Here is a 54,747-nt window from a genome sequence, read left to right as displayed (position 1 = left end):
GCACGGCCACGGGCCGCAGTTCGGCCCAGGCGCGGGCGGCGTCGTCGCCGTGCGGGCCGCCGGTGCCGTACTGCACGACCGTGTAGTCCAGGCCGCCGAGCGCGACCTGGAGGTCGGTGAGGAACCGGCTGTAGAGCGGGCCGACGGGGAAGGTCGGCGCGGGGATCAGGACCATACGGCTGTGCCCGGCGCGCAAGGAGCGGGCGGCCGCGTGCGGCACGTACCCGAGTTCCTTCGCGGCCTGGTGGACCCGGCGGCGGGTGGGCTCGCTGATCCGTACGGCGCTGGTGTTGTTGAGGACGTAGGAGACGGTCGCGCGCGAGACGCCGGCCAGGCGGGCCACATCGGCGCTCGTGGGCACGGAGCGCATCGGTGCGGGGGACGGGGGCGCGGGCGTTTTCGGTATCTGCACCATGACGTACGGCATCTTGGCAGAAGCCTCAATGCGCGCTTCCGGCGGGGGAGTTGTGACGAAGCCGTGAGCGTTCACGGAGGGCGGCGGGCGCCTCCAGGGGGTCCTAGGGGGCGGATTCCGCGCCCGTCAGCCGGTCGACCAGGTCGGTCCACGCCTCCTCGAGGCGGGCCAGGGGTATCCCGCACTGTTTCGTCAGATGGTGGATCAGGGCCGGGTCGAGCTGGCCCATCAGCGTGTGGGAGAGGAGTTCGCAGTCCGCTTCGGGGACCGCCTGCCGCAGGAGCATGGCCACGTGGTGGCGCAGCACCCGGCGGGCCGGGACGACGAAGCGGCGGTTCGCGCCCGGCTCGGCCGCCAGCTGCAGCTCCAGTTCGTCGACCGACCGGCGCAGCATCGCGCGGCCGAACGCCCGCAGCCGCTCCACGGGCGGCGCGCCGGGTCCGAGCGGCGGCGGGCCGCTGAGGAAGGCGGCCTGGAACTTCTTCTCGGAGTGGTCGAGCAGCGCCGTCAGCAGCCCGGTGCGGTCCCCGAACCGGCGGAAGACCGTGCCCTTGCCGACGCAGGCCGCCGCGGCCACCGCCTCCATCGTGACGGCGTCGGCGCCGCGCTCCGCCACCAGCCGCCCGGCGGCCTCCAGCAGCCGGGCCCGGTTGCGCGCGGCGTCGGCCCGCAGGCACGGCTCGTCGGCCTCCGGGGCGTCCTCGAGCTGGAGCAGCTCGGGAAGGGCGACGGGCTCCTGGGGCGTCGGGAAGGGGGGCGGGGCGGTGGACATGAAGCCAGCGTAAAGCATCGGGAACAAAACTGGACCGCGGTCCGGTTAGGATGCTAGAACATTAAACGGACCCCGGTCCGGATCGTAACGGCTGTGTTTCGCAGCAGTCTTTCTCTACGTAGGAGTCAGCATGTCTGTTCGCATCCTCGCGCTCGTCGGCAGCCTTCGCGCCGGGTCGCACAACCGCCAGCTCGCCGAGGCGGCCGTCAAGCTCGCCCCTGAGGGTGCCGAGGTGGACCTGTTCGAGGGCCTCGCCGAGATCCCCTTCTACAACGAGGACATCGACGTCGAGGGCACCGTTCCGGCCGCCGCCGTGAAGCTGCGCGAGGCCGCCGAGGCGGCCGACGGCCTGATCCTGTTCACGCCCGAGTACAACGGCACGATCCCGGCCGTCCTGAAGAACGCCATCGACTGGCTGTCCCGCCCGTACGGCGCCGGTGCCCTCAACGGCCTGCCCGTCGCCGTGGTCGGCACCGCCTTCGGCCAGTTCGGCGGTGTCTGGGCGCACGACGAGACCCGCAAGTCCGTGGGTATCGCCGGCGCCAAGGTGCTGGAGGACGTCAAGGTGTCCATCCCCGGCTCGCTGACCCGCTTCGCCGAGACCCACCCGGCCGACGACGCCGAGGTCGCCGCGCAGCTGACCGAGGTCATCACCCGTCTGCACGGCCAGGCCACGGAGCCGGCCGCCGCCTGACGCTCACGCCACCCGTGCCGGAAAGGGGCCGCAGCCGTTACGGGCCGCGGCCCCTCCGGTGTGTTCCCGACGATGTCAGACCGCGCGGGGCAGCTGCTCGGCCCGGTGGATCGGGGTCCCCGAGCCGGTGAGCGGCAGGCCCGTCCCGCCGCGCCGTGCCGCGACGATCTCCGCCGCGATGGACACGGCGGTCTCCTCGGGCGTACGAGCGCCCAGGTCCAGTCCGATCGGCGACCGCAGCCGGGCCAGCTCGCGCTCGCCGACGCCCGCTTCCCGCAGGCGCCGGTTGCGGTCCTGGTGGGTGCGGCGGGAGCCCATGGCACCGACGTAGGCGACCGGCAGCCGCAGGGCCTCCGTCAGCAGGGGCACGTCGAACTTCGCGTCATGGGTGAGCACGCACAGCACCGTGCGCCCGTCGGTCTCCGTCGACCGCAGATAGCGGTGCGGCCAGTCCACGACGATCTCGTCGGCGTCGGGGAAGCGGGCCCGGGTGGCGAAGACCGGGCGGGCGTCGCACACGGTGACGTGATGGCCGAGGAGCTTGCCCGCCCGTACCAGGGCCGCCGCGAAGTCGATCGCGCCGAAGACGATCATGCGGGGCGGCGGCACGGCCGACTCCACGAGCAGGGTGAGACCGCCCGGGCAGTGCGAGCCGTCCTCGGAGAGCTCGACCGTGCCCGTGCGGCCGGCGTCCAGCAGGGCACTGGCCTGGCCGGTCACCGTGCGGTCCAGGTCGGGGGTGCCGCCGAGACCGCCTTCGTGCGAACCGTCGGGGTGTACGAGCACCGCCCGGCCGAGGAGGCCTGCGGGCCCCCGGGCCACCCGGGCGAGAGCCACCGGCTCGCCACGGGCGGCGGCCGACAGCGCGGCCGTCTGGGGTGCTGCCTTGGCGGCGTCGTACGGGGTGATCATGACGTCGATGGTTCCGCCGCAGGTCAGACCGACGGCGAAGGCGTCCTCGTCGCTGTAGCCGAACCGCTCGACGAGCGTCTCGCCCTCCTGGAGAGCCTGGACACAGAGGTCGTACACCGCTCCCTCCACACAGCCCCCGGAGACCGATCCGATGACCGTGCCGTCGGAGCGGACGGCCATGGCGGCGCCGGGAGGGCGCGGGGCGCTGCCGCCGACGGCGACGACCGTGGCGACGGCGAACTCCCGGCCCTCCTCGATCCACTCGTGCAGCTGCCCGGCCAGGTCAAGCATCGCCGCCCGCCAGCAGGACACGGTCGGGCCGGATCGGCAGGTTCCGGTGGCGTACACCGGTCGCGTGCCACACCGCGTTGGCGACCGCCGCCGCGGCACCCACGATGCCGATCTCGCCGATGCCCTTGATGCCGACGGGGTCGTCCGGGTCGGGGTCGTCGACCCAGTCGGCCTCGATGTGGGGCACGTCGGCGTGCGCTGCGACGTGATAGCCCGCGAGGTCGGCGCCGTAGAGGCCGCCGCCGGCCCGGTCCCGTACGGCCTCCTCGTGCAGGGCCATGGAGATGCCCCAGGTCATGCCGCCGACGAACTGGTTGCGGGCGGTGAGCGGGTTGACGATCCGGCCGACCGCGAAGATGCCCAGCATGCGCCGGACGCGGACCTCGCCGGTGGCCGGATCGACGGCGACCTCGGCGAACTGCGCCCCGAAGGAGTGCCGCTCCTTCTGGGCGAGGGCGCCGATGGCCTCGGTCGTGTCGGACCGTACGGTGACGCCCTCCGGCGGGATGTCGGCGCCCGGTGCGAGACTCCGGCGCAGTTCGTCGGCGGCGGCCGTGACGGCCCAGGCCCAGGAGCGGGTGCCCATCGAACCGCCGGCGATCATCGCCGGGCCGAAGTCGCTGTTCCCGATGCGTACCCGGACGCGGTCCGTCGCCACGTCCAGGGCATCGGCGGCGACCAGCGTGAGCGCGGTCCTGGCGCCGGTGCCGATGTCGGCGGCGTTGACCCGCACCGTGAAGGTGCCGTCCGCCTCCGCGGTGACGGCCGCCGTGGAGGGCATGGCTCCGGCGGGGAAGGAGGCGGCGGCGGTGCCCGTGCCGAGCAGCCAGCGGCCGTCGCGGCGCACTCCCGGCCGGGGGTCCCGGTCCGCCCAGCCGAACCGGCGGGCGCCCTCCCGGAAGCAGGCGATCAGGTTGCGGCTGCCGAACGGCAGCCCGGACACCGGGCCCACCTCGGGCTCGTTGCGTACGCGCAGCTCGATCGGGTCGAGGCCGCACCGCTCGGCGAGTTCGTCGAGCGCCGACTCCAGCGCGAACGAGCCCGGTGCCTCACCCGGGGCGCGCATCCACGTGGGGGTCGGTACGTCGAGCCGCACAATCCGGCTGGCCGTGTGGTGGGCGTCGGCGGCGTACATCGACCGGCCCGCCGCGGCGCTCGGCTCGACGAACTCGTGCACGGCCGACGTGAGGTTCAGGGACCGGTGCTCCAGCGCGCGCAGCCGCCCGTCCGCGTCCGCGCCGAGCCTGACCCGCTGGGCCGTGGGGCTGCGGTACCCGGCGAGCGAGAACATCTGCCGGCGGGTCATGACGACCCGGACCGGGCGCTGCAGAACGGTCGCGGCCATCACCGCGCCCACCTGGTGCGCACGCACACCCTTGCTGCCGAAGCCGCCGCCGACATGCTCGGACCGCACCCGTACGGAGGCCGGGTCGAGGGAGAACAGGCCGGCGAGCTCGCCGGCGACCCAGGTGGTGCCCTGGTTGGAGTCGACGACCTCGAGCCGGCCGCCCTCCCACAGCGCCGTCGCCGCATGCGGCTCCATCGGGTTGTGGTGTTCCTCCGGAGTGGTGTACTCCGCGTCCAGCACGACGGCGGACGCCGCGAGCTCGGCGTCCAGGTCGCCCTTCTCGACGACGCCCGGCAGATGGCCGTCGAGCGCGTACGCCTCGCTCTCCCGCTCTGCGGAGAACGCGACGTCGTGCGGCTCCTGGTCGTAGTCGACCTGGAGGGACTCGGCGGCCTCCCGGGCCTGCTCGGACGTCTCGGCGACGACCAGCGCCACCGGCCAGCCCCGGTGGGCCACCCGGTCGTGCTGGAACAGGGCGATGCTCGGGTCCGGGGACATGCCCATCAGCCCGACGTAGTCGGTGTCGACGCGCGGGGCGTTCTCGTGGTGGAGCACGGCGAGGACCCCGGGCATCCCGAGCACGGCCTCGGTGTCCATGGCGCGGATGCGGCCGCGGGCGACGGTGGACAGCACCAGCCAGCCGTGGGCGAGATCGGCGAACGGGATCTCACCGGCGTAGCGGGCGGCGCCGGTGACCTTGTCGCGGCCTTCCACGCGGGTGTGCGAGGAGCCGACGGAGCCCCTGGTGGCGGTGGTCATCGGGTGGCCTCCTCGGCGAGTTCGCTCAGCACGGCCACGACGAGGTTGCGCATCAGGGTCACCTTGTATCCGTTGTGGGGCAGGGGCCTGGCGGCGGACAGTTCGAGCTCCGCCGCGGCCGCGAAGGTCTCGGCGTCGGCGGGTGCGCCGAGCAGGACGCCCTCGGCCGCGCGGGCCCGCCAGGGCCGGGAGGCGACGGCCCCGAAGGCCAGGCGCACGTCGTGCACGACGCCGTCCCGGACGTCGAGCGCGGCGGCGATCGAGCCGATGGCGAAGGCGTACGAGGCGCGCTCGCGGACCTTGCGGTATCGGGAGCGGGCCGCGACCGGGGCGGGCGGCAGGGTGACGCCGGTGATCAGCGCGCCCGGCGGCAACGCGGTCTCCAGATGCGGGGTCTCCCCCACCGGCAGGTAGAAGTCGGCGAGCGGCAGCTCCCCCGGCCCGTCCGCCGTCTCGTACCACACGGTCGCGTCGAAGGCGGCCAGGGCCACGCCCATGTCGGAGGGGTGGGTGGCCACACAGTGGTCGGAGGCGCCGAGGACGGCGTGGTTGTGGTGCTCGCCCTCGATCGCGGGGCAGCCGCTGCCCGGGCTGCGCTTGTTGCAGGGGGCGGTGACGTCGGCGAAGTAGCCGCAGCGGGTGCGCTGGAGCAGATTGCCGCCGACGGTGGCCATGTTGCGCAGCTGCCCGGAGGCCCCGGCCAGTACGGCCTGGGCCAACGCCGGGTAGCGGCGCCGGACTTCGGGGTGCGCCGCGAGGTCGCTGTTGGTGACGGTCGCCCCGATGCGCAGCCCGCCGTCCTCGGTGGGCTCGATGCGGTTCAGGGGCAGTTCGCGTACGTCGACGAGGAGGGCGGGCCGCTCGACGCCGGTCTTCATCAGGTCGACCAGGTTGGTGCCGCCGCCCAGGAAGCGGGCCTCCCGGTCGCCGTCGAGCAGCGCCACGGCGCCGGAGACGTCGTAGGCCCGCTGGTAGCCGAACTCCCTCATGCCGCCGCCCCCTTGGACTCCGCGGCGCGGGCCACGGCCTGGACGATCGAGACGTAGGCGCCGCAGCGGCAGAGGTTGCCGCTCATGCGCTCCCGTATCTCCTCCGGTGTCAGGGGCGGTGGTCCCGCCTCGGGCCGTACGTCGTCGGTGGCCGCGCTCGGCCAGCCGGCCGCGTGCTCCTCGATCACCGCGATGGCCGAACAGATCTGTCCCGGCGTGCAGTAGCCGCACTGGTAGCCGTCCAGTTCGAGGAACGCCTGCTGCACGGGGTGCAGTCGGTCGCCCTCGGCCACGCCTTCGATGGTGGTGATCTCGCGCCCTTCGGCCGCCACGGCCAGTTGCAGACAGGCGACGCTCCGGCGGCCGTCGACCAGGACGGTGCACGCGCCGCACTGGCCCTGATCACAGCCTTTCTTGGTGCCGGTCATGTCGAGTCGTTCGCGCAGGGCGTCGAGCAGCGTGGTGCGGTGGTCGACGGTCAGCGTGTACTTCTCGCCGTTGACGGACAGGGTGAGGTCGCTGGACGTCGATGGGGGCATGGAAGCCTTCTCTCTCATGTCGCGAGGCCAGGAGGCGGGGTGCTGCGGGTGGCCGTGCCGGTTCGTGACGAGGCAGGATGCGGGGCGGGGCGGCCGGGGCGCGGTCGTCGCGGGCTGTCCGCGCGGACGGCACACCGATACGATGGAGCAAGCGGACAGGTGTCCGTTACCCGGAAACGTAACGGACAATTGTCCGCTTAACAAGGGCCGGGTTTCGGCCAAAGGATCGTGAGGAGGGCGCGTGCGGCAGAAGAAGGACGCTCCGCTGCGCTCGGACGCGCAGCGCAATCGCGAGCGCATCCTGGAAGTGGCGCTGGTCGAACTGACGCGTTCGGCGGACGCGCCGCTGAGCTCGATCGCCAAGAAGGCGTGCGTCGGGCAGGGGACCTTCTACCGCCACTTCCCCAGTCGTGAGGCACTCGTCCTGGAGATCTACCGCCACGAGATGCAGCAGGTCGCCGACTCCGCGGAGGTGCTGCTCGAGAGCCGGGAGCCCGACCGGGCGCTGCGCGAGTGGATGGACCGGCTCGCGCGGTTCGCCATGGCCAAGGCGGGCTTGGCCGACGCCATCCGCCAGGCCACGAGCGCACCGGGGAAGCCCGCGAAGCCGGGACACACCCCGGTGACGGAAGCGGCCGAACTGCTGCTGCGCGCCGCCGAGCAGGCCGGCACCATCCGCCCGGGGATCACCGCGGACGATCTCTTCCTCACGATCGGCGGCCTCTGGACGATCGACCCCCACACCGACTGGCAACCGCGCGCCACCCGACTGCTGGACTTCGTCATGGACGCGCTGCGGGTGGGGGCGCCCGGGCGGTGAGGGGCGCGCCCTCGGGGCGAGCCCGGTACCTGCGGTCAGGCGACCGCCGTAGGGGCCAGTTCGCGCAGTTCCTGGAGGGCCGCAGTGACCGCCGGACGGGCGTGGCCGCCGCCGCGGGTGCAGGTCAGGAGCTTGCGGTGGGGGTTTCCCGTGCAGCGGACCCGGGTGATCGGGAGGTGCGGGGTCAGATGGGCCAGGCGCGGGACGAGGGCGACGCCGAGCCGGTGGGCGACGAGGTGGGCGGCGACGTTCCAGTCCAGGGCGTGGTGGACGACGTCGGGGGTGAATCCCGCCGCGCCGCAGGCTGACAGGACGTGCGGGCGGCAGGGGCTCTCCTCCACCGGCGCGATCCATGCCTCACGTGCCGCCTCGGCGAGGTCGACCCGGGCCCGCCCGGCGAGCCGGTGCCCTTCGGGGACGACCAGGTCGAACGGGTCGTCCAGCAGCGGCCGCTGGTCGAACCGTGTGTCGCTCAGCGGCGGGTTGAGCGGGGTGGCCTCGACGATCGCCAGGTCGGTCTCCCCCTCGAAGAGCAGGTCGAAGCTCTCCGGGACACCCACCTCGGCGATCCGTACGGACAGCCGGGGGTACCGCTCGCCCAGCCGGGCCGCCATCGGGGCCAGCAGCACCGAGATGGCCACCGGGAAACCGGTCACGCGCAGCACCCCGGAGGGCGCTCCGTGATCGGCCCGTAGATCGAGTTCGGCCAGGTCCCAGCGGGCCTGGATGGCGTCGGCGTGCGCCAGCAGGCTCTCGGCGGCCGGGGTGAGACGCACCCCGCGCCCCTGGGGCTCCAGCAGATCGACGTCCAGGTCGCGGGCGAGCTGCCGGATCTGCTGGGAGGCGGCGGACGGAGTGAAGTGCAGGGCCCGGGCGGCGGCGGTGACCGTGCCGTAGTGGGAGACGGCCCTGAGGACGTGCAGCCTGCGCAGGTCAATCATGCAGTCCACGCTTCACAATGGCGTGCAGAAAGTCAACCTGGACGTGAAAGGAGATCTCGACGCACCCTGGCTGTGTCGCGACGGTCAACCAGCCACGAGGTACGAGGAGTCAGTCATGACCAGCACCAACGCCACGGCCTGCCCGCACTGCGGCTGGCCGGACGGGGGCGAGCCGTTCCGGGTGCTGTCGCGGCACACCACCGCGACGGGCCGCACGGAGTGGACGCGCTGCGGGTGCGGCTCACTGCAGGTCCGGGTCGTCGACGGCTGCGGGACGCGCGTCGTCTCCCGCAGCGGGCCGGCCTCCGGCTCCGCTCCGGCGCGCTCGGGCAGCGCGAGCCGCTGAGCGCTCAGGCCCCGCCGTGCCGCGTCAGCCGCTCCCCCAGCGGGCTGCGCCGGTAGAGCACCCGGCGGCCGTCGCGGGCCCGGGTGACCAGGCCCGTCGCGTGCAGGACACGCAGATGCTGGGACACGGCGCTCGAGGTCACTCCCAGGCGCCGGGCCAGCTCCACCGTCGGGAGCGGCTCGACCAGCAGCCGCAGCAGCGTGGTCCGGGGCGCACCGAGCAGGGCTGTGAGGGCCTGGGCGTCCGGCTCGGGTTCCGGCTCCCACAGGGTCGCGGCGCCCCGGCTCGGGTAGGCGAGCATCGGCGGTTCCGCTGCGCTGACCGGGGGCGCCGGCTGATGCGCGAACAGGGAGGGGACCAGGCGCAGGCCGCGTCCCGAGCCGTCCACGTGGTGGCGTCCGCGCATCCGGTCGACGCGCAGGACACCGTCGTCCCAGCTCAGGTTGCGGTGCAGATCGGCGAAGAGCAGCCGGGCGCCGCCGGTGGCCAGCTGCCGTGCGCGGTGGGTGATGTCGGCCTCCAGGACGAGCCGCATCCGGGGCCAGGACGGCAGCAGCGCCGACTCCCAGTAGCGGCGCAGTAGGGCGCACAGCTCCTCCAGCAGCTCCGCGACCGGCGCGTCACCGGGCGCGGTGACCGCCCGCAGCACGTCCGGCAGGGGCCGGGGCGCATGGGCGGCGAGCAGGTCGCGGCGTACGGTCTCCGGTGGTGTGGCGCGTACGACGGTGAGCTGCTCGTCGAGGGTGGGCGCGAAGGACGTCGGCCTCGGGGTCAGGAAGTCGGGCAGGGCCAGGGTGTCCCCCACCAGGGCGGTCAGCAGCCGGGCGTCGGCCGGGTCGAGCCCCTGGAGCACGGAAGCGCGCCACCGCACGTGCAGCGGGTAGAGGGCGGGGGCCCGCAGGGCACGCAGGCTGCCCATCACCTCGCGCAGGGGCGAGATCGCGAAGCGGGTGTCGGCGAGGTCCTCGACGTCGAGCCGGAAGCTGATCATTAAGGCCCCCGCTGAATCCTTTGGCAACCACCCTGCCGTGGCGTGGACTTCGGCCCATGACGGATCACGACCACCGGCAGCGTACAGCGCACCAGGGCGCGAGCCCCCGGCTGATCCTGGTGCTGGCCCTGGTCTGCGGCGCGGCCGTGGGCAATGTGTACTTCCCGCAGGCCGTCAGCCCGCTGGTGGCGTCCGGCCTGCACGTCCCGCCCGACGCGGCGGCCGCCGTCGTGACCGCGACCCAGTTCGGCTACGCGGCCGGGATCTGGCTGCTCGTCCCGCTCGGCGACCGCCTCCCGCACCGCCCGCTGCTGGTCACGCTCCTCACGGTCACCGGGCTGGGGCTGCTCGCCGCGAGCGCCGCGCCGGGGCTGGTGCCGCTGGTGGGGGCCAGTGCCCTGGTGGGTGTGACGACGGTGGTGGCGCCGCTCGCCGGGCCGCTCGCCGCCCAGCTCGTGCCGAAGGAGCGGCTCGGTGTCACCGGCGGCACACTGCTGAGCGGTTCCCTCGCGGGCATGCTGCTGTCACGCGCGGTCGGCGGTGCCCTCGGCGACTGGCTGGGCTGGCGGGCGCCGTACGTCCTGGCCGCCGTGCTCTCCCTGTCGGTGGCCGCCCTGTCGGCCCGCCTCCTGCCGCGGACGGTCCCGCCGTCCGCCCAGCGCTACCCGGCGCTCCTGGCCGAGCCGCTCCGTCTGCTGCGTACGGAACCCGGGCTGCGCCGCTCCTGCCTCTACCAGGCCCTGGTGTTCGCCGGCTTCTCCGCCGTGTGGACGGGGGTGGCCCCGCTGCTCACGGGTCCGGTGTACGGCAGGGGCGCGGGGGCCGTGGGACTGCTCGCCCTGGTCAACGCGGTGACCATGGTGTGCACGCCGGTCGCGGGCCGCCAGGTCGACCGGCACGGACCGGACGCGGTCAACGGGGTGTGCTTCCTGCTGGTGGGGGTCTCGGCCGCGGTGCTGGCACTGGGCGGTCTCGGCGGGGCGGTGGGGGCGACGACCCTGGTCGTCGGCACACTGCTGCTCGACGTCGGCATGCAGTCCGGGATGGTGGCCAACCAGGTGCGGATCCAGACGCTGCGGGCCGAGGTGCGCAGCCGGCTCACCACCGCCTACATGACCTGCGCGTATCTTGGTGGCGCCGTCGGCTCGTGGCTGGGCATGCGTGCGTACGGCCGCCTCGGGTGGCCGGGGGTGTGCGTGCTGGTCGCCGCGCTCACCGCGGTCGGTCTCACCCGTCACCTGCGTGCCACCGGACGCCGGAGCGCCACCCGCCGTACGGCGGGCAGGTTCCGCCGCTCGGCGGCGCCCGCGACCGGGCGGCGAGGCCGACCATGGCAGCCCGAGCCGCCGTGACCTCGCGTGAGGAGACGCCATGACGCATGTTCCGCCGCCGTTCGACCCGGAACTCGCCGGAGCCCTGGAGCTGATCAAGGACATGATCAGCCCGGGTCTCACGCTGGACCAGATCCCCGAGGTGCGCCAGGGCCCGGGCATAGAGCTGCTGGCCGAGCTGGACCTGACGATGGGCGGGACGTTCGAGGTCGAGGACCGGCAGGTGCCCGGTCCGCAGGGCGAGCCCGACATCTCCCTGCTGATCTGCCGGCCGGCCGCTCCGGCGACCGCCGGGGCCCGGCCCGTCATCTACCACGTGCACGGCGGCGGCATGGTCATCGGGAACAACCGGGTCGGGGTCGACGTCCCGCTGGCGTGGGCGCAGGCGCTGGACGCGGTCGTGGTGTCCGTGGAGTACCGGCTGGCGCCGGAGCATCCGCATCCCGCGCCGGTCGAGGACGTGTACGCCGGGCTGCTGTGGACGGCCGACCACGCCGCCGAACTCGGCGCCGACCCGGAGCGGATCGTCATCGCGGGCGCGAGCGCGGGCGGCGGGCTGTGCGCGGCGCTGGCCCTGCTCACCCGGGACCGCAAGGGGCCGCAGCCCATCGGGCAGGTCCTGATGTGCCCGATGCTCGACGACCGCAACGACACGCCCTCGACGTACCAGATGGCGGGCCTCGGGGTGTGGGACCGCACCGCCAACGAGACCGGGTGGACCGCGCTGCTCGGTTCTCGGCGGGGCGGGCCCGACGTGCCGGCGTACGCGGCGCCGGCCCGTGCGGAGGATCTGACCGGGTTGCCCCCGGCCTTCCTCGACGTCGGCTCGGCGGAGACCTTCCGCGACGAGGTCGTCGCCTACGCCTCCCGCATCTGGCAGGCCGGTGGCGTGGCCGAGCTGCACGTATGGCCGGGCGGCTTCCACGGCTTCGACGGTTTCGCACCCCAGGCGGCGCTGTCCCAGTCGGCCAGGGCGGCGCATGTGAACTGGCTGCGGAGGCTTCTCAACGGGTGACGGCAGGGCTGCTCGCCCGGACGGGCAGCCGCATGGCGCACCATAGGCTTATGAAAGAGCTGGCCGGACGCCTGACCGCGCTCGACCCGGATGCCGGTGCGGCGGTCCGGGTCATCGCCTACTTCGACCGCCTGGCCGAGTCCAGGGCCGGTGTCGAGGCACTCGTCCGCGGCGCCGCCGTACTCTCCGGCTGCCCGGCCCGGCTGGTGGACCCCGAGCGCCGCGTCCACGTCCGCGTCCAGCCCGACGGCACACGCCAGGACACCGACACCCCACCGAACCCCGCCTGGCCCTCCGCCCGACTGACCCCGAACGGACCGGCGATCCTGTGGCTGGAACGGGGCGGGGCGGAGGGGGACGGGCCCGGCGAGGGCATCGGGGAGAAGGCCGCGGCGGCCGGCGCAGAGCGCCCCGAGGCGACGCCCAGGCGCGTCGTCGCGGAGCAGGTCGGGGCAGTACCCGGTGTGATCGTCGCAGAAGCCGCCGGAGTGACCCCCGGCAAGGGCGACGCGCAACAGGCCGAGGCCGAACCCGGCGTGGTCCTCGCCGGACACGCCGGGGCGACACCCACCCAGGTCGTCGCCGGACACACCCGGTCCCGGCCCGGCACGGTAGGCGCGGAGCAGGCCGGGACCACTCCCGGCGTGGCCGACGCAGAACTCGAAGGGAAGACACCCGCCCAGGTCGTCGCCGGACAGGCCCGGTCCCGGCCCGGCACGGTAGGCGCGGAGCAAGCCGGGACCACTCCCGGCGTGGCCCACATAGAGCTCGTCGGGGCGACACCCGGTCAGGGCGTCGCCGGACACACCCAGCCCCAACCCAACACGGTCGACGCAGAGCAAGCCAGGACCACTCCCGGCATGGCCGACGCAGAACACGTCGGCAAGACACCCACCCAGGTCCTCGCCGGACACACCCAGCCCCAAACCGGCACGGTCGACGCCGAGCAAGCCGGGACCACTCCCGGCATGGCCGACGCAGAGCTCGTCGGGGCGGCACCCGGTCAGGGCTTCGTCGAGCGCGCCGGAGCCCCACGCGGCCCGGTCGTCGTGGATGCCGCCGTGCCCGTGACCAGTGTCGTCGACGCGGTAATACTCGAGCGCGCCTCCGTGGCCCTGCGGCTCGTGCTCGACCGTACTCGGGGGCGGGCTCCGGCCGACGACCCGGCGTTGGTCGAGACCCTCCTCGATGCCACGGCCCCGGAGCAGGCGCGCCTGTACAGCGCCCGGCGGCTCGGCCTCGACCCCGCGGCGCCGGCACGGGTTCTCGCCCCGTTGAACGGCCGGCCCCGGGTCGTACCCGCCGGGGCGGAGAGCGCGGGCGTCGCGGAGTCCCGCCCGGCTCCCCCGGGCGTCCGCCTCGGGGTCGGGCCCGCCGTGCCCGTGCTCGAACTGCCCCGGTCATGGGCGGCGGCCCGTACCGCCCTGCGGTTCACCGCCGAGGGCACCCCGCAGGACCCCGGACCGCGGGTCGTGCACGCCGATGAGCTGGGCGGGATCGCCCTGCTCGCGGACCTCGTCGTACCGGGCGCCGAGCCGCCGCCCGACGTCCGGGCCCTGGAGGCGGCCGCGGCGACCACGCCCTGGTTGCCGGCGACCCTGCACGCGGTCGCGTCCACGGCGAGCCTGCGGGCGGCCGCCGCCGGGATCAACGTCCACCACTCCACGCTCCAGGACCGGCTGACACACGCGGAGCACCTGCTCGGCTGGCCGCTGCGCACCCCGCAGGGCCGCCTCCGGCTCCAACTGGCCCTGGCCATGCGCCACCTGGCCCGCCCATAGCCGACCACCCACGCGGGTCCCACCCCGTTGTGATACGCCCCGTCGTGATCCAGATCGCGCCCATGGCCCGTGCCACGGCCCGCCGCCCGGGAGAGACTGTCCGGGCGCCGTCCGTACGAGGTTCAGGAGCATGAGGCATGAGCGTGCAGCGCTATCCCCTGTCCGGGGTCACGGTGGTCAGTGTGGAGCAGGCCGTGGCCGCGCCCTACGCCACCCGGCAGCTCGCCGACCTCGGCGCCCGTGTGATCAAGGTGGAGCGACCGGGCGGCGGTGACTTCGCCCGCCGTTACGACACGACCGTGCACGGCCACTCCAGCTATTTCGTGTGGCTCAACCGGTCCAAGGAGTCCCTCACCCTGGACCTCAAGGACCCACGCGGCCGGGAGATCCTGCACGACCTCCTCGACGGCGCCGATGTGTTCGTGCAGAACCTCGCCCCGGGCGCCGCCGCCCGGCTCGGCCTGGACGCGGCCACCGTCACGGGCCACCGCCCCGGCCTCATCCCCTGCACGATCTCCGGCTACGGCACGACCGGCCCCTGGGCCGACCGCAAGGCCTACGACCTGCTCGTGCAGTGCCAGACCGGGCTGGTGTCCCTGACGGGAACCCCTGAGGGGACCGCCAGGACCGGGATCTCCGTGGCCGACATCGCCGCCGGCATGTACGCCTACAGCGGCGTCCTCACCGCCCTGTACACCCGCGCCACCACCGGCGAGGCCCACCCGGTGGAGGTCTCCCTGTTCGAGGCGCTCGCGGAGTGGATGGGCCAGCCCGCCTACTACACCCGGCACGGCGGCACCCAGCCCCCGCGTCTGGGCACGCGACACGCCACCATCGCGCCGTACGGGACGTACCCGGCCGCCGACGGCAAGGAGGTGCTGTTCTCCATCCAGAACGAGCGGGAATGGACGGCCCTGTGCGGGGAGTTCCTCGGCCGGCCCGAGCTGGTCGACGATCCGCGCTTCGCCACCGCCTCCGACCGCGTCGCCCACCGCGAGGAACTCGACGCCGTCGTCGCCGGCCGCTTCGCCCGCTCCGGCTCCGACGAGATCCTCAAGGACCTGGAGCGCATCGGCATCGCCTGCGCCGGGGTCAACGACGTCGCCGCGTTCCTGGACCACCCGGTGCTGGCCGGCCGCCGCCGCTGGACCGAGGTCGCGGTGCCGGGCGCCACCGTCGAGGCCCTGCTCCCGCCGGCCGACCTCACGGGCCTGCCCGCGCGCATGGACCCCGTACCGGCGGCCGGCGAGCACACCGAGGCGATCCTCACCGAGCTGGGCCGCACCGGCGAGGAGGTGGCGGCACTGCGCGCGGACGGCGTCGTCTGACGGCAAGCCCCACGGAAGGCGGCCTACTGGGACCCGCCGACCGGCCGCCCCGCCTCCTCCGCCCGCTCCGCCTCCTGCTTCTTCGACGCCCGCAGGCTGGTGATCGTCGTGACGGTCAGGACCAGCACGATGAAGCCAAGCGAGAAGGGGATGCTGATCTCGGGCACATGGACGCCCGACTCGTGCAGCGCGTGCAGCACCAGCTTCACGCCGATGAAGCCGAGGATGATCGACAGGCCGTACGAGAGGTGCACCAGCTTCTTCAGCAGGCCGCCGATGAGGAAGTACAGCTGGCGCAGGCCCATCAGGGCGAAGGCGTTCGCGGTGAACACGATGTACGGGTCCTGGGTGAGACCGTAGATCGCGGGGATGGAGTCGAGGGCGAACAGCACGTCGGTGGAGCCGATCGCGAGCATCACGACCAGCATCGGGGTCATGATCCGCTTGCCGTTCTCGGTGATGAACAGCTTCGTGCCGTGGTAGCGGTCGGCCACCCCGAAGCGCTGCTCCGCCATCTTCAGCAGCTTGTTCTCCTGGTACTCCTCCTCGTGCTGGTCCTTGCGCGCGTCCTGGACCAGCTTCCAGGCGGTCCAGATCAGGAAGGCGCCGAAGATGTAGAACACCCACGAGAAGGCGGAGATGATCGCCGCGCCTGCCGCGATGAAGACGGCCCGCAGCACCAGGGCCATCAGCACACCCACCATCAGCACCCGCTGCTGGTACTGCGAGGGCACCGCGAACTTCCCCATGATCAGGACGAACACGAAGAGGTTGTCCACGCTGAGCGACTTCTCGGTGATGTACCCGGCGAAGAACTCACCGGTGGGCCCGCTCCCACCGAAGTACCAGAGCCCCAGCCCGAACAGCACGGCGAGGAAGATCCACACCACCGTCCACGTCCCGGCTTCCTTGATCGACACATCGTGGGGCTTACGACCGACGAAGAAGTCGACGGCGACGAGCACGCACAGGGCTGCCACAGTCAGCAGCCATACGGAGAGCGAGACGTTCACTGTTGCTCCTGATACAGGTGTGGGGTTGGGACATCGTTGTCCGTTGTGGCTGATTTCCGCCACACCCGTCAGGTGAACATTGAGTCAAAGCTGCACGTGGAGCGCCTCCAGGACGTCCTGGTCCGTCAGCTGGTCGAAGTTCTCGTACCAGAGGCCCACGGCCATGAACGCGGCCGGCCGGTGCAGGCAGATCACCTCGTCGGCCTCGGCGCGCATCAGCTCGGCCGCCTCCGGCGAGCACACCGGAGCGGCCAGCACCACCCGTGCGGGCTCCTGACGGCGTACGGAACGCAGCGCGGCGCGGGCCGTGGAACCGGTCGCCAGGCCGTCGTCGACGACGATCACCGTCCGTCCGCGCAGGTCGGGAGCGGGGCGGCCCTGCCGGTACAGCCGCTCGCGGCGGCGCAGTTCCTGGCGCTCCCGCTCGATGACGGGCGCGAGGGCCGCCTCGCGCAGGCCCAGGTGGCGCAGGGCGTCCTCGTCGAGGAGCGGCACCTCGTCCCCGGCCATCGCGCCGACGCCGAACTCCTCCTGGTGGGGCGCCCCGATCTTCCGTACGACGAGTACGTCGAGCGGGGCGTCCAGTGCCGCCGCGACCTCGCTCGCCACGGCGACCCCGCCGCGGGGCAGGGCGAGGACGAGCGGACGGGGCAGGGCCCCCTCGTGCTGCCGGGCGCGCAGCTTCTCGGCCAGTTCCCGGCCTGCCTGCCGGCGATCGCGGAACCGCATGAAAGTCACCTCTGCTTCCCGCACGGAGAGGGGCCCTCGGCCGGCCCGGCCTCCGCGTACCCCCTGCCCGGTGGACAACGCACCGGCGCCGGGTCCGGCCGGTGTCAGCCCGCCGTGGTGGTCAGTTGCTCGTCGCACCACTGCCGGGCCGCCTCGGTGACGCGGTCCAGCGTGCCCGGCTCCTCGAACAGATGGGTGGCGCCGGGCACCACGTGGAGGGTGTGCGGGGACTGCAGCCGCCGGGCCGCTTCCTCATTGAGCCGCAGCACGTGCTGGTCCCGGCCGCCCACGATGAGCAGCACCGGGGCCCGGACGGCGTCCAGCGCGTCGCCGGCCAGGTCGGGCCTGCCGCCGCGCGAGACGACCGCCGTCACCCGGCCGGGCCGTTCGGCGGCGGCGACCAGGGCGGCGCCCGCGCCGGTGCTGGCGCCGAACAGGACGACGGGCAGGCCCTGGGTGCCGTACCACTGCTCCAGCCAGTCGATGGCGCCGACCAGCCGGCGCCCCAGCAGGGGGATGTCGAAACGGAGTTCGGCGGTGCGCAGGTCCTGCCGTTCCTCCTCCTCGGTGAGCAGGTCGATCAGCAGGGTGCCGAGTCCGGCGGTGCGCAGCCCGGCGGCGACCTCGCGGTTGCGGGGGCTGTGCCGGGAACTGCCGCTGCCGTGCGCGAACAGCACGACCGCGCGGGCGTCCGGCGGCAGGTTCAGATCACCGGTGAGCGCGGCGCCGCCGGCCGGCACGGTGACCGTCTGGGTGATCATCGGAGGTCTCCTCTCCCCCGGTTCCCTGGTGGTCCTGCCGTCCGCCTACCCACCCCGCGGCAGGCGTCCCGCCTACGGCATGGCGCGATCTGTGGGATGCGTGTCGTTGACGCCATGACCCGGGCGGACGGAGCCTGGGAGCGTGACTCCACGAGTGACTCCACGCCGTATCGTCTTCGTCGTCTTCGACGGCTTCCAGCCGCTCGATCTCACCGGCCCGCACGAGGTGTTCCACAGCGCGGGCGAGTACACCTGCGAGATCGTGGCGTCCCGGCCGGGGCCGGTCAGTTCGGTCAGCGGCCTGCTCGTACACGCCGCGCACGGTGTGGCGGACCTCGACCCGGCCGCGACGGACACCCTGGTGGTGGTCGGCGGCCCGGGGGTCGACCGGGCCCGGGAGGACGCGGCGCTGGTCTCCTGGATCGCCGCCGCCGCGGCCGGTGCCCGGCGCGTCGCCTCGGTGTGCAGCGGGGTGTTCCTGCTGGCGGCCGCCGGGCTGCTGGACGGGCGGCGGGTCACTACGCACTGGGCCCGGGAGGAGCAGCTGGCCCGGGAGCATCCCGAGGCGCGTGTGGACTGCGACCCGATCTACGTCCGGGACGGGCGGGTGTGGACCTCGGCCGGGGTGACCTCCGGCATGGATCTGGCGCTCGCCCTGGTGGAGGACGATCTGGGCCGGGACGTCGCGCACGCGGTGGCCCGCCGGCTGGTGCTGTTCCTGCGCCGCCCGGGCGGCCAGTCGCAGTTCAGCATGGCGCTCTGGTCGCGGCAGCCGGCGACGGACCCGGTGCGGGCCGCCGTCGGCGCGATCCACGCCGATCCGGGCGCCCGGCACGACATCGCCGCAATCGCCGCGCACGCCGGGCTGAGCCCGCGTCACCTCCAGCGCCGCTTCACCTCCGAGCTGGGCGTACCGCCCGCCACGTATGTCGAGCGGGTGCGCGTCGAGGCCGCCCAGCGCGCGCTCACCGAGGGCGACGAGCCGGTCGAGGCGATCGCCCGCCGCTGCGGCTTCGCCACGGCGGAGACCCTGCGCCGCACGTTCCACCGCCGGCTCGGCGTCGCGCCGTCGGACTACCGCGCCCGGTTCCGCTCCACCACGGGCCCCGTCGGCGCCCACCACGTCCCAGAGGAAGGGGAAACCGTATGACGACTTACGGACTGCTGGTCTTCGAGGAAGCCGAGGAACTCGACTTCGTGGGGCCCTGGGAGGTCTTCAACGTCTCCGCCCGACTGCGCGAGGGCGCCGACACGGCCGTGCTGCTCGCTGAGCATCCCGGCCCGGTGCGCTGCAACAAGGGCCTGCGCGTGCTGCCCGACCACAGCCTGGACGATCATCCGCCCCTGGACGTGCTGCACGTACCGGGCGGGCGGGGCGCGCGTGAGAGCCAGCTGCACAATCCGGTGGTCATCGACTGGATCGGGAGGACCGCGGAGCGGGCCGCCTGGGTGCACGGCGTGTGCACCGGCACCTTCCTGCTGCATGAGGCGGGTCCCGCCCGCGGACGCCGGGTGGCCACCCACTGGAGCCAGGAGGACACCCTCGAGGCGCGGGGCGAGGTGACGGTCGTCCGGGACGTCCGCTATGTCGTGGACGGCAATCTGGTCACCAGCCAGGGCGTCTCGGCCGGCATCGACAGCGCGCTGTGGCTCGTGGGCCGGCTGCACGGCCGTGACCACGCGCGGGCCGTGCGCCGCTACATCCAGTACGACCCGGCTCCGCCGTACCTCGCGGACGAGCCCCTCTGAGTGATGTGGCGGCCCGTGCTGCATGGGTGGGCCGGTGTCGGGCAAGCGATGTTCATGGGCGGTGACACGGGCGACGGCGGGCAGGTACGGCAGCCGGGCGAGTGCGGGCACCGGGCGGTGCCGCATCCGGGTGACATCCGGATCGAGGCGTGGGCGGCATGCCGGGAGCACTGTCTGGCGGAGGCCGTCCTGGCGATGGTGGAGTGCTTCGCGAACGTCTCCGGGGTGCGGCCCACGGCCGTGGACCGGGTGCGGCTGTTCGAGGCCAGCGACGATGATCTGCTGGCCACGCTGCTGGACGAAATCATCTTCCGGCTGGAGGAGTACGGCCAGGTGCCCGTGGACGTGGAAGCCGACGAGGCCGACGGCGGCCTGGACGTGCGGCTGGCGGTCACCGGGCTCGCGGACGTGGAGATCACCGGGTCGGTCCCGACGGCGGTGGCGTGGGAGGAGCTGCGGATCGGGCCGGATCCGTACGGGTGGTCGTGTGCGGTGAGGGTCGACGCCTGAGAGGCCCAGGAGGCCTGATCGGCCTGAGGGGTCTGAGCGGTCGTCCTACCGTGGAGGTGTGGGCGGCGGCGTCGTGACGCTGTTCCTGTGCGGTGACGTGATGCTCGGGCGCGGCGTGGACCAGATCCTGGCGTATCCCTGCGATCCGGCACTGCGGGAGGCGTACGTCGCCGACGCGCGGTCCTACGTTCGGCTGGCGGAGTCGGCGCACGGCCCGGTGCCCGCGCCCGTCCCGCCCTCCTGGCCCTGGGGCGAGGCGCTGCGTGTGCTGGACGAGTCCGCGCCGGACGCCCGGATCGTGAACCTGGAGACGTCGGTGACGAGCGGCGACACGTTCGCGCCGGACAAGGAGATCCACTACCGGATGCACCCGGCCAACCTGCCCGCCCTGGCCGTGGCCCGCCCCGACGTGACCGTCCTGGCCAACAACCACGTCCTGGACTTCGGCCGCCCGGGCCTGCTCGAGACCCTGGACGTGTCGGCCCGGGCGGGGCTGCGGACGGCGGGTGCGGGGCGTGCCGCGCACGAGGCGTACGCACCCGCCGTGGTCCCCCTCCCGGGTGGCCGCCGGCTGCGGGTGTTCGCCGTCGGGGCGCGGTCCAGCGGGATCCCGTCCGGTTGGGCGGCGACGGCGGAGCTGCCGGGGGTCGCGTACGTGCCCGCGCTCTCGCCCACCGCGGCCGACGCCGTGGTGCGGCACGTCCGGCGGGCCGGACGTGCCGGTGATCTCACCGTCGTGTCCGTGCACTGGGGCTCGAACTGGGGCTTCCACGTGCCCCGGGAGCAGGTCCGTTTCGCGCGCGCCCTGGTGGACGGCGGTGTCGACGTCGTCCACGGGCACTCCTCGCACCACCCGCGCCCGCTGGAGGTGTACCGGGACCGGCTGATCCTCTACGGCTGCGGCGACTTCATCGACGACTACGAGGGGATCTCCGGCTACGAGGAGTACCGCGACGATCTGCGGCTCGCGTTCCTCGTCTCGGTCGAGGCGGACGGCGGACGGCTGGCCGGGCTGCGCATGGTGCCGCTGCGGGCTCGGCGGATGCGGCTGGAGCCCGCCTCCGGGGCGGACCGTGCCTGGCTGCGGACGACGCTCGACCGGATCAGCCGCGGGGTGCGCGTGACCCTGGAACCCGACGGATCGCTGGCGCTGGCGAGCGGATGATCCGGTGGCCGATCGGCCGGCCCGGACGATCCGCCCCGCACCGCATGTCCGGGTCCCGCGGGGGTACCCCGGGCCATATGACCGGCATCGAACTCAGCAGTAACGCGTTCAACGACCACTCCTTCATCGCGCGCCGGTACTCGTACGAGGGACCGAACGTCTCCCCGCCCCTGGCCTGGAGCGGCGTACCGGACGACGCGGCCGAACTGCTCCTGCTCTGCGAGGATCCCGACGCCCCCTCGGGCACCTTCGCGCACTGGGTCGTGGTCGGCATCGACCCGCACAGCGACGGCGTCGAGGCCGGGCACTGCCCGCCGGGCGGCACGGAGCTCGTCAACAGCTACGGACAGCAGGGCTGGGGCGGCCCGCATCCCCCGCCGGGTGACGACGCCCATCACTACTTCTTCCGGCTGTACGCCCTGTCCGAACCGTGCGTCCTGCCCGACGCGCCGGGCGCGGAGCAGGTGCACCGGGAGGTCGAGCGGCACCGGCTCGCGGACGGGACGCTGGTGGGGCTGTACCAGCGCTGATCCGCTGAGGCACAACGGTTGGTTGTGGCTCGGGTGACGGACGGTTGTTTGCTCGCCCGGCCCGGTCCTCGCTTGGATGGCTCCCGGTCAACACCGGGTTGTCCGCGGGAACTGGGAGTGTGCGCCGGGTATGGCGGACGGGCGGCGGTCGCTGGGGCGGCGGTTCGGGTGGCTGTGGGGTGCCTACGCGGTCAGCACGGCCGGTACCTGGCTCGCGTTCGACGCGTTCGCCCTGATCACGGTTCTCGTGCTGCATGCCGGGCCGGCACAGGTGGCGCTGCTGGCCGCGGCGGGACCGGCGGTCGGGGCGGTGGTGTCGGTGCCCCTCGGGCCGTGGGTGGAGGTCCGCCGCAAACGGCCGGTGATGATCGCGACGGACCTGGTCCGGTGCGTGGTGCTGCTGAGCATCCCCGTGGCGTTCGCGCTGGGCCGGCTGAGCTTCGGTCAGTTGCTGCTGGTGTCGGTGGCCGTCGCCGCGGCCGACATCACCTTCAACGCGGCGGCCGGGGCGTTTCTGAAGGACTTGGTGCCCCGGGGGGACCTGCTCGTCGCGAACGGCCGGTTCGAGGCGACGAACTGGACCGCGAGCATGGTCGGGCCGCCGCTGGGCGGGGCCGCGATCGGGCTGTTCGGCCCGGTGACGAGCGTGGTAGCGAACGCGGTGAGCTATCTGCTCTCGGCGTTCGCAATCGGGGCGATCGGCACCGGCGAGAAGCCTCCTGCCCGGTCACTGTCCGCCGAGACCCGGCCCCGGGCGGGCGACCTGCTGGACGGCTGGCGGTACATCCTGGCCGATCCGGTCCTGCGCCCGCTGTTCTTCAACACGGTCCTGTTCAACGCCCTGGTCATGGCGGCCTCGCCACCGCTCCTGGTCCTGATGGTGGATCACCTGCGCTTCGCCCCCTGGCAGTACGCCCTCGCCTTCGCGGTGCCCTGCACCGGCGGCCTGCTCGGTTCCCGGCTGGCGCCACGGCTCGTCGAACGGTTCGGCCGGCACCGGGTCCTGCGCACGGCCGGGGTGCTGCGGGCGGGCTGGTCGCTCGGACTGGCCTTCGTCGGCCCCGGCGCGGCCGGGCTGGCGCTGGTCATGGTGGTCGAGTTCGGGCTGATCACCTGCTGCGCCGTGTTCAACCCGGTGTTCGCGACCTACCGCCTCGACCGCACCCCCGCGGCCCGGGTCACCCGCACCCTCACCACCTGGTCCGCCACCGGCAAGGCCACCCTCGCCGCCGTGACCGCACTATGGGGCCTCGTGGCATCCCTGACCGGCCCCCGCACAGCCATCGCCCTCGCCGGGGCCCTACTCCTCACGACCCCGTTTCTTCTCCCCCGCCGGGACCAGGCACCACTGTGAAGGTTCCGAACCGGTACACCTCCCCGGGCTCCGGTGGCCGGATCCAGGACAGCGACGTGCAGGTGTGCAGCCGTCCGCTGGTGAGCGCGAAGCGCGGGAGCCGTACGCCGAACTCGGCTGCGACGGCCGACAAGGCCAGTCGCTCGACCTCCTGCCAGGGGCGGGCCGCGCCCGGGGGTGCGTCCGTGGCCGGTCCGAAGAAGCGGTCGGGGTCCAGCGCGGGCGGTACCGCTCCGCTGCGGCGGGTCGTGCTGCCCTGCACGGTGAAGGCGTACTTCTCCTCGCCGTCCTCGCCCACGGACAGGTGGAACAGTCCGGAGGGATCGCTCCAGACGACCACCGCGCGGGCGCCGCGGGACGCCGCGCCCGCCGGGGAGCGGAACGTCCGCTCGTGGAAGTGCCCCGGCTCCACGTCGAAGGCGAAGCTCCAGCCGGATCCGGCCCGCCCGACGGCTGCCAGGGCGCGTTCCTCCCAGGGTGCGGCGGACCGGCCGTTCCCGCTCCGGGCCAGACGCGCCCGCCACAGCTCCATCGGCTCGTTCAGAACGGCCGTGTCATCGGCGAGCCTGCCGGGCAGCTCGGCCGGTTCCACGCCCTCCACGAGCACGAACCGGTACCCGGCTCCGGTCAGTTCCGGCTCCGCTTCCGCCAGCCACGCCAGGCCTGGCGGATCGGCATCGGCCGTGGGCGGCGGAGCGGTGCCCCTCTCCCCTCCCCTCGGCGTTGCCAGTAGCTCTCGTCCTCGGTCGGCGGTGAGCAGCGGGCCCAGGAGCGGATCGGCGAGCAGCCCGACCGGGGCGAGATGATCCGGGCCGAGTGGCCGCCAGCTCGGGAGTGCGGCTCGCAGGATGTGCCACGCGGCGTCCGTCTCGCCCCACCGTGCCTGCTCGCGGGCCTCGTCCACGGCTCGGCCGAAGGGCCCGTCGGCGGTGTAGCGGAAGGTGCCCTGCCGAACCTGCCGCAGGATCTCCTCAGCCGCCCCGCGCACCGCCTCGGGAACCGTCCGCAGGTGGGACGCCCACCCCGAGTTGTCGCGCACGTGCTGGAGCGCGAGAACGGGCAGCACTTCCGGCGCGTACAGCGGATCGGCCTTGAGCCGGCTGAAATCGACGAGGTAGGAGTCCCCCAGCAGCCGGCGTATCTGGTCGCGCAGCGGCTTGGCGCGCGGTCTGCCGTACTCCTCCGCCTCCGCCAGAGCCGTGTTCGCCTGCTCGTGGTGCCCGCGCAGCGCCTCCAGCCGGGCGTGGTCCACCGCCCGGTCCAGGGCCTGTGTCGTGCTGTTGGCGAACTCCTCGCCCAGGCGGCTCGCCCTCAGCATGTGGAACTGGCGGTGCATCGCCTCCATGAACGCCCGGAAGGACGCGTGCCGTTGGGGGTACTCGCCGCTCCAGGTGGCGTACTCGTACACGGCCCATTCGCCGTCCTCGCCCACGTCTCCCGGGTCCATCAGGACGTACGTGGCATCGGACTCCACGTCCAGCTGCAGGGCACGCTTCCCCATCCCGGCGAGCAGCACCTCCTCCGGCGTGGAGTCCTCGACCAGCTCCTCCTGCAACCACCCGGCCAAGCCGGAGGCGTCCTCGTGCCGGCGGATGTCCTCGGTGCCGGCGAGCCGCCAGACGAACTGGCCCGCGTGCCGCCACCCGTCGGTCACCTGGAGGAACGCCCGGTAGGACGGCGGCAGTCGGAGGCCCAGCCGCTCCTCCAGAGCCGCGATCCGGGCGTTCGGCGCCGGAGCGAAGCCCAGCCATCCGGCCCGCCGGGCTTCCTCGTCCGGCTCGCCGCGCGAGTCGTCGGGGCGTAACGCGTCCGCCCACTCCTCGCTCCACCGGACGAGGAAGGGCCGCCAGTCGCACATCGCATCCGTCATGACCGCGATGCTGCCAGCCGCCACTGACAACGCCCCTCACTCAATGCCCGGCTCAGACCGCCCCGGGCACGTCCTCCGTGACGCCGTTCAGCGGGGAATCCGGGTCGGTGCCGTAGGGGCGGGTGATGATTTCCAGGCCGTGGCCCGCCGGGTCGAGGAAGTAGACGCCTCGGCCGCCGTCGTGGCGGTTGATGCGGCGCGGCTGGTTGCCGTGCGGGTCGGCCTGGATGGGGATCCGGGCCGCGACGAGACGGGCCAGGGCCTCGTCGAACTCTTCCTCGGAGACGAGGAACGCGTAGTGCTGCATGGGAATGTCGGCGTCGATGGTGAGGAAGTCCAGCGTGACGCCGTTGGCGGTCGTCACCGGCAGGAACACTCCGGCCGGTGCCCCGACCTCGAGTCCCAGGATCTCCGCGAGAAAACGAGCGGACTTCTCCCGGTCACGGGACAGGACGATGGTGTGATTGAACTCGACTGACACTGGTCAATGCCTCCACGGGCATCTCCGCGGCGCCTCCATGCCTCACCCGGCCGGTGACCGGCACGCGATGCCGCGGCGTGGATCGTAGACAGGGAGGGTGAGGGGCGTCGAGCGGTTTTCGGCCGCATCCGGCAAGGTGGCTGAACGCCCCCCGATTCCGCGAAGTCCCGGCCGTCCCGGGCAACCCTGACAATTGTCAGGGACCATGTCGCCCCGGGTCTCCCTACATTACTGAGCGTCGGCCACGAGCCGCACCGCTGCACATCAGTTCAGGGGGAACTCGACATGTCCACTCGCATCTTCGCAAGGGCCGCGCTCGTCGGCGCCGGGGCGCTCGCGCTGCTCGGTCCGCTCACCGCGGGAACCGCCGCTGCGTCGGCCGCCGGCCAGGAGGGCGTTGTCCGCGTCAAGGCGGCGCCCTACGCGGTCGTGCCGTACGAGAACGTCAACGTCCGCTACGGGCCGGGCACTACCTACGGCAAGATCACCACCAGCCCGGCAGGGCAGCCGCTCGGCGCCTACTGCTGGACCCGTGGCGAGCGCATCACTGACAACGGCTACAGCAACGACGTCTGGGTGAAGCTCCTCGAGGGCTACGTCAGCGCCGTGTACCTCAAGGGCAACGAGTACGGCGACCTGCCGGCCTCGGCACGCTGCTGACCCACGTCATGACCACTCCCGACCACACCATCGTCCTACGGGGGACAGACACATGAAGCGACTGATCAGCCGTACCGCCATGGGCCTCGCCGCGGCAGCGCTCACCGTCGGCGCGCTCGCGAGCACCGCACAGGCGGCCCCGGCCGCCGCGGCGAACAACGGCGACCCGACCCTGACCGACGTCTACATCTGGGCCACCGACGTCAACCTGCGCCAGCAGCCGACCACCGACTCCCCGCGTCTCGCGGTCCGTTCCAAGTGGTGGGCGGACGCCGTGTGCCAGACGCAGGGCCAGACGGTGCGCGACCCGGCCGTGGGCACCAACAACTGGTGGACCGCCGTCATGGAGTTCTCGGGCAGTGACATCGCCTGGGTGAACAACCTGTACATCCGGGGCGGCGAGAAGATCGCCGGAGTCCCGGACTGCTGACGCGCCTTCGCTCCACACGCCTGCGGCGGGCCACCGGGAGACCGGTGACCCGCCGCGGGCTCGTGCCGGTCAGCAGTAGCCCATCGGGCCCATGTCCGTGTAGTAGACGTAGTCGACCTTGACCCACCCGGTGACATTGCCCCGGTGGGCCGTCAGGTAGATCCAGTGACCGTCGCCGTTCCAGCAGTGCGCGGTGAACGTCTCGCGGAAGTACCCCTGGCCGTGGATCGTGCCGTCCACGGGCCTGCTGCGGATGTTGACGCCGTCACCGAGGAAGTAGCCGCCCCGGGACTGCACCTGCCGCGTGGAGGTGTCCGAAGCGGGCGCCTGCTCCTGGGCGTTGGCGGTGACGGGCGACAGCATCAGGGCCGCGCCCGCCAGGGCGAGACACGCGGTGCGCCGGATGTGTCTGCGCATGACTGACTCCTTCTTGTCGTCCTGTGTGGTGTGGGTGCGGCTCGGTACGAACCGGCTCAGAGCCGGCCGGCTCAGTACCAGCCGGTCGAGGTCAGGTCGTGGCCGTCGCAGGAGAGCAGCGCGCGCGAGACGCGGCCGTTGAGGTTGTTGCCCATCTGCGTGTAGGCGTAGTTGATGCCGGAGTCGACGGTCTCCGAGACCCATCCGTCGACCCGTCCCGCGCCGCTGTTGGATCGCTGCAGCACGGCCGCGCAGCCGGGCCGGGAACTCTCGATCCGGGCGAAGGAGCCGCACTTGTCGGAGTAGAAGTACTTCAGGGCCATGCCTTCGGCGTACTTGGTGGCCCCGATCTGCCGGAACGAGCCCGAGCAGAAGGAGGTGGTGGGGTACTGCCCCTCCATCCCGTAGGCCCCGTAGTTGCCGCCCGAGTACGGCGCGGCCTGGGCGGAGGTGGGGAGGAGCGCCATCACCGCGGCGGCGCCCCCGGCGGCCAGCAGTGTCCTGAGCGATCGGCGGCTCATGAGCCCTCTTTCGTTGTGGTTCGGGTGGTCTGGTCGCGACCGTACGGGGCGTCACCACATCCACGACACCTGACACTTATCAGGGTCGAACAGCCAGGTCCGCTCGTTTCGGGGGCTCCCTGACATACGTCAGGACCGCCCGCGCCCCTCCGGCTCCTAGGGTGGCGGCGCGGGGGCAGGTTCCCGCCGACACCCGGGCGACCATGAAGGGCAACCATGCGCACACTCCTGCGCGGCGCCGCCGCGCTCGCGACCGTCGTCACGATCGTGTCGCTCCCGGGCGGCGCGACGGCGGTTCCCCGGCCGGCCACGGCCGTTCAGGCCGGCCGCGGCGCCGAGGCCGTCCAGATCCCGGACGGCGTCACCGCCGGGGTCGCGGTCTTCGACCGCCGCACCGGCACCTTCACCGAGCAGGTCAACGAGAGCGCGCGGTTCCGGTCCGCGTCGGTCGTCAAGCTGCTGCTGGCCCTGGACTTCCTGTGGGACCGAGGGCCCGACTACACGGTGCCCGAGGCCGACCGGGCCCGGCTGGAGCCGATGCTGCGCAGCAGCTGGGACGATGCCGCGGACCACTACTGGACGAACTACGGCGGCTCGGCGATCATCGACCGGATGTCCGCCCGGCTCGGCCTGCGCGACACCGCGCCGCCGCCCGACGGGTACGAGGGCTACTGGGGCTACACCGCCCTGTCGGCCCGCGACACCGTGACGATCTACCGCTACCTCCTGGACAAGGCGCCCGCGCCCGTCCGTGACTTCGTCATGGACAATCTGCGCCGCTCCACGCGCTGCGCCTCGGACCGCTTCGACCAGCACTTCGGGGTCGCCGGGTCGTTCGAGCGGCCGTGGGCGGTGAAGCAGGGCTGGTCGGGGGCCTACGCGAAGGGGACGTGCGGCCCGTCGGGTACGACCGCCCCGGCGGCACCGGCCCCCGCTCCCGCCGCGAAGGCCGCCGCGGCCGTGGACCTCACCCGTCCCGCGCTGCACACCACCGGCACGGTGGGCGCGGACGACCGGGCGATCGTGGCCGTGCTGACGCTGCATCCGGTCGGGACGTCGTACGGGAAGGCCTACACCGACCTCGGCCGGCTGACCCGCTCGCTGAACGTGCCGGGCGGGGTGCGGCCCTCCGGGACGTGGTTCGGCACCTGGGGCGAGTTCGTGAACGTCCGCAAGGGTCCGGCCACCGGCGATGCCCGGATCACTCAACTCCCGGCCGGGGTCGAGGTGCTGGTGGGCTGTCAGGTCCGTGGCCAGGTGGTCAGCGTGCCGCCCTACACCAACGAGTGGTGGGCCTACTTGCCTCAGTACGGGGGCTACATCTCCAACATCTACGTCAGCTCGCCGGACAACCGGCTGCCGAACGTCCCGGAGTGCGCCTCGGCGCGGCCGTGACGGGAACGGGGGACGAGCGGTGGGCGGGGCCCTGACGGGTCCTGCCCACCGCTCGCGTATGCCGGGGGTCAGCGTTCGTAGGCTTCGAGGTAGCGCAGCACCTTGTCCACGTGCGGCCGTACCCGAGGCGGTACGCCGCCCTCCTCGATGACCGTGCGGTCGCTGGTGCGGTAGCCGGCCGCGACCAGCGCGGGAAGGTCCTTCTTCGGCAGCCCGGCCTGTTTGAAGCGCTGGTCGAGCCAGCACACGTACAGGCTCATCGTGGCGATCGCGTCCGGCGGCGACATGTGGTCCTTGTCGCCGTCACCGTCCCCGTCCACGGCCCAGGCGCGGAACACCGACGGGGTCCACATGGCGACGCCGTACTCGTCGCTCTCCGGGCGGGACGCGTTGGTATCGAAGCCGCTCTCCGCCTTGATCAGCGCGGCGAGCAGGACGGGCGTGATCTCCTCGTCGGTGCAGCGGTGGGCGGCGCGGGCGATGACGGGGCGCAGCGCCTCGGGTACGTCGGAGTTCGCGGGTATCTCACCCGGCACCGGTCTTCGCGCGTCGGTGGCGTTGGCGGAGACACCGTTGTCACGGTCGTCGTCCCGGGTGCCGGCGCCGCCGCCGAGCAGGGCGACCCCGGCGACCGCTCCTGCGGTCAGGACGACGAGCCCGGCCGCGAGGGCCGGCACCAGGCGTCGCCGGCGGCGGCTCGGGGTGCCGGTGATGTCCTCGATCCTGGCGGCGATGTCGCGCGCGGTGTGCGGGAGGCGGGTGGTGTGGTCCGGTGCCAGGCAGTCGGCGATCAGCCGGCGCGTGTCGTCGGCGAGGCCGGCGTCGAGCCGCAGGGGTGCGGTGCCGCGTGCGTAGGTCTGGGCGGCGAGCGAGCGGGCCCGGGCCGTCGCGCCCGCGAAGGGGTGGAGTCCGCCGGTGAGCACCTGGTGGGCGAGGACGCCGTAGGCCCAGATGTCGGCGGTGGGCCGGACGACGGCGCCCTGGGTGCCGGTGCGCTGGGACCACCACTCGGGCGGCAGATGGTCGAGGGTGCCGAGCGGGGGCAGATGGGCGTGGGTGCCGTCGAGTTCGGTGGCAAGACCGAAGTCGGCCAGCCACACCTGCCCGCCCGGCCCCAGCAGGACGTTGGCGGGTTTGAGGTCGCCGTGCACCCAGCCGGCGTCGTGCATATGGGCCAGTCCGGCGGCGACTCCGCGCAGGACGCGTTCGGCGCCGTCGATCGGCCGGCCGTTCCCGGCGGCGTCCAGTACGTCCTTCAGGCTCTGCTCGGCACGGTCCATCACCAGCGCGATCGCACCGTCCAGGGCGGGCAGTTCCGGCGCCTCGACGGTGCACACGGCGTGGGTCCGGACGAGGTGCGGATGGTCTGCCTCGGCGCTGAAGCGGACCTCGCGTGCCACTAGTTCGCCGAGCGCGGCGCGCTGGCCGGGGCCCAGGGCACCGGTCGGCAGCACCTTCACCGCCGCGGGCGTGCCGTCGGCGACCGTACGGGCCTCGTACACGGTCCCCCAGCCGCCGGAGCCGATGACCGCGCCGAGCTCCCAGCCGTCGATCCGGAAGCCCTCGGGGAGGCGGGGGCGAGGCGCTTCCAGGTCGTCGTCCCGGAGATCCTGGGGGTCCTGTGCGTCGGGTGTCGTCATGCGCCGGCCTCCTGCGGGGCGAGGCGGCCGGCGCTGCGGGGCGGCAGCAGGCCGAGGTGTTCCTCACGTACCAGGCCGAAGCGCAGGGCGACCGAGGCGAGCCGGGTGCGCTTGGCTCCGGTGCGGCCGCCGTCGGCTCCGGCCGTGCTCTCCTCGCCGAGATCCAGGCGCAGTTTGGCGAAGGCGAGGTAGTCGATGTGGTAGTTGACCGCGGAGCGGGTCAGATCCCGGCAGGACTCAAGTGGCCGCAGCCGCTCCACGATCTGCCCGACGCCGGGCAGCGCCGAGTCGGCAGGGTCGCGCAGCCGGGGCTCGCACAGGGCCACCAGGACGAGGAAGTACTTGGAGGTGGGGTCCAGGGCGAAGGGGTGGACGGTCTGTTCCCCGCCGCCCGGCGAAGACCGCTCGCCGAGGTAGGCGTGCTGGGGTGCGAACACCTTGAAGGCGGCGTTGCCGGACAGGGCGGGGAGCACCACCCGGGAGAACTCGAAGGGCACGGGCGCGCCGAGGCGCCCCGGAGCGACGGTGAGGTACTCGCCGGCTCCCTCCAGGTTCTCCACGACGTACGACACGCTGCGGCTGAAGTTGGACAGCCGCCAGTAGTCCCCGGCCGCCTCGAGCTGCCCGGCGCGGCGGGAGACGCCGGGGTCGGTCAGGGTGATGCGCACCCCGGTGCCGCCGGGCGTGCCGCGCCCGAAGTCGGCGATGTCCCCGGGCCCCAGGTGGATCAGTTCGGGACTGCCCGCCCCGTCCCCGTCCCACTGTGCGGGGCCGGGCAACTGCACGATGATCGTTTCCACAACGGATTCCCCCGATGCTGACGCCCCCGATTTGGTCGCGAGGATTGTACGGGCGGATTCCGGTTGCGCAGTGCCGGCGGGGCCGTCTCAGTGGGCGGATTCCGGACGTCGTGCGACGAACACGAATTCCTTCCCCGGCCGGTCGGGCGCGTCGCGTACGTCCTCCACCACGAAGCCCTGCGCGAGGAGTTCGGTCTCGACCTCTCGCCGCTCACGGAAGCGCAGCGTCGACTCCGAGGTCAGCACCTGTCCGTCCGCTGCGAACACGTAGACCTGACGGAAGGTCACCAACGGACGGGACACGTCGAGCAGTTCGACCCAGTACTCGACGGTGCCGACACCGGGGACGTCCGAAACGGCATACGTCGCCTCGCGATTCCACTCCTGCCAGGCGCGGCGAGCCGGGATCCGTGTCTCGAAGACCAGCCGGCCTCCCGGCCGAAGGGCTGCCCGGGCACCTCGCAGGAACGCGCGCCAGTCCTCGGGGTCGGTGATCTCCTGGGCCGCGTTGCCCGTCATCGTCGCGAGGTCGGCGGTCAGGGGCGGCAGAGCCGTCGCATCGCCGTGGACCCACCGCACCCGCTCGCCGCCCGGCTTGCCGCGGGCCACGTCGAGGGACGCCCCGGCGGGATCGACGCCGACGACCTGGAAACCGCGTGCGGACAGCAGCAGCGCGAACACGCCTGTCCCGCAGCCGATGTCGAGCACCTGACACGCCCCGAACTCCTCCGCCATGCGCAGATAGGGGTCGAGGTCGCGGCGGTCGGGGTCGAGCGGGTCGTAGACCGCGGCGAGCCGCGGATGCCGGAAGCACTCGTCAGCCATGCGCCCGAAGCTACGGAGAGCGGGGCGCGGCGGCCACCGGATTCCGGCGGCCGCCCTCTCGGCACTCAGCCCAGGCAGATGACGAGCAGGCAGAGCTCCTTGGACTTCGAGTCGTCCGAGTTCGAGCCCGAGCCCGAGTTCGAGTTCGAGGGAGAGGTCGGCGTGGGGCTCGCCGCCGGCGGGGTCGTGGGGTCCGCGGGCTGCTGCGTGTCCGCACCGGTGTTGCCCGCTGGCGGCGTCGTCCGGTCGGTGCCCTTCGACGTGGACGCACCGGCGTTCCCGGTGACCGTGTCGACGGTGCTCGGGACCGTGGTCCGCTGCCGCGGGGTCGTCAGCGGCAGCTCGCGGGGCGTGGCCGCCGCGTCCGTCCTCGGGTCCGCGGGTGGCGTGCGGGGCGTTGTGGTCCGGGCCTGCTCGCGGTGCGGGGCCTTGCCGGTCCCCGGCCCCGTCGGCGTGGAACGCGGGGTGTCGCGCTGGGTCGACGTCGGTTCGGTGTACGCCGGTGCTTCTCCCCCGGCGCCGCCCATGGTCGTGTCCTCCGGCGCCGTGGCCGCCTGGACGCCGGGCGTCGAGTCCCCCTTCATGGCGGCGACGGTCAGGCCGCCTCCGACGAGCGCGACGGCGGTCGCCACCACGGCCCGGCGCTGGTTCTTCTTCCAGCGTGCCAGCTGACGACGCCGGGCCGCCCGCCCCTGCTGCGGGACCTGGTAGTCGTCGGCCGCGGCGGTGCCGTGGCCGTCCGACGGGTCCGTGACCGGTATCTCGGGGCCGCCGACCGAGGCCGTGGCCGTGGCCGGGGCCTGGTGGACTCCGAGCGACCCGGTGTGCCCGAGGTGGAGTTCCCGCGTGCGGGCCGTGTTCTCGTCCCACACGGTCCGGTCGTCCCACACGTTCCCCTCACGCCACGGGGGAGGCGCGGCAGGGCCGGTACGGCCGTCGGCGGCGGAGGGGTCGATGTCCGGGGCGTAGGCGCCGCACCCCGGGCAGACCAAGGCGCCGTTGAGGTGCCGACGGCACGAGGAGCAGTAGTCCATGTGTGGTCTTCCCGATCTGACTGGTGGGATCGAGCCGTAACGCTAACGAGACTTTGAAAGGGGCGTGTGCAGTCCGTGTGACACCCCTGCGCAGATCCTCTGCACTTCGCGTGCACCACAAGTAACCCGTGACTAAAGCCGGAAGAGGCTGGGCACACTTGGGCGCCCACCGCCGGGACTTGCGGCCGGACCGGCCCCACGGACCGGATTCTCGCTCGCGCTCGCCACATCTCGCCTGAATTTCCCGCGAGTTGGCGCACAACCCTTTGGAACCCCTGCGGGTCACACCATGCAGGAGCAACCACCTCGAAGAGTTGCAAGGGGGAAATATGCGATTCATCCGTTCCGTCCTGGCCGCATCCGCCGTCGCCGCGCTGTCGGCAGGGACCATGACCGCCCTGGCGTCGCCCGCCTCCGCCGCGCCCAACACCACCCCGCAGAAGGTCTGCGGCAGCGGCTACAAGACCGTGAACTCGGCGGCCGTCGGCACGCTCGGCACGATCTACCTCACGTACAACGCGTCCAACGGACACAACTGCGTCACGACCATCCGCAACAACCCGGGCACCGCAGTGGACATGTCCGCGTATGTCTGGGTCCCCGACACCGAGGAAGGTGACTCGGACGCGGGGCTCTTCAAGTCGTACGCCGGACCGACCTACGTCCGGGGCAAGGGCCACTGCGTCGACTGGGGCGGCAACATCGCCAACGTGTACGTCCAGGTGGTCGGCTCCAACTGCGGCTCCCTGAAGGAGCACCGGACCACGTTCACCCGCTGACCCCCCTCCAGCCGGGTCACCACTCCCCCGCCGCGCGTTCGCGGGGGCCGTGGTGGCCCGGTTCTTCACGTGGGGCTCAGGCGCGTGACGTGAGGATGCTGAGCGCGTTGGCGGCCACGATGGCCGCGATGGCCGCCAGCTCGGTCCAGCCCAGGTTCTGGTCGAGGACGATCCAGCCGACCACGGCGGCCAGCACGGGATTGACGCTCATGAAGAGCCCGAAGACCCGGGCCGGGACGCGGCGCAGGGTGAGCAGGTCCGCCAGATAGGGGACGGCCGAGGACAGGACACCGGCCACCAGGGCGTAGGCCACGGACCCCGCGGTCGGCGGACGGTCGACGACGAGCACGATGCCGACCGGCAGGAACATCAGGGCGGAGACTCCGGCCGCCGCGGCAGATCCCTGCACTCCGGGGACGCGCCGGCCGACGGTGCGGTTGAGCAGGATGTACGACGCCCAGCAGCCGGCGGCCAGCAGTCCGAGGCCCATACCCAGGTAGTCGGTGGAGGGCTGCGGCCGCATCAGGGTGACGACGCCCGCCGCGGCGATCAGCGCGCAGCAGGCGTCCACACGGCGGCGCGACGCGGCGAGGGCGATGCTCAGGGGCCCGAGGAATTCCAGCGTCACCGCGAGACCGAGGCCGATGCGGTCGATGGCGCTGTACAGGGACAGGTTCATCGTCCCGAACACCAGGGCCAGGAGCAGGACCGGCCACCACTGCCGCTTGGTGAAGGCACGCAGGCGGGGGCGGCCGACGGCCATCAGGACGATCGCGGCGACGTACTGGCGCACGGCGACGACACCGACCGGTCCGAGGACGGGGAAGGCCAGGGAACCGATCGCGGCGCCGGTCTGATTGGACAGACCGCTGCCGAACATGGTGACCACACCGGCGAGGCGCCCGCCAGGGTCCGGGGTGCCGAGTTCCGGGGCGGAGGACGCCGTGACGGCTCCTTGCGCGGGCGCGGGCGTCGGCGTCGGCGTCGGCGTCGGTGCGGAGGCTGCGTGCATGACCCGATCCTGAGAGGGCCCGGGGGTTACGCAAAATGCATCCGCGGGGCCATCTATACGCTGGAGTCATGGATGTGGAGCTGCGGCAGTTGCGCTGTCTCGTCGCGATCGTCGACGAGGGCAGCTTCACCGACGCCGCCATCGCGCTCGGAGTCTCCCAGGCCGCCGTGTCCCGCACGCTGGCCTCCCTCGAACGCGCCCTCGGGGTACGGCTGTTGCGGCGGACCTCCCGTGAGGTGAGTCCGACCGGAACGGGGCTGCGCGTGCTGGGGCATGCCCGGCGGGTGCTCGGCGAGGTGGACGATCTGGTCCAGGAGGCCACCTCGGGCCATGTCTGCCTGCGGATCGGTTACGCCTGGTCGGCCGTGGGCCGCCACACACTGGCGTTCCAGCGCCGCTGGGCCGACACGCGCCCGGAGACGGAGCTGCGGCTCGTCCGCGTCAACTCCGCCACCGCCGGGCTCGCGGAGGGGGCCTGCGACCTGGCCGTGGTCCGCAGGCCGCTGGACGACCGCCGCTTCGACTCCGCCATCGTGGGCCTGGAAAGGCGCTTGTGCGCGATGGCCTCCGACGACCCTTTGGCCCGCCGCCGCTCCGTGCGGCTCGCCGACATCGGCGGACGCACCCTGCTGATCGACCGGCGGACCGGCACCACCACGACTCGGCTGTGGCCACCGGACTCCCCTCCGGCGACCCGGGCCACCCACGACGTCGACGACTGGCTGACCGCGATCTCCCTGGGCCGCTGTGTGGGCATGACGGCCGAGTCGACCGCGCACCAGTACCCGCGCCCCGGCATCGTCTACCGGCCGGTGCGCGACGCCGAGCCGATCGCGGTGCGCCTCGCCTGGTGGCGGGACGAGCCGCATCCCGCCGCCCAGGCCGCGCTCGAACTGCTCACGACGCTGTACGGCACGGGATGACCCGGCCGCACGTGCCGCAGGAGCGTCCTGGTCACGCCGGCGGTCCGTCCGGGTGACCCCGGGGCGCGCTGCCACGGAAGCGGCACCCCACCCGCGATAGGACGGGGCTGCCTCCCCCGCCACCTCAGGGTGCCGTTTCCGCGGCGCGGTCCAGCCGCCGCGCGCCGCACCCGGGAAAGGACCCGCTGGTGTCTGCGCCCCACAGCATCGATCACTCCGTCACCGGATACAGCCTTCAGCACGCCTACTGGATGGCCAAGGCGTCCGACCTGGCCTACAAGGACCGGGCCACCATCGAGCAGCAGGCGCGGCAGTGGGGGTTCAACCGGGTGCTCCATCACGAGACGCGGTTCACGCCGCCGTTTCCGCTGGAGGACACCCAGGCGTACACGATGGCCAGCGACAGGATGATCATCATCGGTTTCCGGGGCACGGAACCGGTGCGGATCCGCGACTGGCTCACGGACGCCGTCACACCGCCCGTGCCGGGCCCGGCGGGCACCGGCTACATCCACCACGGCTTCGGCGAGGCCCTGGAGTCGATCTTCCCCACGGTCCGGGACGGGCTCGCCGATCTGCGCGACCAGGAGCAGTCGGTCTGGTTCACCGGCCACAGCCTGGGCGGGGCACTCGCCATGCTGGCCGGCTGCCGGATGTACCTGGAGGAGCCGCAGCTGCGGGCCCACGGCGTCTACACCTTCGGCCAGCCCCGTACCTGCGACCGGCTGCTCGCCAAAGCCTGCAACAAGGGCTTCAAGGACCGGCTCTACCGGTTCGTCAACAACAACGACATCGTCCCGCAGATGCCCCCGGAGCCGGCCTTCACCCACGTCGAGGCCCTGCGGTACATCGACTCCCACGGCAAGGTGCACACCACGCTGCCCTTGGTCACCGGGTTCGTCGACCGTGTCGGCGGCATGACCGCGGACGCCTTCGCCCCGGCGAGCGACGGAGTGCGCGACCACTTCATGAACAACTACGTCACCGCCCTCGAACGCAACCTGGCCTGAATCAGGGGACACCGCGCCCTCAGTGCCCGAGCCCGGCGCCTCCGTCCACCGGGACGACGGCGCCGCGCACATACCCGGCACCGGCCAGGAACGCCACCGCGTCGGCGACCTCCTCGGGGCGGGCGAGGCGTCCGGCCGGGGTCCGGCGCAGCAGGTCCTCGCGCTGGCGGGCGGTGAGGGCGCGGCTCATGTCCGACTCGGTGAGGCCGGGCGCCACCACGTTGCAGGTGATGTCCCTGGGGCCGAGTTCATGGGTCAGCGACCGTGCGAATCCGACGAGCCCGGCCTTCGCCGCCGCATAGTTGGTCTGCCCGGGTGCGCCGTGCAGCGCCGACGTGGAGGAGACGAGCACGATACGGCCGTGGCCTTCGCGGAGCATTCCGCGCACGGCTCGCCGGGCGACGCGGAAGGCACCCGTGAGGTTGGTGTCGATGACGGAGGTGAAGTCGGCGTCGCTCATCCGCACCAGCAGGCGGTCGTTGGCGGCGCCCGCGCCCGCGACCAGGACGGTGACCGGACCGTGGGCTTCCTCGGCCTCCGTGAAGGCCCGGTCCACCTGCCGGCTGTCCGTCACATCGCACCGTACGGCGAGGAAGCCCTCGGAAGCGGGCGGCTCCGCACCTCTGAAGGTCACCGCCACCCGGTCTCCCGCCGCCGCGAAGCGGCGGGCTACGGCCAGGCCGATCCCCCGGTTCCCCCCGGTGACGAAGACCGAACGGGTCGTCGACTGCGCCGGCATGGCTTCCCTCTCCTGTCCTGCCGCTGGTCTGTGGACGCTCACGTGGATTCCACCGGTTCGTCCCGTGCCCGTCGGTCCGGGACGTTCCCCGGTCGCGGTGCTCGGGTCCGCAGCCCCACGACGGCCACCGCGCATCCGACGAGGGCCAGGGCGGCGACGGCGAGGGTGGCGGCGTACATCGCGTCGAGGAAGGCCCGGTCCGCCGTGGCCGCCAGTTCGGGCAGACGCAGCGAACCGGCCAGTGAGCGGGCCGCCTCGGCGGAGGCCCGGGCCTGTTCCTCGGCGGCCGGGTCCAATCCCTGTGCGGTGCCGGGCAGTTCGGCGTCCGCCATCCGCTCCCGGTACACGCCGGAGAGGATCGAACCGGCCATCGCCACCCCGAGCGTTCCCCCGACCTGGCGGGTGACGCTGTTGACGGCCGAGCCCGCGCCCGCGAGATGCGGTGGCACCCCGCGCATCATCGCGGCCGTGACCGGCGTCCCGACCAGGCCCATCCCGAAGCCCTGGATCCACAGCAGCGCGACGATGACCGGGACCGGGGTGCGCCCGTCGAGCCAGACGTAGGCGAGGTAGGTGGCCGCCGTGGCCAGGACGCCGGCAGCGACCGTCCACCGGGCCGACAGCAGCCTGCTCAGCGCCGGGGACGACTGACTGCCCAGGACGATGCCGACCGCTGCGGCGATCATCACGGTGCCAGCCTCGGCGGGGGTGAGCCCGCGGGGCCCCTGGAGGTAGAAGGCCGCGTAGAAAAGGTGCCCGGCCAAGGCCATGAACGCGATCAGCAGCACCACGCTCCCGGCCGTGAACCCCGGCTGCCGGAAGAGCCGCAGATCGAGGCTGGGCGCCGGGGACCTGCGCTGACCGGCCACGAAGGCGAGGAGCAGGGCGCCACCCAGGACCAGCGGGAGCAGGACGCGCGGCCCGTACCAGGCCTGTCCGTCACCGGCTTCGATGATCCCGTAGACCACGCCGCCGAGGCCGAGCACCGACAGGGCGAGGCCCGGGAGGTCGAGCGCTCTGCGCCGGGGCCCCTTCAACTCGGGTACGACGGCGGCGACTCCGGCCAGGCACAGGACGACGATCGGCACATTGACCAGGAACACCGATCCCCACCAGAAGTTGCTGAGCAGGGCCCCGCCCGCCACCGGGCCGACGGCCACGCCCAGACCGCTGGAAGAGCTCCAGATCGCGATCGCCCGGGTGCGTTTCGCCTCCGGGGTGCTCCGCACGATCACCGACAGGGTCGCCGGCATCAGCAGCGCGCTGCCCGCGCCCATGAACGCGCGCGCCACGACCAGCCACGCCGGGCTCCCCGCGAACGCTCCGGCGGCGGAGGCCGCGCCGAACAGCGCGAGTCCGGCGAGGAGGGTGGCCCGGGGGCCGAACCGGTCGGCCAGCGCGCCGCCCGCGAAGAGACCGCCGGCGAAGACCAGGGTGTAGGCGCTCGCCACCCACTCCAGTTCGGCGGGCGTCGCACCGAGGCCCTCGGCCGGGTCGGCCAGGGTGGTGACGGCGACGTTGAGGATCGAGGTGTCCAGCCAGATCAGCATCTGGGCGCAGACGACGACCAGGAGGACCGCCGCCGGCCGCGAGGGGACGGCCGCCGGTTCGCCGGGCCCGGTCATGGCGTCCCCAACCCGTCACGCCAGCTCGGCCGCAGCGGCTTCCAGCCCAGCGTCGTACGCGCCCGGTCGTTGGACGCGCCCCGTGCCGCGGTGAGCTGATGGGCTGTGAACCAGCCGAGCAGCCGGGGTGCCATCGCCGCCGGAACCGTGCGCGGGGCGGGGGCGCCCAGCTCACGGGCGTAGTGCGGCAGCCATGCGGCGGCCGGGGCCGGTTCGTCGTCCGTGATGTGGAGGACGCCGGTGGCCTCCGACTCGACGGCCGCCACGGTCGCTGCCACGGCGTCCTGCACATGCAGGAAGGAGGTGATCCCCGGCCCGCCCTCCGGCAGCGGGAGCTTCCCGGCCAGCACCCGCTGCCCGGTCCCGCCGGTACGGGCGTACGCGGTGCCGGGGCCGTACAGGGTGCCGTACCTGAGGACCAGGCCGCTCAGGCCCGCATCGTTCAGGACCAGTCGTTCCAGCTCGGCGACGGCCCGTACGGTGGCGGCCCAGCCGGGGTCCGGGGCGTCCATGTGGAGGGGTGCGTCCTCGTCGAGGACCGGCGGCCCTTCCGGTGCGGCGGCGAAGGCGATGGACTGCGCGACCAGCCGCCGCGCTCCGGCCGCCCGGGCCGCCTCGACCAGGTGGGCGGTGCCCTCGGTGCGCAGCCGCGCGGTCCGCTCGAAGGCGCCCGCGGGATCGTCGCGCAGCAGCCGCAGCGCCGTCATCTGGTGTACGACCACGTCGGGCCGGGCGGCCGCGACGGCCGGCAGCAGGGACGCCCGGTCGAGGGCGTCGGCGACCACGGCCTCGCCCACGTCCGGGGCCCGGGAGGCGTCCCGTACCAGGGCGCTCACCTGGTGCCCCCGCGCCCGCAGCGCGCCGGCCAGCGGATGCCCGACCACTCCGGTGGCACCGGCGACAAGTACCCGCACCGCTCAGCCCTCCCGGTCCGGGGCGACCCGCATCAGCAGGCGGCACGCCTTGTCGCCGTCGCGCAGACAGCTCTCGGCCCGGTTCTCGGTCAGGGTCACGCCGAGCCCCTCGGACCAGCCCGCGTGGATATCGGTGCAGGGACACCGGTAGCCCTCCAGCGAACCGGCCATCCGCACCATGGTGATGGCGAAGTTCCGGCGCAGCGTGAGGACGATGCTGTCGTCGCCCGCGACCTCGGTGGAGGCGTTGCGCAGTTCCGGCGGGAACATGCGGTCACCGCACTCGTCGTAGCGGCGGCGCAGTTCCTCCAGGTCCTTGCCGGTGTCACCGCTCTCGGGCAGCGGGCCCGACCGTCGGGCAACGCGCTGCCCGACGTGCACGGCCACCTTGCGCATCGCCTCCGCGTTGATCTCGTTCGCGGCCTCCTGCCCGAAACGCCCGGCCACCCCCTGGTACCAGTGGGCGTCGTGCTGCCACCACAGTCGGTACGCGTCCACCGTCTGCGCGCGGTGGTTGGTCCCGTCACTCACTCCTGCCCCCTGGCGGCGAACCGGTCGCGCATCACGCGTTTGAGTACCTTGCCCGTGGCGCCCTTGGGCACTTCGTCAGGTTCCATCCGCAGGGCCCGGGCCACCAGGGGGAACCCGGCGGCCGCCAGGACCGCGTTGACCCGCCCGGTCCAGGACTCGCCGTCGCCTGCCGGAGCGCCGTCGTCCGCGAGCTGGAGCAGCGCGTACGCCTCGGCCTCTCCCCCGCCGTCCCAGTCCGCCCGTACGCCCTCGGGGGCCACCCCGACGACCGTGCAGTCGGCCAGTTCGGGCAGCTCCCTCAGGAGGAGTTCCTCGGTCCGGGTGCTGAACAGGATCCCGTCGCGGGTCCGGATCGCGTCGGGCGCCCGGTCGAGGTGGTAGAAGTTGCCGTCCTCGTCCTGGTGGGCGAGGTCCCCGGTGAGCCAGTAGCCGCCCAGCCGCAGCCGGTTCCAGGTCAGCGAGTCGTTCCAGTAACCGGGCGTGAGGGTCGGCGACTTCAGGCCGAGGCGGCCGATCCGCCCCGGCGGCAGCGGGGTGCCGTCCTCGGCGAGCACGGCGGCCTCGGCGAAGCTGATCGGCTTGCCGACGCAGCGCGAGTAGGCCGAGGTGTCCTTGGTGTGCCGGTTGTGGAAGACGGAGTAGCCCGCCTCGGACGAGCCGAGCCCGTCCACGAAGACGGAGCCCTCGACCCGGGTACGCCGCAGATCCCGCCCGATCCTCTCGTGGCTGCCGTACCGCACCAGGGCCCGGATGTGCGCCTCGTGCGCGGCGTCCCCGGTGTTGAACCACACCTGGACACTGTCCAGTCGGCGATCGGTCAGGTCCTCTGCGGCCATCTCGCCGAAGGTCCCGGCGAAGGCCAGCACCGTGGTCGGCCGGAACTCCTCGATGGCATCCAGTACGTCGCTGCCGCGCCGGCTGGAGAGCAGCTTGATGTCCGTGCGGAGCAGGAGGCAGTACAGCAGGGTCGCCACCATGGCGTTGTGCGCGCCCGGCAGCCCGACCAGGGTGCGCTCCATATCGGTCCCGGTGGAGTAGCGCAGCCGGTGCACCTGCGCGTACATCAGCGTCCGGTGGGTGTGCGGAACCCCCTTGGGCGTGCCGGTGGTTCCGGACGAGTGCGAGATGAGCACCGGGTCGGTCGGGTCGTGCCGGTACGGGTACGACGACGGCAGGGCCGCGCGGTCCGCGGGCCCGATGCCGGCGGCGGTGACACAGAAGCCGAGACCCGATCCCGACAGCACCGCCTGGTGTTCCGGGTCCGTGAAGGCCCCCACGGCGCCCTGTCCGCGCACGTACTCCCGGGCGGTCTCCGGGGCCAGGTTGCCGTTGACGAACGAGGGGATCGCGCCGAGGGACGTCAGCGCCAGGAAGTTCACCGCGAACTCGGTGCTGGAGTGGGAGTGCACGGCGACCGGGTCGCGGGGCCGCACTCCGCGTGCGGCGTACCAGCCGGCGTAGGTCTCGACGGCCTCGGTCAGCCGCCCGAGCGTCAGCACCCGCGGACGGCTGCCGTCCGGCGCCTGCCAGCTGCCGTCCGTGCGCAGCACCGGCTCGTCGAGCGGGCGGCCGTACGCCTTCAGGCGCTCCAGGACGTTGCCGGCGCCCAGTTCGGTGTCGGAGCAGATCCGGGCGCGCTCCTGCCTACTGATGAGCATGGGTCCGCGTCGCCTTCCTTACCTCGGAGTGGGTGGCCGCCAGGTCGAAGAGGCCCTGGATGCTTCCGGGGCGGGCGGCGGTCCCGGCATCGCCGTCGTGCGTCTCGTCCGCTCGGACCGTCACGGGAGCTCCGTCGCCGGGCCGGGCGAGCAGCAGCGCGGCCGCCCGGCCGGCGTTCGCGGGAAGGCCGGCCAACGGGGGCTCGCCTACGGCCATTTCCCGGTGTACGGCTGCCGCCCGCTCACCGCCGCCCAGCTCCACGCCCAGCACGAGCACCCTGCCCAGCTCCGGGTCCTCCAGCAGGAGGTCCGCCAGCGCCAGCAGTTCGGTCAGCGCGTCGTCGAGGGTGGAGAGGCTGAACATCTGCCCGGTGATCCCGAACTCCCGGCTCATATGGCCCAGTACGGAGTTGGGGGTGGCCTGCATGAACAGCAGCGGGTTGTGGACCCGGCCGGCGACCATACGGCGGCTGGCCAGGTCCGCGGTGGTGGTGTCGCCCATCAGGCCGGCCAGTGCAACGGCGGTCCGGGACCCGTCCCCTGGAACTTCGGCCAGGCACTGCCTGGCGACCTCGTACGCCAGCGGGCTGAACGCCGACTCCACGAACCCGGGCAGCCTCGGCAGCTCGATGTCGTCCGGGAACCCGGTGCCGTGGGTCGCGGTGGCGCTCGCCAGGATGCCGAGGGGTGAGCGGGGTACGGGTTTGTCCGTCGTCACGGCCGCTCCAGCACGAGTGCGGTGTTGGCGCCCCCGAAGGCGGCGTTGATGGTGAGGGCCCGGCGTGGGTCGGCCCGGCGCGGCCGGTTCGGCACGTAGTCGAGGTCGCACTCCGGGTCGGGCCGGGTGAACCCGGCGGTCGGCGGCAGCACCCCGTCCGTCAGGGCCAGCGTCGTGATGACGAACTCCACGATGCCCGCCGCCTCCAGGAGGTGCCCGGTGGTGCTCTTGGTCGAGCTCACCGGGATCGAATCGGCCCGCTTCCCGAGGGCGGCTCGCAGCCCCCGGGTCTCGGCGCCGTCGTTGTACCGGGTGCCGGTGCCGTGGGCGTTGACATAGCCGAGGGCCGCCCCGTCCGGGTCGCCGGCCAGCCGCAGCGCCTGCCGTGCGGCCCGGGCCAGGCCGGCTCCCTCGGGATGCGGCTGGGCGATGTGGTGGGCGTCCGTCGCCGCGCCCCAGCCCACCACGGACGCCAGCGGCCGGGCACCGCGCCGCCGGGCGTGCTCGGCGGACTCCAGTACGACGGCCGCTACTCCGTCGCCGAGCAGCAGCCCGCTGCGGTCGGCGCTGAACGGGCGCACCATGCCGTCGCGGGAGAGGGCCCGGCCGGAGTCGAATTTGCCGAAGGTCTCCTCCTCCACCAGGTATCCGCCCGCGCAGACCACCACGTCGATCCGGCCGGAGGAGATCAGCCGGCAGGCGTGGATGATCGCGGCGGCGGAGGCGACACAGGCGTTGGTGAAGGTGAGCCGGGGCCCGGTCAGCCCGAGCTGACCGGCCAGCAACTCGGCGAGCCGCGCGGGCACGGCGTCGGCGTACCGCGCAGCGGCCCCGCCGCCCGGCTCGCCAACGGGCCCGGCCTTGGGCATGACGCCGACGTTCATGCCCACGAGCTCACCGGCAGCGCCGCTCGGGCCAGTGTCCCGATTCCGGCCCACGCACTCACCGGCAGCGCCGCTCGGGGCAACGCCCCCGTCCCGGCTCGTTCCCTCGCCCGCAGCGCCGTTCAGCACAACATCCGCGATCCGGCCCACGCCCTCACCGGCCGCACCGCTCGGGACAGCGCCCCCGTTCCGCCCCGCGCCCCCGCCCTCAGCCCCGCCCCCCGATACGGACGTCGCCGCATCCGGCCGGTTCCGCCAGTAGCGCGTGACGCTGGTGTGGTCGCCGGCCACCCCGAGCAGGATCGCCGCCTCCGTGCCCGGGCCGAGGCCGGCCATGTCGAGGGCTTCCGTGCCGCAGCGGGCGAGTGCGTGGCGCAGGGCCCAGTCCTCGACCGCGTCGGGTCCGTCGGGTTCGGCGGCAGCCATGGGCGTGCGGTACGGGCCGGTGTCGAACCGCGTGGTGGGGCGGAACGCGGGGACCCCCGCGAAGACCCCGCGCCGGAGGGCATCCGCGCCCGTGCCGAACGCGGTACGTATGCCGAAGCCGGTGATCGTCACGTCACCGCTCATCCCGGCCGCTCCCTTCCGCCCGGTCGGTCTGCGCCGCGCGCAGATATCCGGTGAGCCGCCGCAGTGAGGTCAGCCCGGCGATGTCCTCGTCGGTGGGCTCGACGACCAGGCCGTAGCGCTCCTCGACCACATGGAGGAGCCACACCAGCCCGAGGGAGTCCAGTACCAGTTCGGCGTCCTCGCCGAGGTCGTCGGGCAGCCCGGGGAAGACCTTGCGGTCCGACAGCAACTGCCGGACGGTGTCGGTGGTGATGGGGGACGGCACCGCTTCCGTGCTCATGCCCGCGCACCGCGTCGGACGACGTCGGCGACGAGTCCGCCGAGGGTCAGGGAGGCCAGCGGCTCGATGTCGGTGTCCGGGATCTCCACGCCGAACCGGGACTCCAGCCGCATCGTGAGCTCGATCAGGCTGAGCGAGTCGACGTCCAGCCCGCCGACGGTCACCGGGCTCTCGTCGGTGATGCCCTCACGGCTGGTCAGGATGTTCATCTCGTCGATGACCGCGGTCAGGACGAACTCGCGGATCTCTTCTTCCAGGGTCGATGTGCTCATGGTCGGAGAACTCCAGTGAGAGGTACCGGTGGGTGAATCGGGGAGGCGGGGGGGAATCGGGGGGATCGCGCGGAAGGTGTTCGGGCGGCGGCCGGGGCCGGCCTACGACGCACCGCCCGCCGCCGCTCGCAACGCCGCCGCCTGGCGCAGCAGCTTCCCGTTGGACGTACGCGGCAGGGTCTCCAGCAGCCGGATCACCCTCGGCAGCTTGTAGTCGGCCAGCCGCTCCCGGCACCACCGCAGCAGTTCCTCCGCGGACGGCTCCCCGGCATCGGCGGCCACCGCGACATACGCCTCGGTCACGCCGTCGTGGACCAGGACCGCCTGCTCGACCGCCGGGTGCTCGCGGAGCACGTGCTCGACCTCGGTGAGATCAACCTTCAGACCGCCGGTCACGACGAGCGAGTCGGCCCGGCCGTGCACGCTGACCGCCCCGGTGTCGTCCACGGTGGCCCGGTCCCGGGTGTGCAGCCAGCCGTCCGCGTACTGCATACCGCCCGAGTCGAAGAGGTACGGCGATTCGGCCAGCGCCACGTCGAGTTCGCCCCGGTACTGCCGTACCACGACGCCCGGTGCGGCCCGGCCGACCGAGGGCCGCAGCGCGCCGCCGACATCGATGGCGACGATGCCGGTCTCGGTGGTGCCATAGGCTTCGCCGACCGGGACGCCGTACCGTTCGGCGAACCGCGCCGCGACCCGCGGGGGCATCAGCTCGCCGCCCGACACCGCGATCCGCAGCTCGGGCAGGGCGGGCGGATCGAGGGCGGACGCGAGGAGTTCGAAGTGCGTCGGCACTCCGAACAGGGCAGTGACCCGATGGTCCACCGCGGTCCGCAGGATGTCGCGGGCGGAGACGCGGGGCGCGAACACCACGGAGACACCGGCACCCAGCGAGTACAGCAGTCCGCCGATCAGTCCGAAGCTGTGCGCTGTCGAACTGAGCAGCAGCAGTCGGTCGCCCTCCCCCGGCATGCCGGGGACCGTGGCGAACGCGTCCACTTCGGCGGCGAGCGAGCGCACGGTCCTGCCGATCACTTTCGGCCGCCCCGTGGAGCCCGAGCTGAACTGCACCAGCCGGTGCCCGGTGGCGGCCGGCCGGCCGGTCCTGCGGCACTCGGTGGTGATCTCGTACTCGGGCCGGAAACCGAACGCCGCCCGGACGTTGGACCCGGCGCCGACGAGGAACTGCGGCCGGCAGACCGCGCAGAGGGCCTCCACCTCGGCCGGTTTGAGCCGGAAGTCGAGGAGCAGCACCTGGGCGCCGAGCCGCCACAGGGCGAGCAGCACCTCCACCTGGGTGAAGCTGGGCGGTGTCCGCAGGCCGACAGTGCTGCCGGGGCCGATGCCGTATCCGGCGAACACGGCGGCCTGTTTGGCCACCCGCTCACGTAACTCCCTGCGGTTGACCATCTCCTGGCGATGTATCAGGAACGGCAGGTCGTCGTCCCGGGCGTCGAACAGCCGCTGGACGAGGGAGTCCATCGAGTCGGCCGTGTTCGGTGCGCGTTCGCCCATGGGGCCTCAGACCTCCTTGCAGAACTCGCCGATGGGCAGGCCGACATGGCGCTTGTCCGTGGCCAGGTAGCCGAGCAGTTCGTCACCGGTGCGCAGTTCGGTGACGTTGAGGACCTTCCCGCCCGGTCCGAGCACCCGTACGTGCCAGTCGTCCTGCACGGTCAGGCTGACCAGCCGTCCGTCCTCGGCGTGGGTGCGGATCTCCAGCAGCGGCCGGGACTCCAGCTTGGCCCGGCCGACGACGACCCGCCGGGTGCGGCCGTCGGCACCGACCGCCAGCAGGACGCTGCCGGAGCCCACCTCGCTCAGGTAGCTGGTGCGGTTGTCCGGTCCGAGCGTGTACGAGTGCAGGGCCCCGGCGTTGACCCGGAACGGCCGGGTCGGCATGTACGGCAGCGGATGGGTCTCGCTGCAGCACAGCACGAACCCGGAGGAGTACGAGCCGACGAGGATGCCTTCGTCCTCCTCGAAGTGGGAGCAGGTGTCCACGCAGACCCGGTCGCCGAGTCCGACGTGCCGGATGCTCTCCACGGTCAGCGTGGACAGCTTCAACTGGGGTGTCGTGGCCTCGAGCAGCCGTGCCAGCGCGAACACCTCGTCGGCGCTGCGGGGCGTGAACAGGATGCCGTCCGAGCCGCGTTCGAGGACGTCGAAGACGATCGCCGCCTCCTCCAGGCCGTCGACGACGGTCACCAGCTTGCCGTCGGCGGACTCGGCCGCGGCCAGCACGATCTCCAGCGGGATCTTGGTCGGGTCGGCGAAGTGGATGACGGTGTACGGCAGTTTCATGGCACCCGCGCACGACAGCTGGAGCGTGCGGTCGTCGCGTACGTCGACGATGCCGGCGGCGGGTGTGCCACCGGCGGCGCGGTTGCCCGCGGCGAGGGCGTCCAGCTCGTCCTCGGTGCCGAACCTCCGCAGCAGGACGTCGATCCCGGTACCGGCCGGGGAGCTTCCGGGCCTGGACGGGGACCCGGCGTCGGCCGCGTCCTTCACCTCCTTGGCGCCGGTGCCCTTGCCCTCCTTGTCACCGGGCTTCTTCCCGGCGGCCGGGGCCCAGCCCTCGGGTGCCAGCACCCGGGTGACGGTCGGGGGCAGCGTCGCGAGCAGCTCGGCATCGGCGGCCACCACCCCGGCCATCCGGGCGTGGACGGCCGCGTCCACCACCGCCTGGAGCTGACGGCCGGGGACTTCCCGCAGATCGATCCATGCGAACCTCATGCGACTCCTGCCACGAACGTCGAGGGGCTGGTCATGCTCATGTCATGCGAGGTGCCGATGTCGCCGTGCACGACCGCGGAGAGGCGGGACACCAGGGAGGCGGGCGAAGGGGCCGAGAAGATCCGGCGGCCGACGGCCAGCCCCCGGCAGCCGGTGGCCATCACGGCGGTGCCGTACTCGACGAGGTCGGAGCCGTCCGGCGGGCCTCCCGCCGCGAGGACGGGGATGGGGCTGCCCGCCACCACCTCCGCCATCCGCTCGACCGGCAGGGCGACGGAGGTCTTCACCATGTCCGCGCCCAGGTCCGCTGCGACGTTGGCCAGGTGCGCCAGGAGGAAGGGATCGCGCGGGTCCTCGATCCGGGGGCCGCGAGGGTAGACCATCGCGATGAGCGGCATGCCCCACTCGTCGCAGGAGCGGGCCACCGCCCCCAGATCGGCGAGCTGCCGCGCTTCGGTGTCCGAGCCGATGTTCACATGGACGCTGACCGCGTCCGCCCCGAGCCGCAGGGCCTCTTCGACATCGGCGACCAGCACCTTGGCGTGGACGTCGGCGGAGCAGGCCGTACTGGCGCTCAGATGCACCACCAGCGCGCAGTTCTTCAGGATGTCCGGCGCGAACGCGCGGGCACGTCCCTTGTGGACGATGATCCCGTCGGCCCCGCCGTCCACCAGCGCCCGCAGCAGATCGTCCCACTGGCCGGCGGGGACGATCGGGCCGTCGGAAACGCTGTGATCGAGGGGAACAAGCAGATGCCGGCCGTCACCCGCCAGCGAAAGTCTTCTCAAGCGTAATAACTTGCCGGTTTTCAGCATGGGTAATACGCCTCCCCAGCCGGTGGCCGCATAAAGTCCGAAAAACGATGGTCGTAGAACTTTCAAGTTGCGCCGTGGTGAGCATTTCCCGTGCGGCGGGCGGTTGGCAAGGCGTGACCATCGGTCAATTTTTATGCGTGCGTCGGAATTAATATTGACAGCAATGTGACAGGCGCAGCGGGATTGACGACGGCACGGGGTGATGTTCGTTGCACTCTATGCGCGTTGGTGCGGTCTGACCCCGCCCGTGGCCGCATCGGGCGCTTTGTTGTGGATGCCACGTGTAAACGGCCGGCTATTCTTCCGCCGGGCCTGCGGTCTCGTTCGATAATTCGGACGACCTGATTTCCCTGAAGCTCCCTCGGATGCTTCCTTGTCGAATTCGAATTTCCGGGCCTAGGGTGACTTCCCATGCCCGAATCACCGTCCACAACCGGTCCGGAGACAGCCGCCGCCCGAGCCGCCGAGCGGACCGAGGCCCCGCGGGTCGCCGTCGCGAGCCTGGTCGGCACCACGATCGAGTACTACGACTTCGCGGTGTACGGCACGGCCTCCGCGCTCGTCCTCGGCCCCGCCTTCTTCCCGTCCGGCAACCCCACCGTCTCCTCACTCGCCGCGTTCCTCACCTTCGCCGCGGCGTTCCTGTCCCGGCCCCTCGGCGTCGTCCTGTTCGGGACGATCGGTGACCGGCTGGGCCGAAGACAGGCCCTGGTCGCCTCCCTCTTACTGATGGGCGTGGCCACGGTCGGCGTGGGACTGCTGCCCACGTACGAGACCGCCGGACTCCTCGCTCCCGTCCTGCTGGTGACACTCCGTCTGCTCCAGGGCCTCAGCATGGGCGGCGAGTGGGGCGGGGCGGTGCTGCTCGCCGCGGAGCACGCACCGCCCGGCCGCCGCGCCCTGTACGCGTCCGTGCCGCAGGCCGGCCCCTCGCTCGGCTTCCTGCTGTCCAGTGCCGTCATCCTGCCCACGCTCGAGATCGCCGGCCGGGACGGCTTCACCGACTGGGCCTGGCGCATCCCGTTCCTGCTCAGCACCGTGCTCGTCGTGATCGGCCTGTGGGTGCGTACGACGGTCTCCGAGTCACCCATGTTCCGCGACGCGGCTCATCGCACCGCACGGACACCGGCCCCTGCGCCGGGGTCCCGCTTTCCGCTGGCCAGGCTGCTCAAGCGGTATCCCGGCCGGCTGCTGCTCGGCACCGGCGCGGCGATCGGCGGTTCGGCCGTCTACTACCTGACGATCGTCTACAGCCTGTCGTACGGCCCGAAGGAACTGGGCATCCCCCAGAACACGATGCTGACCGCCGCGAGCGTCGGCGCCGCGGCCGGCATCGCCATCACCCTCCCGGTCGCCAGGCTGTCCGACCGGATCGGCCGCCGCCCGGTGATGCTGACCGGAACCGTCGGCTGCGTGCTGTGGGCGGTGCCCATGTACGCGTCCCTGAGCTCGCGCGACGCCTGGCTGATCACCGGTGCCTACACGGTCGGCCTCATGCTGCTCGCGCTCATGTTCTCCCCGGTGGCCGCGTTCCTCCCCGAGCTGTTCCCCGCCCGGCTGCGCTACAGCGGAGCCTCCGCGGCCTTCATTCTCGCCAACACCCTCGGCGGCGGCTTCGCCCCGCTGGTCGCCACCTGGCTGAACAACCGCTGGGACTCCCCGCTCGTCCTGGGCTTCTACACCGGCGGCCTCTGCCTGCTGAGCCTGCTGTGTCTGCTGGCCCTCCCGGAGACCCGCGACCACGAGTTCGACACCTGACGGTTCATGCCCGGACGGTGGGGCGAACGTCGATGTCGCTCCCCGGTCCGTTGGAAGTGCTCCTTCGGCGGGTGTTAGATGGGGAGGGTCACGAACGTGGAGATGTGCCGCAACGGCGGGCGGCCACCAGGCCGCGAGTGCCTGGTGGTCGGGAGATTCCGGTGCGTGACGAGTCGGCGCAGCACGCTCTTGGCAAAGTTCATGTCCGAGCCTTCGCGTGAGGAGTGCTGTCATGACTGCTGCCGGCACGATCGTCCTTGAGCCTGCGGCGCAGAAGGTCGCCGACGGGTTCTCGAAACCGCCGTTCCTGTACGAGATGGCGCCTGCCGATGCCCGGAAGGTCCTCGCGGACGCGCAGTCCGCCCCGGTCGGCAAGCTCCCGGTCGACGAAGAGTGGATCACGGTGCCCAGCCAGGTCGGGGACGTCCGGGTCCGCATCGTCAAGCCGCGGGGCACCACCGGCACGCTGCCGGTCATTGTGTACATGCACGGTGGAGGCTGGATCCTCGGCAACGCCGAAACCCACGACCGCCTCGTGCGCGAACTCGCCGTCGGCGCCGGCGCGGCGCTGGCGTTCGTGGAGTACCCGAACTCGCCGGAAGCCCACTACCCGACCGCGATCGAGCAGGGCTACGCCACCGCGCAGTGGATCACTCGGTACGGGGCGTCCAAGGGCCTGGACGCCGGCCGCATGGCGGTGGCCGGCGAATCGGTGGGCGGCAACATGGCGGCCGCGCTGGCGCTGATGGCCAAGGAGCGCGGCGACGTCACCTTCCTGCAGCAGTCGATGTACTACCCGGTCACCGACGCGGCGATGGACACCGCGTCATACGAGCAGTTCGCCACCGGCTACTACCTCACCCGCAAGGCGATGGAGTGGTTCTGGGACGCCTACACCACCGACCCGGCACAGCGCGCCGAGATCACGGCGTCGCCGAACCAGGCCGACACCGAGCAGCTCACCGGGCTGCCGCCCGCCTATGTGTGCGTCGACGAGGCCGACGTACTGCGCGACGAGGGGGAGGCGTACGCCACCAAGCTCCGCTCAGCGGGCGTCCCCGTGACAACCGTGCGTTACGACGGCACCATCCACGACTTCATGCTGCTCAACGCGCTCAGCGAGACCCGGGCCACGCGAGCCGCCATCGACCAGGCCATATCGTTCCTGCGCGGCGGACTCGGAACCGGCTGAAGCCCCCGGAGTCGTTCTCGGCCTCTTCCACGGTCTGCGGTGACCCGCAGGGGGTACCCCCTGCCCGGCAGTCATCGTGGAACGAGAACGGGAGAGAAGATGAGCGAAGCCGCTGCTGGAGCACCGCGTCCGCAGGCGGCATCCCCGGGCCGGACGGCCCGGGTGCGGCAGTGGTTCGGCCGGGCGGGTTCGGACGGGCACGAGCGGCACACCCTGGCCCTCATCGGCAAGAGCACCCTCGCGGCCACCATCGCCTGGGTGATCGCCCGCGATGTCATGGCCGCGCAGTCGCCGGCGTTCGCGCCGTTCTCCGCGGTGCTGATCATGCAGGTCACCGTCTACCAGTCGCTGGTGCAGGCCCTGCGCTACGTCGGTGCGGTCGCCGTGGGCGTGGGACTGCAGGGAGTACTGGGCCTGCTGGCCGGCCCTCACCTGCTCACGTTCGTGCTGGTGACGCTGGCGGCCCTGGCCATCGGACGGTGGCGGCCCCTCGGTTCCCAGGGCTCCCAGGTGGCCACCGCGGCGTTCTTCGCCTTCTCCACCTACGTCGCCGCGACCAGCGACGCACAGCGCTGGTCCCAGCTCGGGCAGATCATCGTGCTCGTGCTCATCGGCTGCGGCATCGGCGTCGTGGTGAACACACTGGTGCTGCCTCCCCTGCGCTACCGCAGCGCGGAGTACGGCGTCCACACCCTCGCCCATTCGCTGTGCGACCTCATCGGCGACATGTACCCGGCGCTGCGCGAAGGGAAGCCGGACGAAGAACGCACCCGGCACTGGCGCCGGCGCGCCTCCCACCTGGCACCGATCGTGCAGCAGGCACAGTCTTCGGTCCACACCGCCTGGGAGAGCACGCTCTACAACCCCCGGCGGCTGTGGCGCCGTCATCGCCACCGCACGTCCTTCGACGGATACCAGGCCGTCGTCGACGCCCTGGAACGCGTCTCCGATCAAGTGGCCTCGATGACCCGCAGCCTCGACCAGTGGCACGATGCCCACCCCGGCCGGGAGGGCATCGGCTTCGCCCGCTCCTACGGCGATTTCCTGGCCTCCCTCGCCCACATCGCGGAGTTGCTAGGCCAGGTCGACGAGGACCGTCTGCAGGACCAGGCCCACCAGCTGTGCGAGGCCGCCGCGGAGGCTCAGCGGTGCCGGGACCGGCTGGAGGAAGACGCGCGGGCCGGCTCCCTCCCGCTCAGCGACCCCGCCCAGCCGTACGGCATCCTCATGGCCGAAGCCGCCCGGCTGACCGACGAGTTCCAGCACACCTGCGATGTGCTCAAGCACGGCGTCGACACAGCCCACGCCACATCCCCCGCCGCCGCGGCGGGATCCGGGCAGGGCTGAGCCCGCCGTGTCCTTCGCACCGGCCAAGACCGGACCGTCGTACCCGAGTTGTGTGCCCGGGCTCCGTCGCGGCGTCCGGCGGGACGAGGGGCCCGCACCCATCCGGGCGAGGGGGTGTCCGCAGGAGAGTGTTTCTTCCGCCCTGTCAGGCAAGACGGACGCAGCCCCGGGAAGATCCACGTATTGGTCGCGAAAGCGATGTTTGTGGCAGCCGAGGAAGGTCACCTGGCCTGAACGGGACCGACAGGCTCCGGGCGCGGGCAGCGTGCCTGGTTCGCCGCTGCTCCGCACGACGAAAGGCAGATTCATGACGGAGACCTCACCTGTCACCACGACCGATTCCGGCGCCCCGGTCGAGAGCGACGAGCATTCGCTCACCGTGGGACCTGCCGGTCCGATCCTGCTGCAGGACGCCTATCTGATCGAGCAGATGGCGCAGTTCAACCGGGAGCGGATCCCCGAGCGCCAGCCTCACGCCAAAGGAAGCGGCGCCTTCGGCCACTTCGAGGTGACCCACGATGTCAGCGCGTACACCAAGGCGGCCGTCTTCCAGCCGGGCACCCGCACCGACCTGGTCACACGCTTCTCGACCGTCGCGGGTGAGCGCGGCAGCCCGGACACCTGGCGCGACCCGCGCGGCTTCGCGGTGAAGTTCTACACCAGCGAAGGCAACTACGACATGGTCGGCAACAACACGCCGGTGTTCTTCGTGAAGGACCCGATGAAGTTCCAGCACTTCATCCGCTCCCAGAAGCGCCGCGCCGACAACAACCTGCGCGACCACGACATGCAGTGGGACTTCTGGACGCTCTCCCCCGAGTCCGCCCACCAGGTCACCTGGCTGATGGGCGACCGCGGCATCCCGCGGACCTGGCGCCACATGAACGGCTACACGTCCCACACCTACATGTGGATCAACGCCGCCGGCGAGCGTTTCTGGGTGAAGTACCACTTCAAGACCGACCAGGGCATCGAGTTCTTCACCCAGCACGAGGCCGACCAGATGGCGGCCGCCGACACGGACTACCACACGCGTGATCTGTTCGAGCACATCCGGGACGGCGAATTCCCCAGCTGGACCCTGTACGTGCAGGTCATGCCGTACGAGGAGGCCGCGGGCTACCGCTTCAACCCCTTCGATCTCACCAAGGTGTGGCCGCACGGCGACTACCCGCTGATCCCGGTCGGCCGTATGACGCTCGACCGCAACCCGACCGACAACCACGCTCAGATCGAGCAGGCGGCCTTCCAGCCCAATAATCTCGTCCCCGGCATCGGCCCCAGCCCGGACCGCATGCTGCTGGCCCGGCTGTTCTCCTACGCGGACGCGCACCGCCACCGGATCGGCGGCAACTACCAGCAGCTTCCGGTGAACGCCCCCGTCGTCGACGTCCACACCTACTCCAAGGACGGGGCGATGGCGTACCGCAACACCACCGACCCGGTGTACGCCCCCAACTCCAAGGGCGGCCCCGCGGCCAACTCCGCGCGCTACTCCCCGCCGAGCTGGGAGGCCGACGGCGCCATCACCCGTGCGGCCTACGTCAGTCATCCCGAGGACGACGACTGGGGCCAGCCCGGCACGATGGTGCGCGAGGTCCTGGACGACGCCGCGCGCGACCGTCTGGTCGACAACGTCGTCGGCCATCTCCTCAACGGCGTCACGGAACCCGTCCTCAAACGGGCCTTCGAGTACTGGTCGAACATCGACAGGAACATCGGCGAACGCATCGCCCAGGGCGTGCGCGACAAGGCGGACGAGAAGGATCCGAAGGCCGCCGAGCAGGGCAATCCCGCACGGCGGGACATGCAGCACAAGGCCTGACGG

The 54,747-nt window shown here is 72.5% G+C and carries 55 protein-coding genes (1 of these 55 only partly in view); 23 read left to right on the top strand and 32 right to left on the bottom strand.

What is annotated here, in order from left to right:
* Together ACWIF2_RS17730 and ACWIF2_RS17725 are read right to left on the bottom strand one after the other, a co-directional pair.
* Window positions 1–427: the 5' portion of a LacI family DNA-binding transcriptional regulator gene (locus ACWIF2_RS17730; protein ID WP_454361384.1), read on the bottom strand. Its footprint begins 623 nt before the window's first position; the window shows 427 of its 1,050 coding nt (coding positions 1–427); it begins with the start codon at window positions 425–427; its stop codon lies off the left edge, out of view.
* A gap of 91 nt (window positions 428–518) precedes the next feature.
* Window positions 519–1,187, bottom strand: coding sequence for a TetR/AcrR family transcriptional regulator (locus ACWIF2_RS17725; RefSeq protein ID WP_454361382.1), 669 nt, complete (start codon window positions 1,185–1,187; stop codon window positions 519–521).
* Between the two features lie 130 nt (window positions 1,188–1,317).
* Here ACWIF2_RS17725 and ACWIF2_RS17720 point away from each other — a divergent pair, with 130 nt between their 5' ends.
* Window positions 1,318–1,881, top strand: a complete 564-nt coding sequence (locus tag ACWIF2_RS17720) for an NADPH-dependent FMN reductase (protein WP_454361380.1) — start codon at window positions 1,318–1,320, stop codon at window positions 1,879–1,881.
* Window positions 1,882–1,956: 75 nt separating this feature from the next.
* Here ACWIF2_RS17720 and ACWIF2_RS17715 read toward each other — a convergent pair whose 3' ends face one another.
* Genes ACWIF2_RS17715 through ACWIF2_RS17700 form a run of 4 tightly spaced genes read right to left on the bottom strand, consistent with a single transcriptional unit; the run spans window position 1,957 to window position 6,719 of the window.
* Entirely contained in the window at window positions 1,957–3,084 is a 1,128-nt protein-coding gene (locus tag ACWIF2_RS17715) for an XdhC family protein (RefSeq protein ID WP_454361378.1), read from the bottom strand.
* Window positions 3,077–5,191: a xanthine dehydrogenase family protein molybdopterin-binding subunit gene (locus ACWIF2_RS17710; protein WP_454361376.1), complete on the bottom strand. Its 2,115-nt coding sequence runs from the start codon at window positions 5,189–5,191 to the stop codon at window positions 3,077–3,079. The genes ACWIF2_RS17715 and ACWIF2_RS17710 overlap by 8 nt, the downstream gene beginning before the upstream one ends.
* Window positions 5,188–6,180: an FAD binding domain-containing protein gene (locus tag ACWIF2_RS17705; protein ID WP_454361374.1), complete on the bottom strand. Its 993-nt coding sequence runs from the start codon at window positions 6,178–6,180 to the stop codon at window positions 5,188–5,190. The genes ACWIF2_RS17710 and ACWIF2_RS17705 overlap by 4 nt, the downstream gene beginning before the upstream one ends.
* Complete coding sequence (locus tag ACWIF2_RS17700; RefSeq protein WP_382590011.1) at window positions 6,177–6,719, bottom strand: 2Fe-2S iron-sulfur cluster-binding protein; 543 nt, start codon at window positions 6,717–6,719, stop codon at window positions 6,177–6,179. The genes ACWIF2_RS17705 and ACWIF2_RS17700 overlap by 4 nt, the downstream gene beginning before the upstream one ends.
* Before the next feature lie 241 nt (window positions 6,720–6,960).
* Between ACWIF2_RS17700 and ACWIF2_RS17695 the strand changes: the two genes are divergently transcribed.
* A complete protein-coding gene (locus tag ACWIF2_RS17695; RefSeq protein WP_454361372.1) occupies window positions 6,961–7,539 on the top strand; it encodes a TetR/AcrR family transcriptional regulator in 579 nt (192 codons plus the stop codon).
* A gap of 35 nt (window positions 7,540–7,574) precedes the next feature.
* On the opposite strand, the gene ACWIF2_RS17690 is transcribed toward ACWIF2_RS17695, so the two are convergent.
* Complete coding sequence (locus ACWIF2_RS17690; protein ID WP_454361370.1) at window positions 7,575–8,480, bottom strand: LysR family transcriptional regulator; 906 nt, start codon at window positions 8,478–8,480, stop codon at window positions 7,575–7,577.
* Window positions 8,481–8,595: 115 nt separating this feature from the next.
* Between ACWIF2_RS17690 and ACWIF2_RS17685 the strand changes: the two genes are divergently transcribed.
* A complete protein-coding gene (locus ACWIF2_RS17685; protein ID WP_454361368.1) occupies window positions 8,596–8,826 on the top strand; it encodes a hypothetical protein in 231 nt (76 codons plus the stop codon).
* A 4-nt stretch (window positions 8,827–8,830) separates the two neighbouring features.
* Here ACWIF2_RS17685 and ACWIF2_RS17680 read toward each other — a convergent pair whose 3' ends face one another.
* Window positions 8,831–9,817 (bottom strand): metalloregulator ArsR/SmtB family transcription factor, encoded by a 987-nt coding sequence (locus ACWIF2_RS17680; RefSeq protein WP_454361366.1) that lies wholly within the window; start codon window positions 9,815–9,817, stop codon window positions 8,831–8,833.
* A gap of 56 nt (window positions 9,818–9,873) precedes the next feature.
* Between ACWIF2_RS17680 and ACWIF2_RS17675 the strand changes: the two genes are divergently transcribed.
* The 4 genes from ACWIF2_RS17675 (at window position 9,874) to ACWIF2_RS17660 (ending at window position 15,272) form a co-directional block, all read left to right on the top strand.
* On the top strand, window positions 9,874–11,169 hold the full coding sequence (locus tag ACWIF2_RS17675; protein WP_454361364.1) for an MFS transporter: 1,296 nt from the start codon (window positions 9,874–9,876) through the stop codon (window positions 11,167–11,169).
* A 19-nt stretch (window positions 11,170–11,188) separates the two neighbouring features.
* Window positions 11,189–12,163 carry an alpha/beta hydrolase gene (locus ACWIF2_RS17670; RefSeq protein ID WP_454361362.1) on the top strand — a complete coding sequence of 325 codons (975 nt, stop codon included), beginning with the start codon at window positions 11,189–11,191 and terminating at the stop codon, window positions 12,161–12,163.
* A gap of 761 nt (window positions 12,164–12,924) precedes the next feature.
* Window positions 12,925–13,944, top strand: a complete 1,020-nt coding sequence (locus ACWIF2_RS17665) for a helix-turn-helix domain-containing protein (RefSeq protein WP_454361398.1) — start codon at window positions 12,925–12,927, stop codon at window positions 13,942–13,944.
* Between the two features lie 137 nt (window positions 13,945–14,081).
* Window positions 14,082–15,272 (top strand): CaiB/BaiF CoA transferase family protein, encoded by a 1,191-nt coding sequence (locus ACWIF2_RS17660; protein ID WP_454361360.1) that lies wholly within the window; start codon window positions 14,082–14,084, stop codon window positions 15,270–15,272.
* A gap of 23 nt (window positions 15,273–15,295) precedes the next feature.
* On the opposite strand, the gene ACWIF2_RS17655 is transcribed toward ACWIF2_RS17660, so the two are convergent.
* The 3 genes from ACWIF2_RS17655 to ACWIF2_RS17645 all read right to left on the bottom strand — a co-directional run bounded on the left by ACWIF2_RS17655 (window position 15,296) and on the right by ACWIF2_RS17645 (window position 17,775).
* Entirely contained in the window at window positions 15,296–16,285 is a 990-nt protein-coding gene (locus tag ACWIF2_RS17655) for a TerC family protein (protein WP_454361358.1), read from the bottom strand.
* A gap of 84 nt (window positions 16,286–16,369) precedes the next feature.
* Window positions 16,370–17,014 (bottom strand): phosphoribosyltransferase, encoded by a 645-nt coding sequence (locus ACWIF2_RS17650; RefSeq protein ID WP_454361356.1) that lies wholly within the window; start codon window positions 17,012–17,014, stop codon window positions 16,370–16,372.
* 104 nt (window positions 17,015–17,118) lie between these two features.
* Window positions 17,119–17,775 carry a dienelactone hydrolase family protein gene (locus tag ACWIF2_RS17645; RefSeq protein ID WP_454361354.1) on the bottom strand — a complete coding sequence of 219 codons (657 nt, stop codon included), beginning with the start codon at window positions 17,773–17,775 and terminating at the stop codon, window positions 17,119–17,121.
* Between the two features lie 154 nt (window positions 17,776–17,929).
* Here ACWIF2_RS17645 and ACWIF2_RS17640 point away from each other — a divergent pair, with 154 nt between their 5' ends.
* From ACWIF2_RS17640 to ACWIF2_RS17615, 6 genes are all read left to right on the top strand, one after another.
* On the top strand, window positions 17,930–18,925 hold the full coding sequence (locus tag ACWIF2_RS17640; protein WP_454361396.1) for a GlxA family transcriptional regulator: 996 nt from the start codon (window positions 17,930–17,932) through the stop codon (window positions 18,923–18,925).
* On the top strand, window positions 18,922–19,524 hold the full coding sequence (locus tag ACWIF2_RS17635) for a DJ-1/PfpI family protein (RefSeq protein ID WP_454361352.1): 603 nt from the start codon (window positions 18,922–18,924) through the stop codon (window positions 19,522–19,524). The genes ACWIF2_RS17640 and ACWIF2_RS17635 overlap by 4 nt, the downstream gene beginning before the upstream one ends.
* A 54-nt stretch (window positions 19,525–19,578) precedes the next feature.
* On the top strand, window positions 19,579–20,034 hold the full coding sequence (locus tag ACWIF2_RS17630) for an archease (protein WP_454361350.1): 456 nt from the start codon (window positions 19,579–19,581) through the stop codon (window positions 20,032–20,034).
* A 58-nt stretch (window positions 20,035–20,092) separates the two neighbouring features.
* Window positions 20,093–21,199, top strand: a complete 1,107-nt coding sequence (locus tag ACWIF2_RS17625) for a CapA family protein (protein WP_454361348.1) — start codon at window positions 20,093–20,095, stop codon at window positions 21,197–21,199.
* Window positions 21,200–21,276: 77 nt separating this feature from the next.
* Window positions 21,277–21,729 carry a YbhB/YbcL family Raf kinase inhibitor-like protein gene (locus ACWIF2_RS17620; protein WP_454361346.1) on the top strand — a complete coding sequence of 151 codons (453 nt, stop codon included), beginning with the start codon at window positions 21,277–21,279 and terminating at the stop codon, window positions 21,727–21,729.
* A gap of 130 nt (window positions 21,730–21,859) precedes the next feature.
* Complete coding sequence (locus tag ACWIF2_RS17615) at window positions 21,860–23,083, top strand: MFS transporter (protein WP_454361344.1); 1,224 nt, start codon at window positions 21,860–21,862, stop codon at window positions 23,081–23,083.
* On the opposite strand, the gene ACWIF2_RS17610 is transcribed toward ACWIF2_RS17615, so the two are convergent.
* Complete coding sequence (locus ACWIF2_RS17610) at window positions 23,037–24,953, bottom strand: SMI1/KNR4 family protein (RefSeq protein ID WP_454361342.1); 1,917 nt, start codon at window positions 24,951–24,953, stop codon at window positions 23,037–23,039. The two genes, ACWIF2_RS17615 and ACWIF2_RS17610, sit on opposite strands and share 47 nt — an antisense overlap.
* A 52-nt stretch (window positions 24,954–25,005) precedes the next feature.
* Window positions 25,006–25,434 carry a VOC family protein gene (locus ACWIF2_RS17605; protein WP_454361340.1) on the bottom strand — a complete coding sequence of 143 codons (429 nt, stop codon included), beginning with the start codon at window positions 25,432–25,434 and terminating at the stop codon, window positions 25,006–25,008.
* A 285-nt stretch (window positions 25,435–25,719) separates the two neighbouring features.
* On the opposite strand from ACWIF2_RS17605, the gene ACWIF2_RS17600 reads away from it, so the two are divergent.
* Both ACWIF2_RS17600 and ACWIF2_RS17595 read left to right on the top strand, forming a co-directional pair.
* Window positions 25,720–26,094, top strand: coding sequence for an SH3 domain-containing protein (locus ACWIF2_RS17600; RefSeq protein ID WP_454361338.1), 375 nt, complete (start codon window positions 25,720–25,722; stop codon window positions 26,092–26,094).
* A 52-nt stretch (window positions 26,095–26,146) separates the two neighbouring features.
* Window positions 26,147–26,524 carry a peptidase M23 gene (locus ACWIF2_RS17595; protein ID WP_454361336.1) on the top strand — a complete coding sequence of 126 codons (378 nt, stop codon included), beginning with the start codon at window positions 26,147–26,149 and terminating at the stop codon, window positions 26,522–26,524.
* A 69-nt stretch (window positions 26,525–26,593) separates the two neighbouring features.
* On the opposite strand, the gene ACWIF2_RS17590 is transcribed toward ACWIF2_RS17595, so the two are convergent.
* Complete coding sequence (locus ACWIF2_RS17590; protein ID WP_454361334.1) at window positions 26,594–26,941, bottom strand: hypothetical protein; 348 nt, start codon at window positions 26,939–26,941, stop codon at window positions 26,594–26,596.
* Between the two features lie 71 nt (window positions 26,942–27,012).
* On the bottom strand, window positions 27,013–27,462 hold the full coding sequence (locus ACWIF2_RS17585; RefSeq protein WP_454361332.1) for a hypothetical protein: 450 nt from the start codon (window positions 27,460–27,462) through the stop codon (window positions 27,013–27,015).
* A gap of 216 nt (window positions 27,463–27,678) precedes the next feature.
* Between ACWIF2_RS17585 and ACWIF2_RS17580 the strand changes: the two genes are divergently transcribed.
* Window positions 27,679–28,857: a hypothetical protein gene (locus tag ACWIF2_RS17580; RefSeq protein WP_454361330.1), complete on the top strand. Its 1,179-nt coding sequence runs from the start codon at window positions 27,679–27,681 to the stop codon at window positions 28,855–28,857.
* A 68-nt stretch (window positions 28,858–28,925) separates the two neighbouring features.
* Here the strand turns inward: ACWIF2_RS17580 and ACWIF2_RS17575 are convergent, their stop codons facing one another.
* The 4 genes from ACWIF2_RS17575 to ACWIF2_RS17560 all read right to left on the bottom strand — a co-directional run bounded on the left by ACWIF2_RS17575 (window position 28,926) and on the right by ACWIF2_RS17560 (window position 33,156).
* Window positions 28,926–30,497: a protein kinase domain-containing protein gene (locus tag ACWIF2_RS17575; protein WP_454361328.1), complete on the bottom strand. Its 1,572-nt coding sequence runs from the start codon at window positions 30,495–30,497 to the stop codon at window positions 28,926–28,928.
* Window positions 30,494–31,297, bottom strand: coding sequence for a serine/threonine protein kinase (locus ACWIF2_RS17570; RefSeq protein WP_454361326.1), 804 nt, complete (start codon window positions 31,295–31,297; stop codon window positions 30,494–30,496). Before ACWIF2_RS17570 ends, ACWIF2_RS17575 begins: the two co-directional genes overlap by 4 nt.
* Window positions 31,298–31,384: 87 nt before the next feature.
* A complete protein-coding gene (locus tag ACWIF2_RS17565) occupies window positions 31,385–32,122 on the bottom strand; it encodes a class I SAM-dependent methyltransferase (RefSeq protein WP_454361325.1) in 738 nt (245 codons plus the stop codon).
* Window positions 32,123–32,187: 65 nt separating this feature from the next.
* Entirely contained in the window at window positions 32,188–33,156 is a 969-nt protein-coding gene (locus ACWIF2_RS17560) for an SCO2400 family protein (protein WP_454361323.1), read from the bottom strand.
* Between the two features lie 329 nt (window positions 33,157–33,485).
* Here ACWIF2_RS17560 and ACWIF2_RS17555 point away from each other — a divergent pair, with 329 nt between their 5' ends.
* Window positions 33,486–33,935, top strand: a complete 450-nt coding sequence (locus ACWIF2_RS17555) for a spore-associated protein (protein ID WP_454361321.1) — start codon at window positions 33,486–33,488, stop codon at window positions 33,933–33,935.
* Window positions 33,936–34,011: 76 nt separating this feature from the next.
* Here the strand turns inward: ACWIF2_RS17555 and ACWIF2_RS17550 are convergent, their stop codons facing one another.
* Window positions 34,012–34,815 (bottom strand): EamA family transporter, encoded by an 804-nt coding sequence (locus ACWIF2_RS17550; protein ID WP_454361394.1) that lies wholly within the window; start codon window positions 34,813–34,815, stop codon window positions 34,012–34,014.
* Between the two features lie 200 nt (window positions 34,816–35,015).
* Here ACWIF2_RS17550 and ACWIF2_RS17545 point away from each other — a divergent pair, with 200 nt between their 5' ends.
* Window positions 35,016–35,870, top strand: coding sequence for a LysR family transcriptional regulator (locus ACWIF2_RS17545; RefSeq protein ID WP_454361319.1), 855 nt, complete (start codon window positions 35,016–35,018; stop codon window positions 35,868–35,870).
* 188 nt (window positions 35,871–36,058) lie between these two features.
* Window positions 36,059–36,880, top strand: coding sequence for a lipase family protein (locus ACWIF2_RS17540; protein WP_454361317.1), 822 nt, complete (start codon window positions 36,059–36,061; stop codon window positions 36,878–36,880).
* Window positions 36,881–36,899: 19 nt separating this feature from the next.
* Here ACWIF2_RS17540 and ACWIF2_RS17535 read toward each other — a convergent pair whose 3' ends face one another.
* The 12 genes from ACWIF2_RS17535 to ACWIF2_RS17480 all read right to left on the bottom strand — a co-directional run bounded on the left by ACWIF2_RS17535 (window position 36,900) and on the right by ACWIF2_RS17480 (window position 48,622).
* Window positions 36,900–37,619 (bottom strand): SDR family oxidoreductase, encoded by a 720-nt coding sequence (locus ACWIF2_RS17535; RefSeq protein WP_454361315.1) that lies wholly within the window; start codon window positions 37,617–37,619, stop codon window positions 36,900–36,902.
* A gap of 38 nt (window positions 37,620–37,657) precedes the next feature.
* Window positions 37,658–39,244 (bottom strand): MFS transporter, encoded by a 1,587-nt coding sequence (locus tag ACWIF2_RS17530; protein WP_454361313.1) that lies wholly within the window; start codon window positions 39,242–39,244, stop codon window positions 37,658–37,660.
* Window positions 39,241–40,158 (bottom strand): NAD-dependent epimerase/dehydratase family protein, encoded by a 918-nt coding sequence (locus ACWIF2_RS17525; protein ID WP_454361311.1) that lies wholly within the window; start codon window positions 40,156–40,158, stop codon window positions 39,241–39,243. Before ACWIF2_RS17525 ends, ACWIF2_RS17530 begins: the two co-directional genes overlap by 4 nt.
* A 3-nt stretch (window positions 40,159–40,161) precedes the next feature.
* Complete coding sequence (locus ACWIF2_RS17520; protein WP_454361310.1) at window positions 40,162–40,689, bottom strand: hypothetical protein; 528 nt, start codon at window positions 40,687–40,689, stop codon at window positions 40,162–40,164.
* The gene (locus ACWIF2_RS17515; RefSeq protein ID WP_454361308.1) at window positions 40,686–42,347 is read right to left on the bottom strand and encodes a class I adenylate-forming enzyme family protein; all 1,662 of its coding nucleotides are present in this window, start codon (window positions 42,345–42,347) and stop codon (window positions 40,686–40,688) included. Before ACWIF2_RS17515 ends, ACWIF2_RS17520 begins: the two co-directional genes overlap by 4 nt.
* A complete protein-coding gene (locus ACWIF2_RS17510) occupies window positions 42,334–43,065 on the bottom strand; it encodes a hypothetical protein (RefSeq protein ID WP_454361306.1) in 732 nt (243 codons plus the stop codon). The genes ACWIF2_RS17515 and ACWIF2_RS17510 overlap by 14 nt, the downstream gene beginning before the upstream one ends.
* On the bottom strand, window positions 43,062–44,519 hold the full coding sequence (locus ACWIF2_RS17505) for a beta-ketoacyl-[acyl-carrier-protein] synthase family protein (RefSeq protein ID WP_454361305.1): 1,458 nt from the start codon (window positions 44,517–44,519) through the stop codon (window positions 43,062–43,064). The genes ACWIF2_RS17510 and ACWIF2_RS17505 overlap by 4 nt, the downstream gene beginning before the upstream one ends.
* On the bottom strand, window positions 44,509–44,799 hold the full coding sequence (locus ACWIF2_RS17500) for an acyl carrier protein (protein WP_454361303.1): 291 nt from the start codon (window positions 44,797–44,799) through the stop codon (window positions 44,509–44,511). Before ACWIF2_RS17500 ends, ACWIF2_RS17505 begins: the two co-directional genes overlap by 11 nt.
* Window positions 44,796–45,071 (bottom strand): acyl carrier protein, encoded by a 276-nt coding sequence (locus ACWIF2_RS17495; RefSeq protein WP_454361301.1) that lies wholly within the window; start codon window positions 45,069–45,071, stop codon window positions 44,796–44,798. Before ACWIF2_RS17495 ends, ACWIF2_RS17500 begins: the two co-directional genes overlap by 4 nt.
* A gap of 102 nt (window positions 45,072–45,173) precedes the next feature.
* Entirely contained in the window at window positions 45,174–46,586 is a 1,413-nt protein-coding gene (locus ACWIF2_RS17490; protein WP_454361299.1) for a class I adenylate-forming enzyme family protein, read from the bottom strand.
* 6 nt (window positions 46,587–46,592) lie between these two features.
* Window positions 46,593–47,807 carry a 3-dehydroquinate synthase II family protein gene (locus tag ACWIF2_RS17485; RefSeq protein ID WP_454361297.1) on the bottom strand — a complete coding sequence of 405 codons (1,215 nt, stop codon included), beginning with the start codon at window positions 47,805–47,807 and terminating at the stop codon, window positions 46,593–46,595.
* On the bottom strand, window positions 47,804–48,622 hold the full coding sequence (locus ACWIF2_RS17480) for a 2-amino-3,7-dideoxy-D-threo-hept-6-ulosonate synthase (protein WP_454361295.1): 819 nt from the start codon (window positions 48,620–48,622) through the stop codon (window positions 47,804–47,806). The genes ACWIF2_RS17485 and ACWIF2_RS17480 overlap by 4 nt, the downstream gene beginning before the upstream one ends.
* Window positions 48,623–49,033: 411 nt before the next feature.
* Here ACWIF2_RS17480 and ACWIF2_RS17475 point away from each other — a divergent pair, with 411 nt between their 5' ends.
* From ACWIF2_RS17475 to ACWIF2_RS17460, 4 genes are all read left to right on the top strand, one after another.
* The gene (locus ACWIF2_RS17475) at window positions 49,034–50,380 is read left to right on the top strand and encodes an MFS transporter (protein WP_454361294.1); all 1,347 of its coding nucleotides are present in this window, start codon (window positions 49,034–49,036) and stop codon (window positions 50,378–50,380) included.
* A 232-nt stretch (window positions 50,381–50,612) separates the two neighbouring features.
* Window positions 50,613–51,572 (top strand): alpha/beta hydrolase, encoded by a 960-nt coding sequence (locus tag ACWIF2_RS17470; protein ID WP_454361293.1) that lies wholly within the window; start codon window positions 50,613–50,615, stop codon window positions 51,570–51,572.
* A 99-nt stretch (window positions 51,573–51,671) separates the two neighbouring features.
* Window positions 51,672–52,919: an FUSC family protein gene (locus tag ACWIF2_RS17465; protein ID WP_454361292.1), complete on the top strand. Its 1,248-nt coding sequence runs from the start codon at window positions 51,672–51,674 to the stop codon at window positions 52,917–52,919.
* A gap of 307 nt (window positions 52,920–53,226) precedes the next feature.
* Complete coding sequence (locus ACWIF2_RS17460) at window positions 53,227–54,744, top strand: catalase (RefSeq protein ID WP_454361290.1); 1,518 nt, start codon at window positions 53,227–53,229, stop codon at window positions 54,742–54,744.
* The last annotated feature ends 3 nt before the right edge of the window (window positions 54,745–54,747 follow it).

The organism is Streptomyces sp. NPDC055506 (assembly GCF_053643595.1).
This window is presented reverse-complemented; position numbering and strand designations above follow the sequence as displayed.

Bases quoted from the DNA above. Each gene is read 5' to 3' on its own strand.
- ACWIF2_RS17725 (WP_454361382.1), bottom strand. From the start codon at position 1,187: ATGTCCACCGCCCCGCCCCCCTTCCCGACGCCCCAGGAGCCCGTCGCC.
- ACWIF2_RS17720 (WP_454361380.1), top strand. From the start codon at position 1,318: ATGTCTGTTCGCATCCTCGCGCTCGTCGGCAGCCTTCGCGCCGGGTCG.
- ACWIF2_RS17715 (WP_454361378.1), bottom strand. From the start codon at position 3,084: ATGCTTGACCTGGCCGGGCAGCTGCACGAGTGGATCGAGGAGGGCCGG.
- ACWIF2_RS17710 (WP_454361376.1), bottom strand. From the start codon at position 5,191: ATGACCACCGCCACCAGGGGCTCCGTCGGCTCCTCGCACACCCGCGTG.
- ACWIF2_RS17705 (WP_454361374.1), bottom strand. From the start codon at position 6,180: ATGAGGGAGTTCGGCTACCAGCGGGCCTACGACGTCTCCGGCGCCGTG.
- ACWIF2_RS17700 (WP_382590011.1), bottom strand. From the start codon at position 6,719: ATGCCCCCATCGACGTCCAGCGACCTCACCCTGTCCGTCAACGGCGAG.
- ACWIF2_RS17690 (WP_454361370.1), bottom strand. From the start codon at position 8,480: ATGATTGACCTGCGCAGGCTGCACGTCCTCAGGGCCGTCTCCCACTAC.
- ACWIF2_RS17685 (WP_454361368.1), top strand. From the start codon at position 8,596: ATGACCAGCACCAACGCCACGGCCTGCCCGCACTGCGGCTGGCCGGAC.
- ACWIF2_RS17680 (WP_454361366.1), bottom strand. From the start codon at position 9,817: ATGATCAGCTTCCGGCTCGACGTCGAGGACCTCGCCGACACCCGCTTC.
- ACWIF2_RS17675 (WP_454361364.1), top strand. From the start codon at position 9,874: ATGACGGATCACGACCACCGGCAGCGTACAGCGCACCAGGGCGCGAGC.
- ACWIF2_RS17670 (WP_454361362.1), top strand. From the start codon at position 11,189: ATGACGCATGTTCCGCCGCCGTTCGACCCGGAACTCGCCGGAGCCCTG.
- ACWIF2_RS17660 (WP_454361360.1), top strand. From the start codon at position 14,082: ATGAGCGTGCAGCGCTATCCCCTGTCCGGGGTCACGGTGGTCAGTGTG.
- ACWIF2_RS17650 (WP_454361356.1), bottom strand. From the start codon at position 17,014: ATGCGGTTCCGCGATCGCCGGCAGGCAGGCCGGGAACTGGCCGAGAAG.
- ACWIF2_RS17645 (WP_454361354.1), bottom strand. From the start codon at position 17,775: ATGATCACCCAGACGGTCACCGTGCCGGCCGGCGGCGCCGCGCTCACC.
- ACWIF2_RS17635 (WP_454361352.1), top strand. From the start codon at position 18,922: ATGACGACTTACGGACTGCTGGTCTTCGAGGAAGCCGAGGAACTCGAC.
- ACWIF2_RS17630 (WP_454361350.1), top strand. From the start codon at position 19,579: ATGGGCGGTGACACGGGCGACGGCGGGCAGGTACGGCAGCCGGGCGAG.
- ACWIF2_RS17620 (WP_454361346.1), top strand. From the start codon at position 21,277: ATGACCGGCATCGAACTCAGCAGTAACGCGTTCAACGACCACTCCTTC.
- ACWIF2_RS17615 (WP_454361344.1), top strand. From the start codon at position 21,860: ATGGCGGACGGGCGGCGGTCGCTGGGGCGGCGGTTCGGGTGGCTGTGG.
- ACWIF2_RS17610 (WP_454361342.1), bottom strand. From the start codon at position 24,953: ATGACGGATGCGATGTGCGACTGGCGGCCCTTCCTCGTCCGGTGGAGC.
- ACWIF2_RS17600 (WP_454361338.1), top strand. From the start codon at position 25,720: ATGTCCACTCGCATCTTCGCAAGGGCCGCGCTCGTCGGCGCCGGGGCG.
- ACWIF2_RS17595 (WP_454361336.1), top strand. From the start codon at position 26,147: ATGAAGCGACTGATCAGCCGTACCGCCATGGGCCTCGCCGCGGCAGCG.
- ACWIF2_RS17590 (WP_454361334.1), bottom strand. From the start codon at position 26,941: ATGCGCAGACACATCCGGCGCACCGCGTGTCTCGCCCTGGCGGGCGCG.
- ACWIF2_RS17585 (WP_454361332.1), bottom strand. From the start codon at position 27,462: ATGAGCCGCCGATCGCTCAGGACACTGCTGGCCGCCGGGGGCGCCGCC.
- ACWIF2_RS17580 (WP_454361330.1), top strand. From the start codon at position 27,679: ATGCGCACACTCCTGCGCGGCGCCGCCGCGCTCGCGACCGTCGTCACG.
- ACWIF2_RS17575 (WP_454361328.1), bottom strand. From the start codon at position 30,497: ATGACGACACCCGACGCACAGGACCCCCAGGATCTCCGGGACGACGAC.
- ACWIF2_RS17565 (WP_454361325.1), bottom strand. From the start codon at position 32,122: ATGGCTGACGAGTGCTTCCGGCATCCGCGGCTCGCCGCGGTCTACGAC.
- ACWIF2_RS17560 (WP_454361323.1), bottom strand. From the start codon at position 33,156: ATGGACTACTGCTCCTCGTGCCGTCGGCACCTCAACGGCGCCTTGGTC.
- ACWIF2_RS17555 (WP_454361321.1), top strand. From the start codon at position 33,486: ATGCGATTCATCCGTTCCGTCCTGGCCGCATCCGCCGTCGCCGCGCTG.
- ACWIF2_RS17550 (WP_454361394.1), bottom strand. From the start codon at position 34,815: ATGTTCGGCAGCGGTCTGTCCAATCAGACCGGCGCCGCGATCGGTTCC.
- ACWIF2_RS17545 (WP_454361319.1), top strand. From the start codon at position 35,016: ATGGATGTGGAGCTGCGGCAGTTGCGCTGTCTCGTCGCGATCGTCGAC.
- ACWIF2_RS17535 (WP_454361315.1), bottom strand. From the start codon at position 37,619: ATGCCGGCGCAGTCGACGACCCGTTCGGTCTTCGTCACCGGGGGGAAC.
- ACWIF2_RS17530 (WP_454361313.1), bottom strand. From the start codon at position 39,244: ATGACCGGGCCCGGCGAACCGGCGGCCGTCCCCTCGCGGCCGGCGGCG.
- ACWIF2_RS17515 (WP_454361308.1), bottom strand. From the start codon at position 42,347: ATGCTCATCAGTAGGCAGGAGCGCGCCCGGATCTGCTCCGACACCGAA.
- ACWIF2_RS17505 (WP_454361305.1), bottom strand. From the start codon at position 44,519: ATGAGCGGTGACGTGACGATCACCGGCTTCGGCATACGTACCGCGTTC.
- ACWIF2_RS17500 (WP_454361303.1), bottom strand. From the start codon at position 44,799: ATGAGCACGGAAGCGGTGCCGTCCCCCATCACCACCGACACCGTCCGG.
- ACWIF2_RS17495 (WP_454361301.1), bottom strand. From the start codon at position 45,071: ATGAGCACATCGACCCTGGAAGAAGAGATCCGCGAGTTCGTCCTGACC.
- ACWIF2_RS17490 (WP_454361299.1), bottom strand. From the start codon at position 46,586: ATGGGCGAACGCGCACCGAACACGGCCGACTCGATGGACTCCCTCGTC.
- ACWIF2_RS17485 (WP_454361297.1), bottom strand. From the start codon at position 47,807: ATGAGGTTCGCATGGATCGATCTGCGGGAAGTCCCCGGCCGTCAGCTC.
- ACWIF2_RS17480 (WP_454361295.1), bottom strand. From the start codon at position 48,622: ATGCTGAAAACCGGCAAGTTATTACGCTTGAGAAGACTTTCGCTGGCG.
- ACWIF2_RS17475 (WP_454361294.1), top strand. From the start codon at position 49,034: ATGCCCGAATCACCGTCCACAACCGGTCCGGAGACAGCCGCCGCCCGA.
- ACWIF2_RS17470 (WP_454361293.1), top strand. From the start codon at position 50,613: ATGACTGCTGCCGGCACGATCGTCCTTGAGCCTGCGGCGCAGAAGGTC.
- ACWIF2_RS17465 (WP_454361292.1), top strand. From the start codon at position 51,672: ATGAGCGAAGCCGCTGCTGGAGCACCGCGTCCGCAGGCGGCATCCCCG.
- ACWIF2_RS17460 (WP_454361290.1), top strand. From the start codon at position 53,227: ATGACGGAGACCTCACCTGTCACCACGACCGATTCCGGCGCCCCGGTC.